At 38.1% G+C, this 57671-nt stretch carries 50 protein-coding genes (2 of these 50 running past the window's edge); 31 read left to right on the plus strand and 19 right to left on the minus strand.

Going from position 1 to position 57671, the window contains the following annotated elements; all coding sequences use genetic code 11:
- The 3 genes in view from CW736_RS05170 to panC are tightly spaced (at most 54 nt apart) and all read right to left on the minus strand, a layout consistent with a single transcriptional unit that may run on beyond the window.
- Positions 1-740: the 5' portion of a YbhN family protein gene (locus tag CW736_RS05170; RefSeq protein WP_101012888.1), read on the minus strand. Its footprint begins 244 nt before the window's first position; the window shows 740 of its 984 coding nt (coding positions 1-740); the start codon lies at positions 738-740; its stop codon lies beyond the left edge, outside the window.
- A gap of 3 nt (positions 741-743) precedes the next feature.
- Positions 744-1094: an aspartate 1-decarboxylase gene (panD, locus tag CW736_RS05175; protein WP_101012889.1), complete on the minus strand. Its 351-nt coding sequence runs from the start codon at positions 1092-1094 to the stop codon at positions 744-746.
- Between the two features lie 54 nt (positions 1095-1148).
- Complete coding sequence (gene panC, locus CW736_RS05180; RefSeq protein ID WP_101012890.1) at positions 1149-2003, minus strand: pantoate--beta-alanine ligase; 855 nt, start codon at positions 2001-2003, stop codon at positions 1149-1151.
- 108 nt (positions 2004-2111) lie between these two features.
- Here panC and CW736_RS05185 point away from each other — a divergent pair, with 108 nt between their 5' ends.
- The 5 genes from CW736_RS05185 to CW736_RS05205 all read left to right on the plus strand — a co-directional run bounded on the left by CW736_RS05185 (position 2112) and on the right by CW736_RS05205 (position 8555).
- Positions 2112-2939 (plus strand): glycogen/starch synthase, encoded by an 828-nt coding sequence (locus CW736_RS05185; RefSeq protein WP_101012891.1) that lies wholly within the window; start codon positions 2112-2114, stop codon positions 2937-2939.
- A 5-nt stretch (positions 2940-2944) separates the two neighbouring features.
- Positions 2945-4552 carry a DUF4270 domain-containing protein gene (locus CW736_RS05190; RefSeq protein WP_101012892.1) on the plus strand — a complete coding sequence of 536 codons (1608 nt, stop codon included), beginning with the start codon at positions 2945-2947 and terminating at the stop codon, positions 4550-4552.
- Between the two features lie 10 nt (positions 4553-4562).
- Complete coding sequence (gene glmS / locus CW736_RS05195) at positions 4563-6410, plus strand: glutamine--fructose-6-phosphate transaminase (isomerizing) (protein ID WP_101012893.1); 1848 nt, start codon at positions 4563-4565, stop codon at positions 6408-6410.
- 285 nt (positions 6411-6695) lie between these two features.
- Complete coding sequence (gene atpD, locus CW736_RS05200; RefSeq protein ID WP_101012894.1) at positions 6696-8207, plus strand: F0F1 ATP synthase subunit beta; 1512 nt, start codon at positions 6696-6698, stop codon at positions 8205-8207.
- A gap of 72 nt (positions 8208-8279) precedes the next feature.
- The gene (locus CW736_RS05205) at positions 8280-8555 is read left to right on the plus strand and encodes a F0F1 ATP synthase subunit epsilon (RefSeq protein WP_101012895.1); all 276 of its coding nucleotides are present in this window, start codon (positions 8280-8282) and stop codon (positions 8553-8555) included.
- Between the two features lie 211 nt (positions 8556-8766).
- Here CW736_RS05205 and CW736_RS05210 read toward each other — a convergent pair whose 3' ends face one another.
- The 3 genes from CW736_RS05210 to CW736_RS05220 all read right to left on the minus strand — a co-directional run bounded on the left by CW736_RS05210 (position 8767) and on the right by CW736_RS05220 (position 10311).
- Positions 8767-9192, minus strand: coding sequence for an ankyrin repeat domain-containing protein (locus CW736_RS05210; RefSeq protein WP_101012896.1), 426 nt, complete (start codon positions 9190-9192; stop codon positions 8767-8769).
- A 366-nt stretch (positions 9193-9558) separates the two neighbouring features.
- Positions 9559-9768: a helix-turn-helix domain-containing protein gene (locus CW736_RS05215; protein WP_101012897.1), complete on the minus strand. Its 210-nt coding sequence runs from the start codon at positions 9766-9768 to the stop codon at positions 9559-9561.
- Positions 9769-9771: 3 nt separating this feature from the next.
- Positions 9772-10311, minus strand: coding sequence for a DUF2975 domain-containing protein (locus CW736_RS05220; protein WP_101012898.1), 540 nt, complete (start codon positions 10309-10311; stop codon positions 9772-9774).
- A 338-nt stretch (positions 10312-10649) separates the two neighbouring features.
- Between CW736_RS05220 and CW736_RS05225 the strand changes: the two genes are divergently transcribed.
- The 7 genes from CW736_RS05225 to CW736_RS05255 all read left to right on the plus strand — a co-directional run bounded on the left by CW736_RS05225 (position 10650) and on the right by CW736_RS05255 (position 17589).
- Positions 10650-11771, plus strand: coding sequence for an aminotransferase class I/II-fold pyridoxal phosphate-dependent enzyme (locus CW736_RS05225; RefSeq protein ID WP_101012899.1), 1122 nt, complete (start codon positions 10650-10652; stop codon positions 11769-11771).
- On the plus strand, positions 11768-12181 hold the full coding sequence (locus CW736_RS05230; protein WP_101012900.1) for a putative signal transducing protein: 414 nt from the start codon (positions 11768-11770) through the stop codon (positions 12179-12181). The genes CW736_RS05225 and CW736_RS05230 overlap by 4 nt, the downstream gene beginning before the upstream one ends.
- Positions 12174-12791 carry a dethiobiotin synthase gene (gene bioD, locus CW736_RS05235; protein ID WP_101012901.1) on the plus strand — a complete coding sequence of 206 codons (618 nt, stop codon included), beginning with the start codon at positions 12174-12176 and terminating at the stop codon, positions 12789-12791. Before CW736_RS05230 ends, bioD begins: the two co-directional genes overlap by 8 nt.
- Positions 12788-14065 (plus strand): adenosylmethionine--8-amino-7-oxononanoate transaminase, encoded by a 1278-nt coding sequence (gene bioA / locus CW736_RS05240; protein WP_101012902.1) that lies wholly within the window; start codon positions 12788-12790, stop codon positions 14063-14065. The genes bioD and bioA overlap by 4 nt, the downstream gene beginning before the upstream one ends.
- Positions 14066-14277: 212 nt before the next feature.
- The gene (locus CW736_RS05245; protein ID WP_101012903.1) at positions 14278-15399 is read left to right on the plus strand and encodes a beta-ketoacyl synthase N-terminal-like domain-containing protein; all 1122 of its coding nucleotides are present in this window, start codon (positions 14278-14280) and stop codon (positions 15397-15399) included.
- Positions 15400-15577: 178 nt separating this feature from the next.
- Entirely contained in the window at positions 15578-16666 is a 1089-nt protein-coding gene (bioB, locus tag CW736_RS05250) for a biotin synthase BioB (RefSeq protein ID WP_101012904.1), read from the plus strand.
- A 50-nt stretch (positions 16667-16716) separates the two neighbouring features.
- Positions 16717-17589 (plus strand): cupin-like domain-containing protein, encoded by an 873-nt coding sequence (locus CW736_RS05255; RefSeq protein ID WP_101012905.1) that lies wholly within the window; start codon positions 16717-16719, stop codon positions 17587-17589.
- Between the two features lie 11 nt (positions 17590-17600).
- Here CW736_RS05255 and CW736_RS05260 read toward each other — a convergent pair whose 3' ends face one another.
- The 3 genes from CW736_RS05260 to CW736_RS05270 form a co-directional block, all read right to left on the minus strand.
- Positions 17601-18077 (minus strand): regulatory protein RecX, encoded by a 477-nt coding sequence (locus tag CW736_RS05260; RefSeq protein WP_101012906.1) that lies wholly within the window; start codon positions 18075-18077, stop codon positions 17601-17603.
- 116 nt (positions 18078-18193) lie between these two features.
- Positions 18194-19168, minus strand: a complete 975-nt coding sequence (gene hemB, locus CW736_RS05265; protein ID WP_101012907.1) for a porphobilinogen synthase — start codon at positions 19166-19168, stop codon at positions 18194-18196.
- An 874-nt stretch (positions 19169-20042) separates the two neighbouring features.
- Positions 20043-20795 carry an SDR family NAD(P)-dependent oxidoreductase gene (locus CW736_RS05270; protein WP_101012908.1) on the minus strand — a complete coding sequence of 251 codons (753 nt, stop codon included), beginning with the start codon at positions 20793-20795 and terminating at the stop codon, positions 20043-20045.
- 346 nt (positions 20796-21141) lie between these two features.
- Between CW736_RS05270 and CW736_RS05275 the strand changes: the two genes are divergently transcribed.
- The 11 genes from CW736_RS05275 to CW736_RS05325 all read left to right on the plus strand — a co-directional run bounded on the left by CW736_RS05275 (position 21142) and on the right by CW736_RS05325 (position 35170).
- Entirely contained in the window at positions 21142-22146 is a 1005-nt protein-coding gene (locus CW736_RS05275) for an AAA family ATPase (protein ID WP_101012909.1), read from the plus strand.
- Positions 22147-22260: 114 nt separating this feature from the next.
- Positions 22261-23124, plus strand: a complete 864-nt coding sequence (locus tag CW736_RS05280) for a DUF58 domain-containing protein (protein ID WP_101012910.1) — start codon at positions 22261-22263, stop codon at positions 23122-23124.
- Positions 23121-24770: a hypothetical protein gene (locus CW736_RS05285; protein ID WP_101012911.1), complete on the plus strand. Its 1650-nt coding sequence runs from the start codon at positions 23121-23123 to the stop codon at positions 24768-24770. The genes CW736_RS05280 and CW736_RS05285 overlap by 4 nt, the downstream gene beginning before the upstream one ends.
- Positions 24767-25780 carry a vWA domain-containing protein gene (locus CW736_RS05290; RefSeq protein WP_101012912.1) on the plus strand — a complete coding sequence of 338 codons (1014 nt, stop codon included), beginning with the start codon at positions 24767-24769 and terminating at the stop codon, positions 25778-25780. The genes CW736_RS05285 and CW736_RS05290 overlap by 4 nt, the downstream gene beginning before the upstream one ends.
- A 98-nt stretch (positions 25781-25878) precedes the next feature.
- Positions 25879-26910 carry a VWA domain-containing protein gene (locus CW736_RS05295; protein WP_101012913.1) on the plus strand — a complete coding sequence of 344 codons (1032 nt, stop codon included), beginning with the start codon at positions 25879-25881 and terminating at the stop codon, positions 26908-26910.
- Entirely contained in the window at positions 26903-27751 is an 849-nt protein-coding gene (locus CW736_RS05300) for a tetratricopeptide repeat protein (RefSeq protein ID WP_101012914.1), read from the plus strand. The genes CW736_RS05295 and CW736_RS05300 overlap by 8 nt, the downstream gene beginning before the upstream one ends.
- The gene (locus CW736_RS05305) at positions 27751-29517 is read left to right on the plus strand and encodes a BatD family protein (protein ID WP_101012915.1); all 1767 of its coding nucleotides are present in this window, start codon (positions 27751-27753) and stop codon (positions 29515-29517) included. Before CW736_RS05300 ends, CW736_RS05305 begins: the two co-directional genes overlap by 1 nt.
- 1 nt (position 29518) lies before the next feature.
- Entirely contained in the window at positions 29519-30277 is a 759-nt protein-coding gene (locus CW736_RS05310) for an SH3 domain-containing protein (RefSeq protein WP_101012916.1), read from the plus strand.
- Positions 30278-30386: 109 nt separating this feature from the next.
- Positions 30387-32234 carry a SulP family inorganic anion transporter gene (locus CW736_RS05315; protein ID WP_101012917.1) on the plus strand — a complete coding sequence of 616 codons (1848 nt, stop codon included), beginning with the start codon at positions 30387-30389 and terminating at the stop codon, positions 32232-32234.
- A gap of 370 nt (positions 32235-32604) precedes the next feature.
- Entirely contained in the window at positions 32605-33600 is a 996-nt protein-coding gene (locus CW736_RS05320; RefSeq protein ID WP_101012918.1) for an NAD(P)H-dependent glycerol-3-phosphate dehydrogenase, read from the plus strand.
- Positions 33601-33616: 16 nt separating this feature from the next.
- Positions 33617-35170, plus strand: a complete 1554-nt coding sequence (locus CW736_RS05325; RefSeq protein ID WP_101012919.1) for an aldehyde dehydrogenase family protein — start codon at positions 33617-33619, stop codon at positions 35168-35170.
- A gap of 324 nt (positions 35171-35494) precedes the next feature.
- On the opposite strand, the gene folK is transcribed toward CW736_RS05325, so the two are convergent.
- Positions 35495-36640 carry a 2-amino-4-hydroxy-6-hydroxymethyldihydropteridine diphosphokinase gene (gene folK / locus CW736_RS05330; protein ID WP_317044421.1) on the minus strand — a complete coding sequence of 382 codons (1146 nt, stop codon included), beginning with the start codon at positions 36638-36640 and terminating at the stop codon, positions 35495-35497.
- Between the two features lie 49 nt (positions 36641-36689).
- Between folK and CW736_RS05335 the strand changes: the two genes are divergently transcribed.
- The gene (locus tag CW736_RS05335) at positions 36690-37388 is read left to right on the plus strand and encodes a queuosine precursor transporter (RefSeq protein ID WP_101012921.1); all 699 of its coding nucleotides are present in this window, start codon (positions 36690-36692) and stop codon (positions 37386-37388) included.
- A gap of 9 nt (positions 37389-37397) precedes the next feature.
- Positions 37398-40091, plus strand: a complete 2694-nt coding sequence (locus tag CW736_RS05340; protein WP_101012922.1) for an AsmA-like C-terminal region-containing protein — start codon at positions 37398-37400, stop codon at positions 40089-40091.
- Between the two features lie 62 nt (positions 40092-40153).
- On the opposite strand, the gene CW736_RS05345 is transcribed toward CW736_RS05340, so the two are convergent.
- The 5 genes from CW736_RS05345 to CW736_RS05365 form a co-directional block, all read right to left on the minus strand.
- Entirely contained in the window at positions 40154-40981 is an 828-nt protein-coding gene (locus CW736_RS05345; RefSeq protein WP_101012923.1) for a TIGR03915 family putative DNA repair protein, read from the minus strand.
- Between the two features lie 128 nt (positions 40982-41109).
- Entirely contained in the window at positions 41110-44193 is a 3084-nt protein-coding gene (locus tag CW736_RS05350) for a DNA polymerase III subunit alpha (RefSeq protein WP_101012924.1), read from the minus strand.
- A 178-nt stretch (positions 44194-44371) separates the two neighbouring features.
- Positions 44372-45589 (minus strand): DNA polymerase IV, encoded by a 1218-nt coding sequence (dinB, locus tag CW736_RS05355; protein ID WP_101015038.1) that lies wholly within the window; start codon positions 45587-45589, stop codon positions 44372-44374.
- Between the two features lie 288 nt (positions 45590-45877).
- Positions 45878-46162 (minus strand): hypothetical protein, encoded by a 285-nt coding sequence (locus CW736_RS05360; RefSeq protein WP_101012925.1) that lies wholly within the window; start codon positions 46160-46162, stop codon positions 45878-45880.
- A gap of 13 nt (positions 46163-46175) precedes the next feature.
- On the minus strand, positions 46176-47003 hold the full coding sequence (locus tag CW736_RS05365; protein WP_101012926.1) for an SOS response-associated peptidase: 828 nt from the start codon (positions 47001-47003) through the stop codon (positions 46176-46178).
- A gap of 131 nt (positions 47004-47134) precedes the next feature.
- Here CW736_RS05365 and CW736_RS05370 point away from each other — a divergent pair, with 131 nt between their 5' ends.
- Positions 47135-47923 (plus strand): helix-turn-helix transcriptional regulator, encoded by a 789-nt coding sequence (locus CW736_RS05370; protein ID WP_101012927.1) that lies wholly within the window; start codon positions 47135-47137, stop codon positions 47921-47923.
- A 380-nt stretch (positions 47924-48303) separates the two neighbouring features.
- Positions 48304-48963 carry a DUF2461 domain-containing protein gene (locus CW736_RS05375; RefSeq protein WP_101012928.1) on the plus strand — a complete coding sequence of 220 codons (660 nt, stop codon included), beginning with the start codon at positions 48304-48306 and terminating at the stop codon, positions 48961-48963.
- 1 nt (position 48964) lies between these two features.
- On the opposite strand, the gene CW736_RS05380 is transcribed toward CW736_RS05375, so the two are convergent.
- Positions 48965-49942, minus strand: coding sequence for a 3-ketoacyl-ACP reductase (locus CW736_RS05380; RefSeq protein ID WP_101012929.1), 978 nt, complete (start codon positions 49940-49942; stop codon positions 48965-48967).
- Positions 49920-51185, minus strand: coding sequence for a 3-deoxy-D-manno-octulosonic acid transferase (locus CW736_RS05385; RefSeq protein WP_101012930.1), 1266 nt, complete (start codon positions 51183-51185; stop codon positions 49920-49922). The genes CW736_RS05380 and CW736_RS05385 overlap by 23 nt, the downstream gene beginning before the upstream one ends.
- A gap of 116 nt (positions 51186-51301) precedes the next feature.
- Between CW736_RS05385 and CW736_RS05390 the strand changes: the two genes are divergently transcribed.
- The 3 genes from CW736_RS05390 (at position 51302) to CW736_RS05400 (ending at position 54789) form a co-directional block, all read left to right on the plus strand.
- Entirely contained in the window at positions 51302-52435 is a 1134-nt protein-coding gene (locus CW736_RS05390; protein ID WP_101012931.1) for a DegT/DnrJ/EryC1/StrS family aminotransferase, read from the plus strand.
- Between the two features lie 295 nt (positions 52436-52730).
- Entirely contained in the window at positions 52731-54011 is a 1281-nt protein-coding gene (locus tag CW736_RS05395) for a metal-dependent hydrolase family protein (RefSeq protein WP_101012932.1), read from the plus strand.
- Positions 54012-54327: 316 nt separating this feature from the next.
- A complete protein-coding gene (locus CW736_RS05400) occupies positions 54328-54789 on the plus strand; it encodes an endonuclease domain-containing protein (protein WP_232735427.1) in 462 nt (153 codons plus the stop codon).
- A gap of 132 nt (positions 54790-54921) precedes the next feature.
- Here CW736_RS05400 and CW736_RS05405 read toward each other — a convergent pair whose 3' ends face one another.
- Complete coding sequence (locus tag CW736_RS05405; protein WP_101012933.1) at positions 54922-56262, minus strand: ABC1 kinase family protein; 1341 nt, start codon at positions 56260-56262, stop codon at positions 54922-54924.
- Between the two features lie 96 nt (positions 56263-56358).
- Positions 56359-57042: a TetR family transcriptional regulator C-terminal domain-containing protein gene (locus CW736_RS05410; protein ID WP_101012934.1), complete on the minus strand. Its 684-nt coding sequence runs from the start codon at positions 57040-57042 to the stop codon at positions 56359-56361.
- Positions 57043-57578: 536 nt separating this feature from the next.
- Between CW736_RS05410 and CW736_RS05415 the strand changes: the two genes are divergently transcribed.
- A protein-coding gene (locus CW736_RS05415; protein ID WP_157810886.1) for a hypothetical protein crosses the window boundary here: on the plus strand, positions 57579-57671 show its 5' portion. It continues 624 nt past the right edge of the window; 93 of the gene's 717 nt are visible here — the first part of the coding sequence; the start codon lies at positions 57579-57581; its stop codon lies off the right edge, out of view.

Genomic DNA, 57671 nt, shown 5'->3' on the forward strand with positions numbered 1-57671 from the left:
GTTTCTATTCCAGGTATAGCAAAAATACTAACGTAAAACATGAGCAAATACATGCCCCAAATAAACAGGGTGTGAAGGAAGTACCACCATTTTTTCTTCATGGTCCAAATGGTCATAAATCCTTCTTTCATGCCTAGGATAAAACTTTTTAGTCTGTTAAAAAGCTGAATACGTCTCGAGATGAAAACAATCAAAATAACTAGTACTAGAAATATACCAGAATAAAGCAGGATTTTTGCGGGTTCCGTTTTCGCGAAAGCGTCATCTATACGAGTCTTAAAGAAGTTAACAATAGCATCTCCTGCAGTAAGAACGGCGACTGCTGTAATGATTAAAAGAACAATAAGGTCTAGCACGCGCTCTGCAATAATGGTTCCTATAGCTTTATCCATAGGCACCTGGTCAGAGCGATTAACAATAGCCGCTCTTGAAATTTCACCACTGCGAGGAATGATCAGGTTCATGGCATAACCAGCTCCTATTGCCATAACATTAGTTATGAATTTAGGGGTTGCGCCTAAAGTTTCAAGCATGTAATTCCATCTCCATGCTCTAGATAAATGACTTAAAAAAGCAAAAAACAGAGAAAGAATGATCCATGCATAGTTTGCATCTAGAAGATAAGAGTAGATTTTATCTCTCTCTAGATCTGTAAACTGGTTGTAGGAATAATAAATAAGGAAAAAGCCCAATAATAAGGGCAGGGCAATTTTTAATATTTTGAAAATGACTTTTTTCACTGCTTAAGAAAGCCTGTTGTCTTCTTCATTAGGAAAGAGAAGCGTAGGCTTGAACTTTTTAGCTTCTTCCATAGTCATTTGAGCGTAACAAATAAGTATGAGTACGTCTCCTTTAGAAACTTTTCTAGCGGCAGCACCATTAAGTGTGATTTCACCACTACCTCTAGGTCCTGGAATAGCATAGGTTTCTAGACGATTACCGTTATTATTATTAACGATTTGCACTTTCTCTCCCTCTACTATGTTTGCACCGTCCATAAGGTCTTCATCAATAGTGATGCTCCCTATGTAATTAAGGTCTGCTCCGGTTACCTTAACTCGGTGGATTTTTGATTTTACAACTGTGATTAACATGCTGCAAAGATACGATTTACTATAATTATTTTAATGCTAAGATTTAAAAGTATGTTAGGAATACAGCGCTGTGTTATCTATAAGCCTAACACCTTCTATGTGCGCCACAATAAAACCTCTGTAATGATGGTTTTTATACTTACGTGTTACTGGTTTTAAGGTCTCCTCACTTGCTATAGTAAAATATTCTAGCTCAAAATCGGGCTCTTTTTCAAAAAGTTGCTCCACTAGTTTTTGAGTATTTTTTATACTGTGCTGTCTGAAATATTTTTTTGCCAGCTGCAAGGAGGCATATATGAGTTGGGCTTTTTCACGAGCTTCGGGAGATAAGCGTTCATTTCTTGAACTCATTGCCAGGCCATGCGGTTCTCTTTCTACAGGGCAGCCTCTTATTTTTATGTTCCACTTTTGTTTTTCAACTAGCTTTTTAACTATTTGTAATTGTTGAAAGTCTTTTTCACCAAAAAAGGCTTGGTCTGGATTAATTACCTTAAAAAGAAATTCAAGAATTGTTCCTACGCCATCAAAGTGTCCTGGACGATTTGCACCTTCCATAACATTTTCTAAACCGTCATAGCGATAGGTCTTTGCGACAGTTTTCTTTCCATAAACATCTTCAACTCCAGGGGCGTAAACGGTGAGGTTATCGGCGTTTATATACTTCTTGATAAGTGCGACGTCGTTATTTACCGTTCGCGGATATTTCTCCAGATCTTTTTTATTATCAAATTGTGTAGGATTAACAAAAATGGATACGACTAGTTGATCACATTGGGAAATAGCTTCCTTCATTAAAGAGATGTGACCATTGTGTAGAGCACCCATAGTAGGCACAAAGCCTATGGTTTCAGAGCTTTTAACCTTTTTTTTAAGATGCTCGACAAGTAATTTATGAGATTTAAAAATCATAACAATCTGAATATGGTAGGTCCTACAAACATAAGGTTTACAAAGCAAAGTGCAAGAAATTGCGTATTTTTGCAACTTGCTTAAAGTTAGGCATCAATAAATCTATCTATGAAGGAAAAAAGAGTTTTATACGTATCATCTGAAGTCATACCTTATTTACCTGAGACCGAGGCATCCTCGATGTCATATTTTGCTCCTAAAATGGTAAATGATCGTGGTGGCCAGATACGTATTTTCATGCCGAGATTTGGAAATATTAATGAGAGAAGACATCAACTACATGAGGTGATACGCCTTAGTGGGATGAACTTAATCATCAATGATTTAGACATGCCGCTTATTATTAAAGTAGCCTCTATTCCTAAAGAGCGTATGCAAGTATATTTCATTGATAATGAAGATTATTTCAAAAGAAAAGCTACGCTAACGGATGAAGACGGAAACCTTTTTCCAGATAATGATGAGCGTGCTATATTTTTTGCAAAGGGAGTCATAGAAACCGTTAAAAAATTAAATTGGGCACCAGATATTATTCATGTTCATGGCTGGTTAGCTAGTTTGCTTCCATTATACCTTAAAAACTACTATGGGAATGATCCATTGTTTGAGGAAAGTAAAATAGTGACCTCTATATATAATCAATCCTTTGAAGGAGCGTTAGATGATGAGATGATTGAGAAACTTCAATATGATGCATTAGATGACGAGGCTTTAGAAGAGTTTCATGAGCCTACCTATATTAATTTAATGAAAAGCGCTGTAAAATACAGTGATGCTATTATTAAAGGTAGTGAAGAATTAGATCCTGAAATTGATGAATATATTGATGCACAAGAAAACAAGCCTACTTTAAAATACTATTCCCCAGAAGAATTTGCTGATGCGTATGAGGAGTTCTACCTTGATCAAGTTTTAAACGAAAAAGAAGAAGCTTAAGAAAAATGAAAAAAATGTTATGTAAGGCTGCGATCGTAATCGTGGCAGTTTTAGGAGTGGTGTCCTGTGAAAATGAATTAACCCCTTTGGGAGCTAATTTTTTAGGAGAGGATCCTGCAAATGTTATTAAAGAGGCTGAGTTTGATGTGAAGACATATAGTGTTCCTGTGAATCCGATTCAAACAGATAATTTCAATTCTTTTCCTTTTGGTGTATATGATGATCCGACGTATGGGAGGTCTACTTACTCTTTAGTTACTCAAATAGACCCTAATTTCACAAGCCCGTCTTTTGGGCAAAACAAGGTGGTAGAAGAGGTTATTTTAGAAGTGCCTTATTTCTCAAGATTAACAGGAGTTAATGGTGAAGACAGTACCTATCGTATTGATTCCCTTTATGGAATGAGCCCTGTTCATCTTCAGATATTCAGGAGCAATTATTTTTTAAATAGTTTTGACCCACAAGATGTGACTCAAAATGCGGTTTATTATTCTAATTTTGAGAGTACTATAGATATGAATCGAGGGGATCTAATCTATGAAAACATTTCATTCTTACCAGACCCTGCTGAGATTGATCTTCTGGGAACTAATGATGAAGGAGATTTAGAGGTAACGGAGAGGTTAACTCCTAGGCTTAGGGTTTCCCTACCTATTGATTATTGGGAAACAGTGATTATTGATCAAGAAGGAAGCGCTAACCTAGCAAGTGTTAGTAATTTTCAAGACTATTTTAGAGGTCTTTATTTTAAGGTGGCAGGAGCAACAAATTCTGGTAATCTAATTCATCTTGATATGAATAATGCTTTAATCGATATTAAAGTGAATTCTGATTTTCCAGATATTAGCGATTTTGATGAGGATGGCGATACTACAGAATTAAATAATATTACTTCAAATTTCCGCTTGAACTTTAATGGTAATAAAATCGTTTTCATAAATAATGACTTTAGTCCTAGTATACTAAGTGATATTGCAGGTTCTAATGATCCTATAAATGGAGCCGAAAATATTTATTTAAAAGGAGGCCCTGGATCAATCGCTGTTATAGAGTTGTTTGGTCAAGCGACAAATAGCGCAAATGGAGAGGCTCAAGTGCTTTCTGATATTATTGCAAATGATTGGTTGATCAATGAAGCCTCTATTGAGTTTTACGTCGACCAATCTAATATAACTGGTGGAGAGAGTGAGCCGGAAAGAATTTTTATATACGATTATGATGAAAATCGCATTCTTGCAGACTTTGCTTTATCTGGGAATGGTACTTCTGGCGGGGTTAATACTAACATCAATCACTTAGGGAGATTGGAAAGGGTCATTACAGATGATCTTAGCTCAGATGGGGTGAAGTATAAGATTGTTCTTACGCAACACGTAAGCAACATCATTCGTGGTAATATAGACAACAACAGATTGGCAATTGTGTCTAGTCAAAATGTTGCTTTGGTGGGAAGTAATAAGGTTTTGAATACCATGAATCCCAATCCAGATTTAACGACTATACCACTTAGTGCTGCTCTTTCTCATGAAGGTACCGTGCTGCACGGTAATCTTTCTACAGATATAGATAAAAGACCTAAGTTGATATTGCGTTATTCTGAAACAACCAATTAAAAAATAATATATGTGCGGAATTGTAGGTTACATAGGGCATCGACAGGCATACCCTATTGTTTTAAATGGTCTTAAAAGACTAGAGTACAGAGGCTATGACAGTGCTGGAATAGCCATATATGATGGTGAAGAGCTTAAGTTCTCTAAAACAAAAGGAAAAGTAGTTGATCTACAAGCTCAACTAGAGGCTGAAATTTCTACAAAAGGAACTATAGCGATAGGTCATACCAGATGGGCGACCCACGGGGTGCCTAATGATGTAAATTCTCATCCTCATTTTTCAAATAGCGGTGATCTAGTGATTATCCATAACGGTATTATAGAAAACTATGAGCCACTAAAGCAAGAGTTAAAAAACAGAGGGTATACCTTTCAATCGGACACAGATACTGAGGTACTTGTGAACCTGATAGAAGATGTCAAAACAAAACAAAACGTCAAGTTAGGTAAAGCAGTACAAATAGCTCTTAATCAAACAATAGGTGCATATGCAATAGCTGTTTTTGATCGTAAAAAACCTAACGAGATCGTCGTTGCCCGGCTCGGGTCTCCTCTCGCTATAGGTGTAGGAGAAAACGAGTATTTCATTGCTAGTGATGCAAGTCCTTTTTTAGAATTCACTAAAAGTGCGATTTATTTGGAAGACGGTGAGATGGCAGTAGTGCGTACTCATAAGGATATAAAGGTCAGAAAAATCAAAGATGATTCCTTGGTGGCTCCTTATGTTCAAGAATTGCAAATGAACCTGGAACAAATAGAAAAAGGGGGTTACGACCACTTTATGTTGAAAGAGATCTATGAGCAGCCGCAAGCAATTAAAGACACTTTTAGAGGTCGCATGTTGGTAGAGAAAGGCTTAATTAGAATGGCTGGTGTCGATGATCATATCGATAAATTTATTAATGCAAAGCGTATATTAATAGTGGCATGCGGTACTTCATGGCATGCAGGCTTGGTAGCTGAATATATTTTTGAAGAACTAGCTCGCGTACCTGTTGAGGTGGAGTATGCCTCAGAGTTTAGATACCGCAATCCTGTAATAGACAAAGATGATGTGTTAATAGCTATCTCGCAGTCTGGAGAAACAGCAGACACCATGGCGGCCATAAAGCTCGCTAAAGAAAAAGGAGCATTCGTTTTTGGAGTTTGTAATGTAGTAGGGAGTTCTATTTCTAGAGAGACTCATGCTGGGGCCTATACCCATGCCGGTCCAGAAATAGGAGTGGCTTCAACAAAAGCATTTACTACTCAAATTACGGTACTTACTTTAATTGCTTTACAGCTTGCAAAGAAAAAAGGGAAGATCTCTACCAGTGAATTCCATACCTATTTGCAGGAATTAGCTTCCATACCAGATAAAGTTGCTGAAGCATTAACTTCTAATGATCATATTGAGAAAATTGCAGAAATTTATAAAGACTCTAAAAACTGCCTTTATTTAGGTCGTGGTTTCAATTTTCCAGTAGCTTTAGAAGGAGCGTTAAAACTTAAAGAAATCAGCTACATTCACGCTGAGGGTTATCCAGCAGCAGAAATGAAGCACGGCCCTATTGCTCTTATTGATGAGCAAATGCCAGTGATCGTCATTGCTACTAAAAAGGGCCACTACGAAAAAGTAGTCAGTAACATCCAAGAGATTAAATCACGTAGTGGTAAGATTATAGGAATTGTTACTAAAGGTGACGTGGATGTGAGAAACCTCGCAGATCATGTGATAGAAGTGCCAGAAACAATTGAGTTTTTGACTCCTTTATTAACTACTATTCCGTTACAATTGCTCTCTTACCATATCGCTGTTAAGCTGAATAAGAATGTGGATCAACCACGTAATTTAGCAAAAAGCGTTACCGTAGAATAAAACAATTAAACTCATATTTTTAAAAAGCTACTTCTTATGGAAGTGGCTTTTATGTTTATGGCTATAGCTGTTTTTGAGATCGCTCAGGGCGAAAGCGATAGCTAACACTATAACAGCAACAATGAAGCGCTGTTCGTTAGAAATAAGCAGGAGATGTCTCCTGCGAGTAATGCAAGAAAAAAATTAAAAAACATCATGTTTTTATATATAGGAAAGCAGTATCTTTGCGCGACGAAAAACAGCCGCTTAAAGCTGTATCTTTTTAAGTTTTAAAACATTATATAAATGTCTCAAATTACAGGTAGCGTTTCACAGATCATCGGTCCGGTGGTAGATGTAACATTTGACAGTGCAGAAGGCGCACTTCCTAAAATTTATGATTCACTAGAAATCACAAAAAAAGATGGTTCTTTACTAGTACTTGAAGTACAATCTCACATCGGTGAGAGCACGGTAAGAACAATCTCAATGGATTCTACAGATGGACTTAGTCGCGGTACAGCGGTTAATGCTACTGGTAATCCTATTAAGATGCCTATAGGTGATGATGTTTATGGTCGTCTATTTAATGTAATCGGTGATGCCATTGACGGTTTAGGAAATCTTCCTAAAACTGGTAAAGATGGACTTTCTATTCACAGAGATGCACCAGCATTTGAAGACCTTTCAACTTCTACTGAAGTACTTTTTACAGGTATAAAAGTAATCGATCTTATTGAGCCTTATGCAAAAGGAGGTAAAATCGGACTTTTCGGTGGTGCAGGAGTTGGTAAAACAGTACTGATCCAAGAATTAATCAATAACATCGCAAAAGGTCACGGTGGACTTTCAGTATTTGCTGGAGTTGGTGAGCGTACACGTGAAGGAAATGACCTTTTACGTGAGATGTTAGAATCTGGAATTATCAAGTATGGTGATGACTTCATGCACTCTATGGAAGAAGGCGGTTGGGATCTTCAGAAGGTGGATAAAGCCGGTATGAGAGAATCAAAAGCAACTTTCGTATTTGGACAAATGAATGAGCCACCAGGAGCACGTGCTCGTGTAGCACTTTCTGGTCTTACGATTGCAGAGTATTTCCGTGATGGAGCTGGAGATGGACAAGGAAAAGATGTTCTTTTCTTCGTTGATAACATCTTCCGTTTTACACAAGCAGGTTCTGAGGTGTCGGCTCTTTTAGGTCGTATGCCATCTGCAGTAGGATATCAGCCTACACTAGCAACAGAAATGGGTGCGATGCAGGAACGAATTACCTCTACTAAAAAAGGATCCATTACATCTGTACAAGCGGTTTACGTGCCTGCAGATGATTTAACCGATCCTGCACCAGCAACAACATTTGCTCACCTTGATGCAACTACAGTGCTTTCACGTAAGATTGCAGAACTTGGGATTTATCCAGCGGTAGACCCACTAGATTCTACATCACGTATTCTTGCTGCAGACATTTTAGGTAACGAGCATTACGATTGTGCAACTAGCGTAAAAGAGTTGTTACAGCGTTATAAAGAATTGCAAGATATTATTGCCATCTTAGGTATGGAAGAATTATCTGAAGAAGATAAAATGGCTGTAAACCGTGCACGTCGTGTACAACGTTTCTTGTCTCAACCATTCCACGTAGCAGAGCAGTTTACTGGTCTTAAAGGGGTGTTAGTTGATATTAAAGATACTATCAAAGGATTTAACATGATTATGGACGGAGAGTTAGATCACCTTCCAGAAAGTGCATTTAACCTTAAAGGTACTATTGAAGAGGCTATCGAGGCAGGAGAAAAAATGCTTGCTGAAGCCTAAATAAGTAAACAGTAGCAGTCTCAGCAACCAGTCTTACTGGGACTGTAAACTGGAACTGAAAACTAAATAAAGATGATTTTAGAAATAGTTACACCAGAGATGACCCTTTTTAAAGGTGAGGTAGAATCAGTTTCTGTACCCGGTATTAACGGTCAGTTTCAGATGCTAGATAATCACGCGCCTGTGGTATCCTTGCTTACTAAGGGAGCTATTAAGATTTTTGGAAGTGTAGCACTTGAAGAATCTGTTGCTGATTTGTTTACAAAAGCAGACGGTACTACTAATTTTGCCATTACTGGCGGAGTTCTAGAAATGAAAGATAACAAAGCCATTGTTTTAGCAGACTAAAGCAAGACTTGTTTTAAAAATATTAGAAAGCCTTTATCATTTTGATAGAGGCTTTTCTTATGATTAGAAGTTATACCATATCAGAGACTTGATCCCTTTAGACCTTGATACTATGCAATAAAAAATCCTTTGAAGCGAGCTCCAAAGGATTGATTTAATTTTTTAAAAACAGTAGGTGTGATGGATAACGACTCTACTGAGTGAGTTGCTATTATTTCAACAACTTAATCGCAGCTTCATTTCCATTGGTCATCGCGAGTTGAAGTGCTGTATTGCCGTCTACTTGAATAGATTTATCAGCTCCAGCATCTAACAGTTGAGCTACTAGATCAGCACGACCCATTTTTGCTGCCCACATTAATGGAGTGTTATCGTTACATGCTTTGTTGACATCTACTTCAGCTTCAGTGATAAGGTATAGAGCAACATCTGAGCTTCCCATTTGAACAGCTAGTTGCAGAAGAGTTGCTTTCCTAGTGCCAGCTTGTAGGCATTCGTTTTTGTTGGTGTCGTTAACTAAAACTTTAAGGTCTGTAGGGCTATCATTTTTTAGAGCAATAGTCATTTCTCTAGTTAAATCTTGAGCGCTTGCGGTTCCTGCTAGGATAAGAGCGAGAATAAAAAGAACTTTTTTCATTATTGTTAGGTTTTAAGAGTTGCTAAGATAACACTATCGTTTCAAACCTTTTAGGAGTTTTATCATAGATTTTAGTTGGGGCCTGCTTTTCTGACGGTTGTACCACATCGTTTAACTGGCATCAAGACCGTTTCCAAAACATTACGCGCTGCGAAGGAATGACATAATTAAAGGAAACATGCCTTGCGGGAACCTGTAAAGAGTCGCCCAATAAAAAAATAGAAGTATAACAAGATGACACAATGCTAACTACACAGGTTAGATACTTATAAAATAATCCAAATCTAGAAAGCACAAAGATAGGAGGTGTTAAAAAGGGATTGAGTCTTGAAGTCTATTGAGGTGATCAGCTATTTTTATAATAATTCACTCCTCTTTTCTGTATTCCAGTATATCTCCAGGCTGGCATTCTAGAGCTTCACAAATTGCTTCTAGTGTAGTGAATCGTACCGCTTTTGCCTTTCCTGTTTTAAGAATAGAAAGATTTGCGGTCGTGATTCCTACAGTGTCTGCCAGTTCATTGCTTTTCATGCCTTTTTGAGCGAGTACCACGTCCAGATTGATGTATATAGGCATGAGTTATATGGTTAAATCGTTTTCATTTTTAAGTTGAATAGATTGGTCGATAATTTTAGAAATTATAATCAAGAAGATCCCAAAAGCGAGAATCACTAAAACAGAATCAAAGGAAACCCCTATTTGTAATGAGGCATCTTTAATCAGGACCTTCTTATTTTTTACAATTACTAATGTTGAGTACTTGTAAACAACAGCTGGAATTTTTGTGAGTAAAGCACCCATAACACAAAATAATCCAGCTTTATAAAAATGATTTTTAATTTCGTTATCAATAAAACGTCTAGGAGTAATGCGATAAGCTACTTTCTTCAAGTGAAATATCATAGCTAGAAAGAGAAAATAACCAATAACAGAAAGACTTAAAACAACATAAAAAGTCCAATGAACATTAAATATAGTCACTCCAAAATTTTCAAAGGAAGTCTGCTCATTATCTGCAAATACAAAAAAGGCAATCGGAGCTAATATCGCTGACATCCAAGTAAAAAAGTAAATCAAAGTCATGATTGCTCTGAGTAAACTAAGCCAACTTATTTTCATAATAATTATCGTTTAACAACAACAAAACTATATTAAAATTATTGAAAAACAATAATAAATTATCGAAAAAGAATAACAAAAAGTATTAATCAATTGATCTTAAGTTGTTTGCGATTTAAAAATATAACTACTTCCGCTTGAGTTCTAGCCGATCCCGTATAAATTTGGGAAATACTTTTAACTTATATAAAAATATTTTGCAGCCAAATTTTACGGGATGACCACATAATCAAGCTATTAGGGTTAAAAGCGAGCAGGAATCAATCAAATAACCGGCAAATTGATAACCGATAACTGACAACCGACTACAACTCACTCCTAAGGCTTATTTTTGCAGCATGCTTCCAGATAAACTACAAGCTCTTTTAGGTATGCGTCACTTCTCAGGAAGTTTGCGCAAACTCACTGTAAATAAAGGTCTTGTAGATTTTGCATCTAACGATTACCTGGGCTTTTCTAAATTGCCACAATCAGAAACTTATTCCTCTAATGGCGCTACGGGTAGCCGGCTTATTTCTGGACACAGTGAGCTACATGATCAGGTAGAAGCACAAATTGCCCAGTTTCACAATACGCCAGCGGCATTGTTGTTTAATTCTGGTTATGACGCAAACATAGGACTCATTCCTGCGTTAACAGACCGTGCCGATTTGATTCTTTTTGACCGGTTGGTTCATGCCAGTATACGCGACGGAATCCAGCTTTCTCAAGCTAAATCCCTAAAATACCGTCATAACGATTTAGATCATCTCGAGATTTTATTGTCTAAATTCAGTGAGGAAGAAGAACGCCAGGTGTATGTCATTACAGAGTCTGTTTTCTCTATGGATGGCGATATGCCGGACCTTGAGAAATTGGTAGCATTAGTAAAGCGATTTGAGAATGCGCACTTGATTTTGGATGAGGCCCATGCCTTGGGAGTTATAGGAAAAAAAGGTGCTGGTCTCGCCCAAGAACTGGATGTAGAAAATGACATTTTTGCTCGAGTGGTCACTTTTGGCAAAGGCTTGGGATGTCATGGCGCCGCTATTTTAGGAAGTGAAGATCTCAAGGAATATTTGATCAATTATGCCCGTAGTTTTATTTATACAACGGCGCTTCCAGAGCATTCGTTGCGATCTATTGCATATGGTTACCGCACTTTGAGTCAGAGTGAAGATGCCGTTTCTCGATTAATCCATAACATTGCACTCTTTAATACATTAGTGGTGCAAAATGGTTTGAGATTACGCTTTCGCGAAAGCGAGACCGCCATCCAAGTATGTATCATTCCAAAAAACGACAAAGTAAAAAAGGCAGCAAGTGTATTAAAAGAAAATGGCTATGATGTACGAGCCATTCTATCTCCTACAGTAAGTCAGGGAGAAGAGCGATTGCGAGTGTGTTTACACAGTTTTAATACAGAAAAAGAAATGGCAGACCTACTGAAACTGCTTGCCAAAACCCTAAAAAACCTATGAGTAAATTTAGAACCGTGGCGGTATTTGCCTATCCTGCAGAAGCCCTAGCAGTAAAAGGACGATTAGAAAGTGAGGAGGTAGAAGTTTTTTTAAAAGACGAATTTACGGTGGCTGCAGATCCATTGATCTCTAATGCGATAGGTGGTGTGAAAATGCAAGTACACAAAGAAGATTATATAAAAGCGATGGGAATCATTGAACAGTCTAATCCAGATATGTTGAAACATCGAGTAGAATACATAAAATGCCCTAGTTGCAAGAAAGTGGATGCCAGGGATAGGCGAGTTATAGAAACGGCGCGCTCGTTATCTGAAAAAATGACAGCTATAGGCTTAAGTATTTTTCCATTCACAAATTCATTTAATTACGAGTGTAAAAACTGTCAAACTAAATTTGATGTAGATGAGTAATATTTTTATTACAGGAATAGGAACCGATGTAGGTAAAACGGTTGTTGCAGCAATTGTAACACAAGCACTACAAGCTGATTACTGGAAACCCATACAGAGTGGTCTGGAAGAAACAGATAAAGCTACTATTGCCAGTCTTATCAACAATTCTAAAACACGCATTCATCCAGAAGCCTACCGACTTCATACCCCTATGAGTCCTCATAAGTCGGCTGAAATTGATGGAATTACCATAGACCTCGCTAAAATTATACGTCCTAAAACAGAAAACACCTTAGTTATAGAAGGTGCTGGAGGTTTGCTGGTTCCTATTAATGATCAAGAAACTATTGTCGATTTAATCAGCCCAGAGGATCAAGTGATTTTAGTGAGTTCGGGCTATTTAGGAAGCATCAATCATACTTTGTTGAGTGCAATGCTTTTAAAAGCTAAAGGTTTGAACTGTGTAGGTATTATTTACAACCACGTTGATCTTGATGGCACCATTGAAGTGATTGAAAAAATGACAGGATTAAAAACCTTGGGTCACATTTCTAGAGAACAAGAAATAAGTGCGGCTGTTGTTTCTAAATATGCCTCAAAATTTGAAAAAGTTCTAAAAGCATTATGAAAAAGGAAGAGATTCTAGAAAACGATGCAAGCTTTATATGGCACCCGCTTACGCAACATAAAACAGCGACAGCACCTCTTGCTATCTCTCATGCAAAGGGAAATTACTTGTACGATTTTGAGGGGAAGAAGTATTTTGATGGAATATCGAGTTGGTACACCTGTAGTTATGGGCATGCCAATCCCGCACTGACCAATGCGATCAAACATCAAGTCGATCAGTTGCACCATATTGTCTTTGCTGGAATGACGCATGAGCCAGTGGCCACTTTGGGAAAGAAACTCATAGCTATCCTGCCTGACAATCAGCAGAAGCTGTTTTTTTCTGAGAATGGGTCTACCAGTGTAGAGATAGGTTTAAAAATGGCGTTTCAATACCATTTTAATAAAGGGGAGAAACGGAATACAGTGGTAGCATTAGAAAATGGGTTCCATGGAGATACCTTTGGAGCTATGAGTGCCAGCGGATTGTCAGTTTATAACGGTCCCTTTGAAGAATTTTTTATAGACGTGGTGCGTATTCCAGCGCCTACAAAAGAGAATTTAGATCAGGTGTTACAACTCGTTGATACCATCCTAGAACAGCAACAAATTTCTAGCTTTATCTATGAACCATTAGTTCAAGGAGCAGCAGCGATGCAGCTCCATGATAATGAGGCCTTGTGCCAAGTGATTAACAAATTCCAGCAACACGGGGTGATTGCGATTGCTGATGAGGTGATGACTGGTTTTGGTAAAACAGGGACATACTTTGCCAGCGATCAAATAGGTGCAAAGCCAGATGTGATGTGTCTTTCTAAGGCGCTCACCGGTGGAATTATGCCTATGGCAATTACTTCTTGCACTTCAAATATTTACGAGGCTTTTTACGATGATGAGCTAGCCAAAGGTCTTTTTCATGGACATACTTATTCTGGAAACCCATTAGGATGTGCTGTTGCCAGTGCGGCAATAGATTTGTTGACTTCTAAGGAGATTCAGGAAAATATCAAACGAATAACAACCTCCAATCTAGCTTTTAAAACAAAAATCGAATCCCATACAGCTGTTGCGGCAGTGCGCACAAAAGGAGTCATTCTTGCATTGGATCTTGCAATTGAAATGGAGCGCTATGGAAACAAACGCAACGAGATGTTTCAATGGTTTTGGCAACGTGGTTTGTTTTTACGACCTCTAGGTAAAACAGTTTATATCGTCCCGCCTTTTACCAGTTCGGAACAAGAAATGAATTTTGTTTATGAGTTGTTAGAAGAATTTTTAGCTCAGGTGGTCTAGACTTCTTCAAGGGTCATGAGCGGAGTTTTTCTTTATACGGGCAACTAAACTTTGATGATCACGTACAAAACAATCAGAAAAAAGAGAAGATTTTAAAGTGTCTTAAAGATTTACGATGCGTTGTTTTTACACTGCAACGCATAGGATTCTTTTTCTACAATTCATTCTAAGTCTAACTTCTTTTGACGATTTTTGCAAGAGTTACAAAGCCAGTGAAAAACCCTATTTACATCAACGATGCAGCGATGATTGCTGCGGTAGATTCATTTACGAGTCAAGAGTCAGCTCATTTTTTTGAGAAAAAAAATAAAGCTTGGATCAGTCCTATTTCAAAAGTAAAGGAAGACCAATTGCAAGCCTTTTTAAGAGATCATGAGGTTTATAAATCTTTGGATCGCAGTGTGCAACTGGCACTTTTTGCAGCAAGATCCTTAAAGAATATCCCAGTGCAGACGGCCGTAAACATTGGCTCTAGTCGTGGTGCTACTGGATTGTGGGAGGAGTATCATTCTCGCTTTCGCGAAAGCGGAACAGTTCCAACAGCAACTTCTCCACTAACTACTTTGGGGAATATCTCTAGTTGGGTGGCTCAAGATTTGAGATTGAAAGGAACAGCTTTTTCTCATAGCATTACTTGTGCAACGGCATCGCATGCCATTCTCAATGCTATCGCTTGGTTAGAAAGTGGTATGGCAATGAGTTTTATCGCTGGAGGAAGTGAGGCACCACTAACTGATTTTACCATAGCCCAAATGCAAGCTTTGCGCATTTATTCAAGAGATTCTTCTCCGTATCCATGTAAGTCATTGGATTTAGATAAATCCCAAAACTCGATGATTTTAGGAGAGGGAGCAGCCTGTTTTTTACTTTCTAAAGAAGACAAAAATAGTCTTGCCAAAATCACTGGATACGGCAGTGCTATCGAAAAATTAAACAGTGCCACATCTCTTACGCAAAGTGGACTGTGCCTACAAGAATCGATGACACAGGCGATACAGCATATAGACATGGAAACGGTAGATGCGATTATAACACACGCGCCTGGAACTATTAAAGGTGATAAAGCAGAGTTTACAGCTATAAAAGCAGTTTTTGGAGAACGTTACCCTTATTTGTGTAATAACAAATGGCAATTAGGTCACGCTCTTGGGGCCAGTGGTGCTCTTAATCTAAGAATGGCAATCGAAATGCTACAATCAGAAATGATATTTAAAATTCCTTACTTAGAAGAATCCTTGGCAAATCCTCGGGGAGATCTAAGAACGCCTAAGCGTATTCTAATTAATGCAACTGGATTTGGAGGTAATGCGGTGAGTTTGTTGATAGAGCGTTAGTTCATAAAAAACTCAAGACTCAGGAGTTTTAAGTAATCAAAATATTTATTCTTTCATCTAGCAGTGCAATGACTTGGAGCCTCTTTCTAAATGGGTATCTAAAATTTCTTTATCATTAATTCCTTGTAGGTAATACTTCAAGAATCCTTATTTTTACCTATTCAATTAGAATACGATTATGAGAAACAACTGGACTAAAGAAGAAGTATTAGAGATTTATAACAGACCGATTATGAATTTGTTATACGATGCGGCAACGATTCATAGAGAATTTCACAACCCAAATCAAGTGCAAGTTTCCACACTTCTTTCCATTAAGACTGGCGGTTGTCCAGAAGATTGCGGGTATTGTCCGCAAGCTGCTCGTTACCATACCGACGTAAAAGGAAACGATTTGATGTCGGTGCAACAAGTTAAAGCACAAGCCTTAAGAGCAAAATCTAGTGGTAGTTCTCGTGTTTGTATGGGAGCAGCTTGGAGAAATGTAAAAGACGGACCAGAATTTGACCAAGTTTTAGAAATGGTTCGTACCATTAATAAATTAGACATGGAAGTGTGTTGTACTTTAGGTATGGTCACAGAAAACCAAGCACACCGACTTGCCGAGGCTGGATTATATGCTTACAACCATAACTTAGACAGTTCTGAAGAATACTATAAAGAAGTTATTTCTACCCGTGGTTATCAAGATCGTTTAGATACGATTGGTAATGTACGTAAGACCAATGTTACTGTTTGTAGTGGTGGAATTATAGGAATGGGAGAAAACATAGAAGATCGCGCAGGAATGTTAGTAGCTTTATCTAGTTTAAGTCCGCAGCCAGAAAGCACTCCAATTAACGCACTAGTTGCAGTAGAAGGAACGCCACTGGAAGAGCAACAGCCAGTTTCTATGTGGGAAATGATACGTATGGTAGCTACTACTCGTATTGTTATGCCGCAAACTCAGGTGAGGTTGAGTGCTGGTCGTAAAGACATGAGTCGAGAAGGACAAGCGATGTGTTTCTTTGCTGGAGCCAACTCTATTTTTGCGGGTGATAAATTGCTGACGACTCCTAATCCAGATGTAAATGAAGACATGAAAATGTTTGAATTGTTAGGATTAGAACCTATGAAGCCATTTGTAAAAAAGGCGCAGCCAGAAACAATTGACGCTCAATATTCTGTATATAAAGATCAAGGAGAGAAACCTCGATGGACGCGTCCAGATCATAAAATTGAACGTAACCTGCAAGCCAAACAAGCAGGTAAAACTATTAAAGCATAGTTAGAGGAGTTGCATTAGTTTGCTTAACAGCTTAAGTTAGCTAGTTGTTTATGGCACTTAACCTTCAACAAATACCACGCGTATCCACTATAGGTAAAGATGATTTTGTCAAAAATCATCTCCAGCCACAACGTCCTGTTGTCATTGAAAAACTAACAGAAGACTGGCCTGCTTTTCAAAAGTGGCATCTAGCATACATTAAACAAGTCGCTGGAGATAAAACAGTGCCGTTGTATGATGACCGTCCAGTAAAGCACGATGAAGGCTTTAATGAAGCACATGCCGAAATGAAGATGTCTGAATACGTAGATTTACTAGAAGAAAAGCCTACTAACTTTAGAATATTTCTTTACAATATATTAAAAGAAGTTCCATCCCTTCAAGCCGATTATAAGTTCCCGAAGTTAGGATTGCAATTGATCAAAGGCTTGCCTATGATGTTTTTTGGTGGAACCGATTCTAAGGTGTTTATGCATTTTGATATAGACTATACTAACATCCTACATTTTCAATTTCACGGCAAAAAGAGATGTATTATTTTCCCGCCAGATCAGTCACCTTATTTGTATCGTGTTCCATATTCTTTAATTGCTAGAGAAGATATTGATTTCACTGACCCTGATTTTGAAAAATGGCCTGCTTTACAAAAAGCCCAAGGCTATGTTTGCGAGCTCGATCATGGGGAAATGTTGTACATGCCAGAAGGATACTGGCACTATATGCATTACCTCACACCAGGTTTTTCTATAAGCTTGAGGTCGTATCCTCGAAAGATTAAAAACTTGGGAAAGGCGCTATACAATCTATTATTTATGCGTCATTATGATAATTTTATGCGCAAACGTAAAGGGCAGGAATGGATCGACTATAAAAACGATCAGGCGATGGTACGGACACACAAGTATCTAAATAAGGATAGGTGATCCTGTTTAAATTAATTAGGTATGAGCTCTACTGTTTTGGCATAAACCAGATGGCTTTCCCAACCTCTATAGAGAAGGTAATCGGCTAGTTTTTTACGCTTCTTGTACTTATCGGTTTCTGTTGTGAGTTGTTGTAACCGCTTTCGCGAAAGCGTCTCAAAAGCAATTTCATAATCATCATTAGAAATCTCTTTAAGACCTAATTTTATGCTACGCTCGTTCAATCCTTTCATTTTAAGTTCGCGTACGATACGAACTCTGCCCCATTTTTTAATACGAAATTTTCCTCGAGCAAAAGACTCGGCATAGCGCGTCTCATTCAAGAATTTATGATGAATCAAATGTGGGATGATTTCATCTATGGCGAGCTGAATCATCCCCATACTTTTCAATTTATCTTCCACGTCTTTATGACAGCGCTCTTGATAAGCGCAGTACCTCTCTATGGAACGAGTAGCTTCTTCTACGGTGTAGGAGTCTTTGGGCATGAGTTATTTATTCCATTTTAAAGAAGGGTTGAGCGCTTCATATTCGGCCGTGAAAGCTGGTCTGAAACTAAGTCGTTCTGGTTCTTTGCTGTTGGGGAGGTGTTTCATGACTGAAATTAGGAAATCAACTTTACTATATCCTTAGCAAAATAACTAGCAATCAAGTCGGCACCAGCTCTTTTTATGGCAGTTACTTGTTCCATCATTACGTCATCGTGATTGAGCCAGCCTCTTTCGGCCGCTGCTTTAAGCATGGCATACTCGCCGCTTACTTGATATACACTTACAGGAACATCTACTTCGTTTTTAATATCTCTAACGATGTCCAAGTAGCACAATCCTGGTTTTACCATGACTATATCAGCTCCTTCATCGATATCCATTAAGGTTTCTTTTATGGCTTCACTGCGATTTGCAGGGTCCATTTGATAGCTTTTTTTATCTCCAAAACCTGGCGCACTATCCAGTGCATCTCTAAAAGGTCCATAAAAAGCACTCGCATATTTTGCCGAGTAGCTCATGATTCCTGTATCGGTAAACCCTTCTTCTTCTAGCGCTTCTCTGATATATAGAATACGTCCATCCATCATATCGCTAGGAGCCACCATATCAGCCCCAGCTTGTGCGTGTGAAATACTCATCTGTGCAAGCACTTCACAAGTCGCATCGTTTATAATCTTATGATTTTCTACAATACCATCGTGACCGTAACTGGAATAAGGATCCAGAGCCACATCAGTCATTACGTACATTTCTGGAGCAACTTCTTTAACGGTTTTGATGGCACGTTGCATAAGGCCTTCTTTATTTAAAGCTTCTGTTCCTTTGTTATCTTTTAATTCGTCAGGTACTTTGACAAAAAGCAACACACTTTTCAGGCCCATACTCCAAAGTAATTGCACTTCTTTTTTTAAAAGATCCAGGCTGTAACGGTAATAATCTGGCATGGAAGCGATTTCTTCTTTGATGCCTTTTCCTTCTACAATAAATAATGGGACAATAAAATCACTTGGTGAGATTAAGGTTTGTTGTACCAGAGATCTTACCGAGGCACTGGTTCTTAATCTTCTATTTCTTCTTAGTGGATACATATTATAAATCTAGTTTATTGATGAGGTTGCGGTAATCCATCTTATTAATTAGGAATCTTCAAAGTTACTTTCTTTGCGGTATTTAAAATCACGATAGCAGGAGTTTCTGTATTACTGTCTTTATGAAACTGGAATTGGTTTTGTATATAGTCATTGATTAGTAATGCTTCATTAAAAGTGATGGTTCTTCTTTAAGTTTCTGTTCCCCAACCGTAAAACCCTTTTGGTTGCTCGTTACGCTCGTCTCCAATACCGATATTCATCGGCACAAGCTCTGTTTTCCCTTTGAAAAAGGGAAATGTTTTTACTTGTTTTTTTAGATCTAGTGAGGTATCAATTGCCGCAGGCTTGTTTTTAAATTCAAGTTCAAGTTCATTTTTAAATCCAGTTTCTTAAGAAACGGCACCCTTTAGGGCTGGGGAAAAGGTTTCACAGCTAGTTTGTATTTTTCTTTCTCAATCGCATAGCCCTTTTGGTTGCTCGTTACGCTCGTCTCCAATACCGATATTCATCGGCACAAGCTCTGTTTTCCCTTTGAAAAAGGGAAATGCTTTTACTTGTTTTTTTAGATCTAGTGAGGTATCAATTGCCGCAGGCTTGTTTTTAAATTCAAGTTCAAGTTCATTTTCAAATCCAGGTTTTTAAGAAACGGCACCCTTCAGGGCTGGGGAAAAGGTTTCACAGCTAGTTTGTATTTTTCTCTCTCAATCGCATAGCCCTTTTGGTTGCTCGCTACGCTCGCTCGTCGCCAATCTGTTATCTACTTCGGCAAGCTCAGCATTAAACAGATGAAAAAGGGAAATGCTTTTTTTAGTTCTTTTTCCAAAGGATAGAATTAATTCTACCCTTTGGGAAAAGCGATCTCAGGAATAAATTATTCCTTTTTCAAAATCGTACTGCTTGCTTGTGCGGTGCACATTACTGTAAGATCGGCAATATTTACGTGTGCCGGTCTGGTCAGTGCAAATAGAATGACATCAGCCACATCCTGTGGTTGTAGGGGCATGTAGCCTTGATATACTTTATCTGCTCTTTCTGTATCTCCTTTAAATCGCACCTCGCTAAAGTTAGTTTGTACGAGCCCTGGATTTACAGCACCCACTCTAATATTGTAGGGATTTAAATCCAGTCGCATTCCAGTAGTAATGGCGTCGACAGCATGTTTAGAACCGCAATATACATTTCCATTAGGATAGACTTCTTTTCCTGCCGTAGAGCCTATGTTGATGATGTGACCGCTTTTACGCTCGCGCATTTGTGGCATTACAGCATGACTTACATAAAGCAAGCCTTTGACATTAATATCCATCATCGCGTCCCAATCTTCTAAACTACCTTTGTCGATAGGGTCTAGTCCATGAGCGTTTCCTGCATTATTAATCAAGATATCGATTTTATTGAAGGGTGATTTGGTAAGGCTATGTATTTGTTTTTCTACTGTTTTTTGATCGCGCACATCAAAGCAAAGCGTTTCCACAGGAACCTGTTGAGAAAGCTCTTGTTTTAATTCGGCTAATTTTTCTTGGTTACGTCCACAAAGCACTAATGCAAAATCATTTTTGGCAAGTATTTGTGCTGTAGCGAGTCCTATTCCGCTTGTTGCTCCGGTAATCAGTGCTGTTTTCATATCTGATGTTTCTAACAAAAATAGGGAAAAGCTACTGGCGATTTGTTGGATTTATGTTATGGTTTTTATTTTCTAAGAAAAGGAAAGTTGATGCAAAATCAGCATGCATCAGAAAGCAAAGGTGTTAACAATCGATAACATAAAAACATACTTCTGTGAAGTATATCCAACAGTCCTACGTTAAATTTGGTAGTTAAAGAAGCGAGGCTAATTTTAACGTCTTTTAAACAGTTCTATCTTTGATGATTGGGCATTTTTGTAATTCTCTGACATCGCTAGTTACTAATGAAAATGGAGGATTAAAGTTTTGACGAGTTTACTAAATATGATTTAAGAAAATATACTTATGGATCAACAAAATACGCAGGTAGATATTGCGAGTATCAATGAAAAAGTGGCACAGGAAAGCCAGTTTGTGGAGTTACTCGTCAATGAAATGAATAAGGTAATTGTAGGTCAACAATACATGATAGAACGCTTGCTTATAGGTCTTTTGGGTCGTGGGCATATTCTATTAGAAGGAGTTCCTGGACTTGCAAAAACACTCGCTATTACAACGCTTTCTAAAGCAGTAAGCGGTTCTTTTTCAAGAATCCAATTTACACCAGACCTTCTTCCAGCAGATGTGGTAGGTACATTGATTTACAACATGAAAGATGGCGAATTCAACATCAAGAAAGGACCCATATTTGCCAACTTTGTCCTTGCAGATGAGATCAACCGTGCACCAGCTAAAGTACAGAGTGCGCTTTTAGAGGCTATGCAGGAAAAGCAGGTAACCATAGGGGATACCACATTTATATTAGAGAAACCATTTTTAGTAATGGCGACTCAAAACCCAGTAGATCAAGAAGGAACTTACCCATTGCCAGAAGCACAAATGGACCGTTTTATGTTAAAAACGGTCATCGATTACCCTTCGATTGCTGATGAGCAGTTTATCATGCGAGCAAATCTTAAGAAAGATTTCCCTGAGCCTAATGCAGTGGTGTCCGTAGAACAAATTTTACGTGCTCAAGATGCGGTAGAAATTGTTTACATGGATGAAAAGATCGAGAAGTACATTCTAGACATTGTCTTTGCGACTCGTTACCCAGAGAAATACAACTTAGCTGAGTTGAAGCCCTTGATATCCTTTGGGGCATCTCCACGTGGATCGATCAATCTTGCCAAAGCTGCAAAATGTTATGCTTTTATAAAACGACGTGGTTATGTTGTTCCTGAAGATGTACGAGCTGTAGTACTTGATGTATTGCGTCATAGAATAGGAATTACTTATGAAGCAGAAGCAGAAAACTACACGACGGAAGACATCGTAAACAAGATCGTAAATACTATTGAGGTACCATAATCGGGTTTACCGTATCCAGTTGCAGTATGCAGATTTTGTCTGGTACTACTTGACTAATATTTTAAGTCAAAAACTGAATATTGAACACTGAGATTGTTAACCGTAATTTGAATAATGAACACACAAGAACTCCTTAAAAAAGTACGTAAGATCGAGATCAAAACTCGTCGCTTGAGCGATGCTGTTTTTGGTGGCGAGTACCACAGTGCTTTTAAAGGGCGCGGGATGACTTTTAGCGAGGTGCGACAGTACCAGTTTGGAGATGATGTGCGTAACATCGACTGGAATGTAACTGCTAGATACAGTGAACCCTATATTAAAGTTTTTGAAGAGGAACGAGAGTTGACCTTAATGCTGGTAGCAGACATTAGCGGTTCGACATTTTTTGGAACTCAAGAGCAAATTAAAAAAGAAATTATAACAGAGTTGTGCGCCACACTAGCTTTTAGTGCCATGCAAAACAATGATAAAGTAGGATTACTGCTATTTTCAGACCGGGTAGAATTGTACATTCCGCCTAAGAAAGGAAAATTTCATATTCTTAGAATTATCAGAGAACTACTAGAATTCAAACCTCAAGGGGCCGGTACCGATGTGGCTGGAGCATTGAAGTTTCTAGCGGGTGTCCTTAAGAAAAAAGCCATCGTATTTGTGATGTCAGATTTCATGAGTGCCGACTATAAAAAAACGCTTCAAATTGCAGGTCGCAAGCACGATGTCACCGGAATTAGAGTTTATGACCAGCGGGAGGCAGAAATGCCTAAAATGGGACTCGTGCAATTCAAAGATCAAGAAACAGGAGCCTCACAATTGATCAACACCAGCTCTAAATCGGCACGCATTACATATGCTGCTTATCACAAAGAATGTGCTGCTTATTTTAAAGATGCTTTCACAAGATCTGATGCAGGCGCAATACATTTAGAAACACAAGAGAATTATACCAAGAAACTATTAGGATACTTTAAAGCACGATGATCAAAAAATTAGTGTACATATCGTTTTTATTATGCATCGCCATAACTACTGCCCAAGATCAGACAAAGACGGAGGTAACTACAAAGGTAGATCGTGACTTGATTAAAATAGGTGAAGAAGTAAAACTAGGAATCAGCGTAGAAGCTGATTTAGGTGATTTGATCATTTTTCCTGAGCAACAAACTATGGGTGCTATGGAAGTGTTGCAGAGTTATCCGGTAGATAGTTTGAGAATTGCCGATAAAATCAGGTTGTTCAAGCAATATGGTATTACGCAATTTGACTCGGGGGATTACTGGGTCCCGCGATTGCAGATATTGAAAAACAACCGGAGTATACAATCAGACTCTGTATTGATAAGTGTGCGAGAAGTGGTTGTTGACACTACTAAACAAGGCATGTTTCCTATCAAGGATTCGGTAGATATAGCCGACAGATCTACTCTTTCCTACAGCTGGATGTGGTGGTTATTGCTGTTAATTCCCGTGGTGATTGTAGTTGTTTTGCTTTCGCGAAAGCGGGAACAAAAAACCTATGAAGAAACCTTACAGCCTTATGAATGGACCAAATACCGTTTAAAATTACTGGACGATAGTGGCCGTCTCGAAAATCGGGAATGGAAGGAATATTATACAGAGCTTACGTACATTATTAGAAGGTATATCGACTCTAAAGTCTACGGTCATTCCCTAGAAAGTACCACTGGACAGTTGATTAAGGAGCTCAAGATTGCCATGTCTGAAAAAGGTATGCACATTACTGATAAAACACAATCCAGGCTAGAAGAAATCCTTCAAAAGGCCGATTTGGTAAAATTTGCTACTGCTGGTGGAGATGCCATAAGTGCTAAGGAAGACCGACAGCGTACCATGGAAATCATCAACAATATCCATCAAGTATTGCCGCCACCTACTGAAGAAGAACTCATGCAGGATGCGAGTTACAGACGTAAGCAAGAAATTAAAAAACGCACTCGCCACATCTCCATCGGTATCGCAGCTGGGCTTGTTGCTTTGGGAATAGCGGCTGGAATCTGGGGGTATATATCAGGATTTGATAATGTAACAGACAAGGTTTTTGGGAATTCTCAAAGAGCACTTACTGAGCAGATCTGGTTGACCAGTGAATACGGCATGCCACCCGTGCAGTTGAATTCGCCAGATATTTTAGTACGTCAGGACAGTACAAATTTAGGAGAAGTATTTAAACAGTTTGCTTCTTCAATTGACGAATTTGCATCTGGGGACATTGCCGACGACTTTTATATAGGTGTTATTACGTTTACTATGGGGTCAGCTGATGGTGATGCAGAAATTGAACTTGATCCAAAGGTGGTAAGAGATAATATGACCATAATTTTAGATAAAATGGGAGCAACCGATATCTTGATGTTGGAAGATGAGGTAGAAATAGATGGAGTTAAAGGCGTGTCTTTAGAAGGCACTTATCAGCTCGGTAATGATGATTATGAGTACGATATTCTTATGATGTCTAATCGGGTAGGGATAGATCAAATCATCATCACCAATAAGAAAGATAATGAAGAAGACGCTGATCGCAAATTTGGAAGAATTTTGAGAGAACGAGTGAGAAGCTCTATCGTATTTCCATCTTTTGATGATGGTAAAAAGAAGAAAGAAGAATGATGGACTGGTTTACAAATATCAAGTTTGCCTCACCAGAAATGTTTTGGTTGCTGCTGGCTTTGCCTGTGGTGATCGCTTTTTACATTTGGACTTTTAATAGACAGAATGCGCAAATACAAGTTTCTTCAATTAAAGGTTTTCAAAATAAAGGATCTCTATTAGGAAAATTGAGGCCCTTACTTTTTGTGTTGAGATTGCTAGCTTTGACCTTAATTATCATTGCTCTTGCAAGACCTCAAACAACTGATGTTACTACAAAGACTCAAACAACAAACGGTATAGATATCGTTCTTGCCGTGGATGTAAGTGCGAGCATGCTGGCTAGAGACTTTGAACCCGATAGGCTAGAAGCTACTAAAGAAGTTGCTGCAAATTTCATTAATGGAAGACCTAACGACCGTATAGGCGTTGTGGTGTATGCTGGAGAAAGCTACACAAAAACACCTATCACCACAGATGAAAGCATTTCTCTAAAAGCAATAAAAGACATCAAATTTGACGGTGTTCTAGAAAATGGAACGGCAATAGGAATGGGACTTGCTACCTCAGTAAATAGACTGAAAGAAAGTGAAGCGCTGAGTAAAGTGATTATTTTAATGACTGATGGAGTGAACAACAGCGGTTTTCTCGACCCTAAAATAGCCAGTGAATTAGCGGTAGAGTTTGGCATTAAAGTGTACACCATTGGAATAGGTACTAACGGCAACGCATTGTCTCCTTATGCTCAATTACCTGATGGAAGATTCCAGTTTAGAATGTCTCCCGTAGAAATTGATGAAGAGCTCATGAAACAAATCGCTGCTGATACCGGTGGTAAATATTTTAGAGCAGACAATAATAAAAAGCTTAAAGAAATTTATGCGGAGATTGACAAACTAGAAAAAACAGAGATCGAGCAATTTGAGTTCTATAACATAGAAGAAAAATACAGGGATATTGTCTTACTGGCTTTACTATTTATAGGTGTAGAAATGTTATTGCGATATACCATTTTTAAAACCGCGGCCTGACGAATTTAAAAGCTCCTTCAGCTGATTTGTGCTGAGTTGGTAGGGGAAGCAGTTGGGAAAGGAAGCATTAACTAATCAAAGAAAACGAACAGTAGAAAGTGTATATACTAGAAGAAAAAATATATTTCTGGATTTTGTGTCTTATCCCAGTCTTGATCGTTCTATTTATTGGACTTTCTTACTGGAGGTATCGCGCACAAAAAAAGTATGCTACTAAGCAAATGCTGGATCATTTGATTCCAGACCGCTCTTGGTTCAAGCCTATCTTAAAATTGGTAACCGTTTGTGTGGGAATTGCATTTTTAGTTTTGGCGCTGGTGAACCTTAAAGCAGGCGAAAAAACAGAAACTGTAAATCGAGAAGGTGTCGATATTGTCTTTGCAGTAGATGTTTCAAAATCTATGCTGGCCGAAGATATCGCTCCTAACCGATTGGAAAAATCCCAACGTTTAGTGACAGAGATCATCAACAACTTAGCAAGTGATCGCATAGGACTAATTGCTTATGCTGGAAGCGCCGTGCCACAATTACCGATCACCACAGATTACGGAAGTGCAAAAATGTTCTTGCAATCCTTGAATACCGAATTGATTTCCAGTCAAGGAACCGCTATTAACGAGGCGATACAGTTGGCAGAAAGTTATTATAGTGACGAGACAGAAGCTGCAAAAATTTTAGTCATCATCAGCGATGGAGAAGACCATGAAGGAGAGAGCGTTGCCGTTGCTGAAGCTGCTGCTGAGAAGGGAATACGCATCTTTACTATAGGAGTAGGAACTGAAAAAGGAACTACCATTCCCATTAAAAGAAATGGAATAGTTAGAGAGTTTAAAAAAGATAGAGACGGGAAAACCGTTATCACTAAGCTCAAGGCCGAAACATTAAAGGAAATTTCTGAGGCTGGAAATGGGGCCTATATAGATGGTACGGTTACTGCAACAGTAATAGAAGAATTGAAGAATGAGCTTGCCGGAATAGATAAGGTGGCCTTTGAATCACAGCAATATGCCGACTTTGAATCTCAATTTCAGTGGTTTTTGGGTTTTGGATTGTTCTTTTTATTTTTAGACATCCTTTACCTTGAGAAAAAAACCAATTGGCTTAAAAAATTAAACTTGTTCAATGAATAAGAAGAAGATGAAAAATATAATAGGCATTTTATGGATTTTGGGTAGTTACGCTTTCGCGAAAGCGCAACAAACACCAGCAACAAATCCAGTATATGAAAACTCGATAGCAAAGGCTCAAGAATATGCAAGTGAAGGAAACTTTAACCTGGCCGAAGCAGCTTATAAAAAAGCAAAAGCAGTAAATCCGCAGAGTACGGATGCAGCTTATAATTTAGGAAATTTGTACTACGACAATACTAAGAAGTACAACGCCTCTAGCAGTTATATTGCGGCTGCTGATGCCGCTACAACTAAAGAAGAAAAACACAGGATTTTTCACAATCAAGGAAATTTGTTGCTGGAAAACAAAGAATATAAAAAGGCAGTAGAGGCATATAAAAATGCGCTGAGAAATGATCCAACAGACGAAGAAACCCGATACAATCTAGCGATTGCTAAAAAAGAAGAAGAAAAGCAAGGCGGCGGCGGTGGCGGTGGCGATGACGAAAAAGACAAGAAAGACGATAGCCAGAGCAAAGATCAGGATAATAAAGAAGGGGACAAAGACGAGAAGTCTGACGGTAAAAACGACGGTAAAGAAAACGAGAAAGAAGGCGACAAGAAAAAAGGGGACGGAGAAGGCGATAAAGATCAAGATGGAAAGCCTAAGGATGGAAAGGATGGCGACGGGGAACCTAAAAAACAAGACCAAAAAGCGCCTCAACGTATGGAAGGTAAAATGACACCGCAACAAATAAGTCAGATACTAGATGCAATGAGTAATGAGGAACAAAAAATTAGAGATAAAGTAAACGCAAAGAAAGCTCAAGGTCCAGCAAAAAAATCTGAAAAAGATTGGTAATGAAGAATTTGATTTATGTAGTAATTTTTCTAGTAAGCAGTTTAAGTCTGGCACAAGTAGACTTTACGGCTGAGGCCAGTCGCGATAAAATTGCGATAAATGAACGTTTGCGTATTGAATTTAAAATGAACGTGGATGGGGATAATTTTACGCCTCCTAATTTTATCGGATTCCAAGTAGTTGCGGGGCCTAGTCAGTCAGTTTCACAAAGCTGGATCAATGGAGTAAGTAGCATGTCTAAGTCTTATACCTATGTGTTGAAGCCTAATAAGACAGGAAAGCTCACCGTACAGCAAGCGGTCATGACTTTTGATGGAAATGAATATAAAACCATCCCACAAGTGATCAATGTCACTGGTGCGGTAGAAACACCCAAGGGTCCAGATGACCAGTCCATTAGCGCCGATGACAGCGTCTATTTAGTCGCTGAAGTTTCTAATTCCAACCCTTATTTGAACGAAGCCATACGAGTAGTTTATAAAATTTATGTTTCTAATCAGACAGGGATTACCGGTTGGAATGAATTAGACAGTCCCAAATACAGAGACTTCTGGTCACAAAATATTGATAATCGCAATAGACAAGTTCAAAATGGCACCTATTTAGGACAGCCATATCGTTATTTGGTATTAAGAGAAGCCGTATTGTACCCACAGAAAACGGGAATACTAGAAATTGAGCCGCTTACTTTAGATGTTCAAGTTCAAGTGCCTACTAACAGAAGAGACTTTTTCGGAAGACCTTATACCACAACGGTCAGTAAAACGGTCAGTGCGGGTAAACGTGAGATTACTGTTAAGAATTTACCCGCCCTAGGTAGACCAGCAAGTTTTACTGGAGCAGTGGGTGATTTTGACTTCAAAGTAGAAACAGATCGCGCGCAGCTTGATGCTGGGGAAAGTTTAACGGCCAGTATTAGTGTTTCTGGTTCTGGTAATTTAAAGCTGATGGCACTTCCCAAGTTAAAAGCTCCACAAAGTCTTGAAGTATATGATCCAGAACGCAAGAACAATGTGACCACTAACATTTACGGGATGCGTGGCAGTATTGCTGACAGTTATACAGTAGTACCTCAATACGGTGGTAAGTATGTGATTCCACCAGTGGAATTCTCTTATTTTGACCCTACAAAAGAGCAATATTTTATTAAGAATAGCGCTGAGATGTTGTTGATGGTAGATGGAGATGCGCCTACTACGGCAGGAGCAAATCCCGTTGCTTCTACTGCAGATGAAACGAGAAATGTCATAGAGAACAACGCTCAGTTTGCCTTTATTAAAACAGAAACCCAATTAGAAAATCAAACCAAGACCTATTTTTTTAATACGCTAACGTATTGGTCGGTGTTGGGAGGAATATTCTTGATTTTACCACTAGTTCTATTATTCAGAGGACAACAAGAAAAACGTCATTCAGACGTAGTAGGCAATAGAATCAGAACAGCTAATAAATTGAGTAAAAAGTACCTGAGTACTGCTAAGAAGAATTTAGGGAACCACGAGTTGTTTTACATTTCTTTGGAAAAATCTTTGCATAATTACCTCAAATCAAAACTGCGTATGCAAACTGCAGAAATGTCTAAAGATAAAGTAACGGCCTTACTTGCAGAGCGAGGAGCGATGGAAGGTGCTAGAAAGGAATTTATAGAATTGCTAGCAAGCTGCGAGTTTGCGAGGTTTACACCATCTTCTGAAGCCAGTATGAAAGAAGATTATGAAAAAGCGGGTCGCGTTTTAAACGACATTGATAAACAGATAAAAAAGTAAGATGAAGAAGGCGTTGCACATAGTATGTTTGCTTTTTGTATTTATAGCTAATGCTCAAGATTCTTTTGAGTTGGCCGCTTTCGCGAAAGCAAACCAAGCATATACAGCCGAAAATTATGACTTGGCTATTGCCGGTTATGAGCAAATTTTAAAAACAGGTCAACATAGTGCTGAGGTATATTTCAATCTAGGGAATGCGTATTATAAAATTAATGCGGTGGGTCCAGCTATTTATAACTATGAAAAATCACTACAACTCGATTCAGAAAATGTAGATGTCATCAACAACCTCAAATTTGCAAGTCAGATGAAAATTGATGCTATAGAGGCTACAAATACGCAAAGTTTAGAGTCTGACCTGTCTAGTTTTGTCACCGCTCTAACTGTTGATGAATGGGCTTACTTTAGTATAGTGATTCTTTTGTTTACGATTTTAGTGGCTATACTTTATTTCTATGCGCAAACCGCAGGTAAAAAACGGCTGTTTTTTATATTGACTTTTTTGGGGATTCTATTTTCAGCAATTTCTATCGCAGCTGCATTTTATGTAAAGGACAGTTTAAAGGACCAGCAATACGCGATCGTTTATACAGCAGAGTTTACTACAAGAGAGGAGCCTAAAGAAAATTCGGCACCTAGTTTCACCCTACACGAAGGCACAAAAGTAGAAGTGCTAGAGGAATTTAATGAATGGTCGCTGGTGCTGCTTTCAAATGGAAGTAAAGCATGGATGCCGCTTGATAAGATCAAAAAGTTATAACTTTTTCACCTCTTCGACCTATAACTCTAGGAACCTTATTACTTTTAATTTTCAAATCTTAAGAAGACTTACGTACTCGTTTTTTTAAAAGATACCTAAATAGCAATCTATGTTCAAGCATTTAAAGGGAGATTTATTAGGAGGTTTAACCGCTGGAGTTGTAGCCTTGCCTTTAGCGCTAGCTTTTGGAGTGCAATCTGGTATGGGCGCCATCGCTGGATTATATGGAGCCATTTTTATAGGTTTTTTCGCATCGCTTTTTGGCGGAACCAATACACAAATATCAGGTCCTACTGCACCTATGACTGCTGTAAGTATGGTGGTGATCGCAGGAATCGTTCAGGTATACGAGGGTGATTTATCAAACGCACTACCAGCCATTCTTGCTGTATTCATTATGGCTGGAATCATGCAAGTTTCTTTAGGAATCCTTAAACTAGGGAGGTACATCAAATACATTCCTTATCCAGTAGTATCTGGATTTATGACAGGAATAGGAGTCATTATTTTAATCACACAATTGCTTCCTGCCATTGGGTACTACCCAGCAGAAGACCAGCAGTTTGTTGAAAAATTTAGACCGGCTGCAGAAGAAGTTATCCTTAAAGAGATTCTTAAAAATGACATTGACGATAACATTTTAGTCTTAAAAAACTACGAAGCAACTATTGAAAAGGCAAAAGAAATAACCCCAGATCAAATTCTTACGGCTTCCAAAATATTAGCCAAAAAGGACAGTAGCGGGGTCATAGGAGCTTTAAAAACACTACCCACTGGAATTCAAAAAATTAATTGGCTCGAATTAGGACTCACCTTGATTACCATTTTTATTATTTTTGGATTCAAACGTATTACGACTGCTATTCCTTCTACATTAGTGGCATTGCTAAGTGTTTCTCTTGCTGTCTTTTTTATGGATATGGAGGTGCGAAAGATAGGAGAAATCCCTACTGATTTACCTATTCCTAATTTTGAAATCATTACTGGATTTAATTTTACTGCTATTGTGCCCTATGTCTTTACGGCATTGACCTTAGCCTTTTTGGGTGCTATTGATTCTTTGCTAACCAGTGTTGTGGCTGATAATATGACTAAAACTAGACACAATCCAAATAAAGAACTCATAGGTCAGGGAGTTGGAAATAGTATTGCGGCAATCTTCGGAGGTATTCCAGGCGCCGGGGCCACCATACGGACAGTAGTAAATATCAATTCTGGCGGAAAAACTAAACTTTCAGGTATGATCGCGGCAGTAATGCTGTTAATTATAGTCGTTGCTTTAGGAGGGTTTGCTGAGAATATACCTAGTGCAGTTCTTGCTGGAATATTAATTACTGTAGGTATAGGTGTGATGGATTATAAAGGTCTCAAAGTACTAGGTTCCATCCCTAAAAGTGACGTAGTAATCATGTTAGTGGTCTTGCTGCTTACCGTTTTTTGGGATTTGGTTTACGCTGTAGGGATAGGCTTAGTCATAGCCAGTTTGATCTTTATGAAAAAGATGGGGGATTCTAATAACGCAAAATCAGGCATCAAAAGACTATCTGATGCCAAGCATATGGACCATGCAGACTATTCTCGTATTCCAGCTAAATTGAGGGAAGAAATATTCATTAAAGAATTGAGAGGCCCTATTTTCTTTGGCTACACCAGTGATTTTCAATCCATGTCTCGTGATATTCCCCCGTACGCCACCCATGCTATTATTCGCATGAAAAAGGTGCCGTTTATTGATCAGTCCGGGTTATTTGCTTTTGAAGATGTGCTACAGAATTTGGTGCAAAAGGGAATTCAACCCCTGTTGATTGAGGTCCAAGAGCAGCCCTTGTATCGATTAGAAACTATTGATATCATTCCAGACCTGGTAGGAAAAGAGCATGTTTTTGAAAGTTACGATGCTTGTCTTCAATGGATAGTTGCAAATGTGGAAGATACGGTGCCAGCCTTGGAGAATTAAGGTTTTGTAAATTTCGCTTTCGCGAAAGCGAATCCATTATCCAGCAGTCTATCATATGGAAAGTGAAGAAGTACACTGCAAGTTATTCATTTTCAACGCCTAAAAAAATGAAGATTTTTTTAAATTCGTTATTCACGCACAGTATCCATGCAGTATTGATAATTTTAATACCTTAAAATAATGGTATCTTTGAATTCTAAACAAGGATGCGATTTTCATGTTAAATTTCGTATTCGTAATGGAGATGATTTTTTGTTTAAAGGAGACAGAAAATCCAATCATAATGTAGTTTAGGGTATAATTTTATATGGAAATATAGGCGGAAAAGGAAAGAATTTAATGCAAAAATTTAATATCAAAATTGTTTAAAATGGATCAGACCAAAAAAGTTGCTGTAATTGGCGGTGGTAGTTGGGCGACGGCCATAGTAAAAATGCTTTGCGAAAACCTCGATACCGTTTACTGGTATATGCGCAGCGATTATGCTATTGAATACATCAAACGCAACGATCACAATCCTAGTTATTTGAGCTCTGTAGAGTTCAGTCCAGAGCAATTACATCTTTCTAGCGATATTAATGAAATAGTAAGCCTAGCAGATCTTTGTATATTTGCAGTACCTAGTGCTTTCTTATCTAAAGAATTGGAAAACCTTAGCGTTTCTTTAAAGGATAAAATCATATTCAGCGCGATAAAAGGTATCGTACCAGAAACGGGGCTTATAGTAGGAGAGCATTTCCATGAGCATTACAATATTGAATTTGAAAACATAGGTGTTCTTACAGGTCCTTGTCACGCAGAAGAGGTGGCTTTGGAACGACTTTCTTATCTAACTATCGCTTGTGCAGATGAAGGAAAAGCAAAGTTTCTTGCAGAGCGTTTAGAAAGCGATTACATCAATTGTAAAATCAGTGATGATATTATAGGTACAGAGTATGCAGCAATGCTTAAAAACATCTATGCCATTGCTGCTGGAATAGCACATGGTTTAGGCTATGGAGATAATTTCCAGAGTGTATTGATGAGTAATGCCATACGTGAAATGAAGCGTTTTATCAAGAAAGTGCACAAGATGAAACGCAATATAAATGACAGCGCTTATTTGGGTGACTTGCTGGTAACTGGATATTCTGGATTTTCGCGCAATCGATTGTTCGGTAATATGATGGGAAAAGGATATACCGTAAGAAGTGCACAAATGGAAATGAATATGGTGGCCGAAGGTTATTACGCTACCAAAAGTGCTTTTAAAATCAATGAAGAAAAAGGAGCTAAAACTCCTATTCTAGATGCTGTTTACAGCATTTTATACGATAATAAAAACCCTAAAAAGGTATTTAAAAAGCTAGCTGATAAGCTGGATTAAAAATTAAAACAATACAATGTCAACACTTGCAAAAGATTTTGGGATGGATGTTGCTCTAGAGCAATTGGGTCTCAAAGAAACAAATCACGGAACATCAACTGGTAATCATCACTTCGGTAATGGAGCTACCATAACTTCTTCTTCTCCGGTAGATGGAGCAGTTATAGGTAAGCTAACCACTACAAGCCAAGAAGATTATGAAAAAGTAGTTACTAGCGCACAAGCTGCTTTTAAAGACTGGAAAATGAAGCCAGCACCTTTACGCGGTGAAATCGTACGCCAGTTTGCTGATGAATTGCGACGTTTGAAAGAACCACTAGGTAAACTGGTTTCTTATGAAATGGGTAAATCCTATCAAGAAGGTCTAGGAGAGGTACAGGAAATGATCGATATCTGTGATTTTGCAGTAGGTCTTTCTCGTCAGTTGCACGGTTTAACCATGCATTCAGAACGCCCTGGACACAGAATGTACGAGCAATATCATCCATTAGGAATAGTAGGAATCATTAGTGCTTTTAACTTTCCAGTAGCTGTTTGGGCATGGAATACAGCTCTTGCATGGATTTGTGGCGATGTGTGTATCTGGAAGCCAAGTGAAAAAACACCTCTTTGTGGTGTGGCTTGTCAGAATATCATTGCAACCGTTCTTAAAAAAAATAACCTGCCAGAAGGAATTTCTTGTTTAGTAAACGGAGATCACAAAGTAGGGGAAATGATGTCTACAGATAAACGTGTGCCACTTCTAAGCGCAACTGGTTCTATTCGTATGGGAAGAATTGTTGCCAGTAAAGTAGCAGAACGTCTTGGAAAATCATTATTAGAATTAGGTGGTAATAACGCCATTATAGTGACTCCAGATGCCGATATAAAAATGACGGTAATAGGTGCTGTTTTTGGAGCAGTAGGAACTGCTGGACAGCGTTGTACTTCTACACGTCGTCTTATTGTTCATGAATCTATGTACGATAAGGTAAAAGAAGCAGTTGTTGCTGCTTATGGCCAGTTGAAAATAGGTAACCCATTAGATGAGAACAACCACGTAGGTCCAGTAATCGATACCGATGCTGTTGCTAACTACAACCATGCCTTAGAGCAAGTTGTAAAAGAAGGTGGTAAAGTGCTCGTAGAAGGTGGTGTACTTACTGGTGCTGGTTATGAAAGCGGTTGTTATGTAAGACCTGCGATTGCAGAAGCTACTAACGATATGAAAATCGTACAACACGAGACTTTTGCTCCGGTATTGTATTTATTAAAATACTCTGGAACTGTAGAAGATGCTTTGGAACAACAAAACGGTGTAGCACAAGGTTTATCTAGTGCGATCATGACCAATAACCTAAGAGAAGCAGAACATTTCTTATCTCAAAGAGGATCTGATTGTGGTATTGCAAACGTCAACATAGGAACTAGTGGTGCTGAGATAGGTGGTGCCTTTGGTGGTGAAAAAGATACTGGTGGTGGACGTGAGTCTGGATCTGATGCTTGGAAAGTTTATATGCGAAGACAGACCAACACGATCAATTATACTACAGAATTACCTCTTGCACAAGGAATCAAATTTGATTTGTAAGAAGTACTTATTTTATAGAATATTCAAAAACCGCCTTATTTCTAAGGCGGTTTTTTTGTGCTTTTATTTCAGCTTTTCAGAATCGACAGACCAACTATTTATGTTGGCATCGTCTGAATCCTATCGGGATGTATTTTATGTAAAATAGAATCTGAAACAAAATAAAGCTACACTTCGACAAGCTCATTGTGACTTTTATTTCACCCTTTTAGATGCTACATGCAAACATTCTTCTAACTACCGCGGGAATTTCATCAAGAAAATGTTGTTGAAAGCCAGAAATACGTTCATAGGTGCCGACTTAAGTCCGCACCTATGAATATTTTAATCCTCTAGGATCTTCTCCAAAACCTTCAAATAATCCTCCTGATTATTTACAAAATCAAGATCCGTTACATCGATCACTTTTACTTTGAGTTCTTGTTGCGATCTTATAAAACCAGCATAGCCTTGTTGTATTTGTGAGAGGTAACTGGCTTCTATATTTTTTTCATAATCCCGACCTCGTTTCTTGATGTTTTCTAGCAATCGGTCTTCGGTCTGGTAGAGGTAGACATATAAATCTGGCTTGACCAGTTCTTTATACATCATATTAAAAAGGCGCTTGTAGAGCGAGTACTCTTCTTTTTCTAGCGTTATTTTACTAAATATCAATGATTTGATTACGTAATAATCAGCAATGGTGAATTCTTTAAAGAGATCTTGCTGTGCGACATCATCGCTTAGTTGCTGGTAGCGATCGGCAAGAAAAGACATTTCTAGTGGGAAGGAATAGCGTTCTTTATCTTCATAAAAAAGAGGCAAAAAAGGATTGTCTGCAAAACGTTCCAGCACTTGCTTGGCATTAAAATCTTCTGATAATTTTTGCGTGAGACTGGTTTTACCACTTCCTATATTTCCCTCCACAGCTATAAAGTTGAGGTCTTGTATAGGATACCGCTTTCGCGAAAGCGGAATTTCAAAATCCACCATCTTCTCTAAGGGTTCCAGACTACTGGAAAGTTCCACCATGTTTTTGCTTAGAACAGGATGGATGATTTTATAAGCAATATCTACTAGGGGTTGCATGACAAAATTGCGCTCGTGCATTCTAGGGTGAGGAACTTGTAAACGGTCTGTGGATATGATTTCATCATCAAATAATACAATGTCCAAGTCAATCACTCGATCTTCATAAGTATCGCCCGTGCGAGGTACGCGTCCCATTTCACGTTCGATATGCTGTAAAATAGTTAACGTTTCTTGGGCATTTTTAAGACTGTGTACAAGAATACAGGTGTTTAAAAAATCACCACCAGTAAATCCAGCAGCAGGTACTTCATAAACGCCAGCTGTTTTAATCAACAGACCTAGACGTTGCTCGATCTGTCGAGAGGCGTCTAGTAAATGCTGTTTTCTATCGCCTTGATTGCTTCCTAAGGCAATGAATATCTTATGATTATGATGAGAAGAGATGCTATTAATTTTTATAGCAAATTAAGGAATAATGATCAACTCTTGAACTACTTTTGTTATAATTATGAAGACACTAACTGGTAAAAAACTACGTCTTGCGCATCGCATTTATCTGGTGCTCGCAGCAATTTTTATTTGCTCTCTAGTGGTATCTAATTTGATCTTTCAGAAGTTTTTTTATTGGAACCCGTTCGGTTGGTTCAATTTTGAAATTTCGGTAGGCTTATTGCCATATCCTGTTACCTTTCTAGTTACCGATTTAGTGAGTGAGATTTATGGACGTCGCAAGGCAAATGACCTGGTCCTTGCTGGAATATTTGCATCGGTCTTCAGTCTTGGAATTATAGCTGTGGCAGACGTAGCTCCAGCGATTGACGCAAGCCCTATACAAGATGCTGTTTTTAATAAAGTTTTTGGCGCGACAACTATTGCAGTGATGGCGAGTATGGCCGCTTATTTGTTTGCTCAATTTATAGACATACAGATTTATCATTTTTGGAAAAGGGTTACAGGAGGCAAAATGCTATGGTTGCGCAATAATTTTAGCACTGTATTTTCACAGTTTGTTGACACTATGAGCGTCTTATTATTGTTATGTTATTATGAAGTGTTATCCTGGGAACAATTTTGGCCCTTATTATTGGCAGGATTTCTCTTTAAGATGCTAGTTGCATTTCTTGATACGCCTTTATTATATGGAGGGGTTTTTATTTTTAGACGACTGTTCGGGTTAAAAATGGGAGAAGAAATAAAAATTGATTAAAAAAACAACATGAAGAAAATATTTAAAATATTAGGAATTACGTTGCTCGCTGTAATCATTGTCATTGTAGCTGCTCCTTTTTTCTTCAAAGACCAAATCGCTCAAATTATTAAGGACAAGCTTAATGCTGCTATGGAGGCACAAATTGATTTTGCTGAGGTAGACTTGAGTCTCTTTAGATCATTTCCAGACGCACAACTCCACATAGAAGGTTTTTCTATTATCAATAAAGCACCTTTTGCGGGTGACACTTTGTTCTACGGTAAAGAAGTGAAACTGGACCTGCCTATAGGTGATTTGTTGAACGATGCCAGTGAGCCTATTCATATCAATGAGTTGATGGTTAATCAAGCGGTAGCCAGGTTTACGGTTGATGAAAACGGTAACTCCAGTTGGGATATTTCTAAGGAGCCCGCTTCCGCGAAAGCAAATGACCCACAAGACACAGAACAAGATACAGGCTTCTCTTTTGACTTAAAACATTATGAGATAACAGATTCGGAACTTACTTACGAAGATAGGTCTACCCAAAATAAGCTTGTGCTTTCTAAATTGAATCACTCTGGAAACGGAAATTTTTCATTAGGCAAGAGCACGCTAGCTACTAATACAGAGGCATTAGTTTTTTACGGGTTGGATGGTATGGAATACTTATCTGGCCAGCAAGTAAAACTGGATGCTGCTATTCTTATGGATCTAGATAATCAGAAATATACCTTTCAAGAAAACAAAGGTTTTGTCAATGATCTGGAATTAAAGATGAATGGTTTTGTGCAGTTAGAGGAATTGTATACGATGGTAGATTTACGTTTTGATACCCCATCATCAGATTTTAAAAACTTCTTTGCAGTTATTCCAGAAACCTATTGTAAAAACTTAGACGGTATCACAACTACTGGAGATTTTACTGTAAACGGAATAATTAAAGGTGAAGTGGACGAAACGCGCATTCCTAAAATGGATATCAAGATCAGTTCAAAAAACGCTTCTTTCAAATATCCAGACTTACCTAAAACAGTTACGAACATCGATATAGATGCACAACTTAAAAACGATACAGGAAATGTAGAGGACACTTATTTCAATGTTGCACAAACCTCTTTTAATATTGGGAGTGATAGAATAAGCGGTAATGCAATGATCAAAAACCTGACAACTAATATGGACATTGATCTAAATGCAAAGGGAAACCTAGATTTTCAAAATCTAGCTCAAGCATTTCCTTTGCCAGAAGACATGAATCTTGACGGGAAGTTGGCACTCGATATGGCAGCTAAGTTTGATATGGAAAGTATCGAGAAAGAACAGTATGAACGTATCAATACGAGAGGGTCTGCCAGTCTTACCAACTTCAGATACGAAGGTGATGCACTTATAAAACCTTTAGTAATCAACAAGGCTAGTATTGATATGACTACTTCTAGAATACTGCTAAAAGACTTTGAAGCTCAAACAGGCAATACCGACTTAGATGCAAAGGGGACCATCAATAATTTGATAGGATTTTTACTTCAAGACCAAGATTTAAAAGGAACTTTTACTTTAAAGTCTAACACACTAGACGCTGCAGATTTTATGACTGCTGTAGAGGTTGCTCCTGCCAAAAAAGCAAACCAAACAACTCAAACGTCTACATCTGCAACAACTGAAGATGCGATTAAGATCCCAGCTTTTCTGGATGCCAACTTAGATTTCCAAGCAAATCGAGTGTTGTATGATGGTCTTGAACTTAAAAATGTAAGTGGTGTAGCTTTGATTAGAGATGAAACCTTAACCTTAAACAATACGACGACTGATATTTTTGACGGTAACATAGCTGTGAACGGTTCGGTTTCCACTAAGGGAACTACTCCAGTTTTTAACATGGCGCTGGACATGAAGAACCTAGATATCGCAAAGTCTTTTGAAGGTTTTGATATGTTTAGATCTTTTGTTCCTATTATCAGTGTGTTACAAGGTAGGATCAATACAGATATAGCTCTTACTGGATCGTTAGACAAGCAGCTTTCTCCTATTTTAAGTACACTAGCGGGAGATGCTATTGCACAGTTGCTGACTAAAGAGGTCAATGCTGCTAACAATCCGTTATTAGGGAAATTAGATCAAAAATTGAGTTTTATAGATCTTAATAAATTTGATATTTCGGACATTACAACCAAGCTTAATTTTAAAAATGGAGCGGTGCAAGTAGCACCATTTGACTTTAATATCAAAGGCATTAAAGCCACAGCTAGTGGTAAGCACAGTCTTACTAATGAGATGGATTATACTTTGTCATTAAATGTACCTGCAAAATACTTTGGTAAAGAAGGAGCTAGCTTGCTTTCTAAATTAGAAGAAAAGGAAGTAGAAAGTATTTCAGTTCCTGTGCCGGTTAAGTTCTCAGGATCATTTTTGAGTCCTAAAATCGATTTGAATCTTGATCTTGCCGTAAAAAACCTAACCAATCAAATTATAGAGATCCAAAAAGCCAAGCTTAAGGATAAAGGCAAAGAAGCAGTAGGTGGCGCCATAGGTGATCTTATAAATGGAAAGAACCCTTTAAATGGCATCAAGGATGTGATAGGCGGTAATGGAAAGCCTAAGGATTCTACGTCTGTAATTAAACCTATAGACCCAATTAAGGAAGCAGCGGGTAATGCAATTAAAGACTTGTTCGGGCGTAAAAAAAAGAAAGTGGTAGATACTACCAAAACAAAATAGATTTTTAGAAAATGAAATGTAGAGCTCCTCAATTATATTTTTGAGGAGCTTTTTATTGTTCCTTATATGTTTTCGTTTAAATATTTCCAGCACCTTTCGGGAACATACTGCAAGTGTAGTTTTAGATTTTTTCTAGACTTGATATGGGTGCTATTAAAATATTGATTCCAGAGATCTTTGTAGTTGATCTCCTTAGAGTTGATACGAAGCGCAGTTGAACTGCGAAAGCTGCTTGATGAGTCTACATCACTGTTGTTTTCTGAGGCTCTAGTAGGTAAAATGGCACCTTGACTACGGGCTTTTTTAAAATCAATTTGTACTTCTTGAACCGTTTCTAGGTCATAGCTTATTCCAAAATTGCGTTTTAAGTCATAAATAACCCATTTCTGGTTGTGGTAATGGTCTTTAAAGTGACTGGCTATAAGGGGTAGTACGTTAAAGTCAGGTTCTATATTAGCATAATAGGTTTCTTCATCGATTAAATGAAAACGCACCAAGGCTTCTATGCGTTGTTTCTCGTGATTTACCATTTTTGCCGCTTGAGTAATCTTTAAAACTGTAGCGTTAGCAGAGTCACTGCCTGGTGCTTTTTGAGCAGTAAAAGTCATTTTTAAATACTCATAAATCGTGTTTTCGATCCCGATGATTTCACTTAAGAAAGCACAGTATACCTGATGAGAATCTTGGTGCTCGCATAAAGAGTTAAAACGGTTCCATACACGTTGCGCTTTATCAGGATCTGTAATGACCAGTTCGGTACCTTCAAAAAGGTGGTTTTGCTCACGAGAATCTAAAGCGATGATGGGCAGTTTAATCTTGCGGTCGTAAATAGTGAAAATAGCCGTCATCAAACCGTTTAAACTACCGTCATATAAAAGTGTAGTGGTCATGAGAAAAGATTTAATAGGGGACTAGAATTCTTATGATGCTTGCTGCTAGGATTGATCATGATCAGGTATCTCTTTTGTTTTGTCATGCGGTCTAAGGAAGGCAACGGTTACTACTATGTTGTTTCTATTCATATCTCGATGGGTTTATCTGGTAGTTCCTGACGTCGGTACCCATGGCTATTTCCCATTCTGCGATCTTTTAGGTTGGATTGTTTATCCAGTCGCTGCATGGTCTGCGGATTCTCTTCTGCATACCTTGGATCTTGAATATAATCTGCTTTTTGCATGTTGTGTACCTCGATGGAATAGAAGTCAAATTCTTCTACAACCTTGCCGTATATTTTATAGATACCACTTCCTCTAAAGCTAATTTTTGCCGCTACTGGAGGAAACATCACCGTATCAAAAAAATGACCCGTACAATCTAAAAAAGTACCAAATTGCATGCGTTTTCCTTTTGCCGTATGTGTGGTCTTGATATTTACTACGTAGCCATAAATCAAAATCATTTTCTTGTTATGTGCTTTCATGTCTTCACGACTGTTGTTGTTTTTAGGCAGCTCTACTAATAGGTCAAAATGCGAACACAATGGAAAGCCTAAAAGTTCTATTTGTTCATAAGCCAATTCCTGATTTGTAGTATGAAGTTGAGGGATTTTGGCTTCTCTATATTCTGGGACGAATAGTTTGTTTTGGATATATTTTTGGGGTGATTTGTCAAGCTTATAATGTGCTTGCCACAACAATTCATAACGATCCATTGCTGTAAACCTAAAAGCATTGATGCGTATTAAAATAGAAAGCTGATCGATACTGATAAGGACACGATTTATAAAGTCATCTAGAGAGGTAAAGCTTCCATTCAAATGACGCGCTTCTATGATGCGTACCATGGTTTTTCTTTCCAGTTCCTTGAGGTAACTGTAGCCTAGATAGATACTTTTTCCTTTAATAATGTTAGCAATATTGCTGTGATTAACACAAGGTGATTCTATGACAGCACCACACATTTTTGCTTCGTGAACGTAGAGTTCAGGTTGGTAAAAGCCACCGCCATTATTAAGTGTTGCAGTCATGTATTCTAAGGGGAAATACCGTTTTAAGTAAAGAGTTTGATAACTTTCTACAGCGTAAGATGCGGAGTGCCCTTTCGCGAAAGCGTAACCAGCAAAACTCTTAATTTGATTCCATATTTCTCTAGTTTGCTCTGGATCATGTCCTAAATCGATACAGTTCTGAAAGTATTTTTGTTCTACTTTTTGAAACTCCTCACGAGATCGGTATTTACCGCTCATTCCACGACGCAGTACATCTGCTTCGCCAAGGTCCAGTTTTGCATAGTAATGTGCTACCTTGATCACGTCTTCTTGATAGACCATGATCCCATAAGTTTCGGGCATAATGCCTTGCATGATGGGGTGTGCATCCTTGCGTTTTTCTGGATGTCGAGTGCGTAAAATAAACTCGCGCATCATCCCGCTCTGTGCAACTCCAGGACGTATGACAGAGCTGGCAGCAACCAGTCCTATATAATTATTAGTAGCAAGTTTGCTGAGCAACATTCTCATAGCTGGAGACTCTATATAAAAGCAACCTATGCATTTTGCCTGTGAGATCATGTTGTTGATTTCAGGGTCTTTCATAAATTTCTTTACATCAGTATGCAGGTTTGCTATAGGAGCTTCTGGTTGGTTGTATTTGATAATCTCAATCGTGTCGCGTATTTTTCCTAAACCACGTTGTGCAAGAATGTCAAATTTATGAATCCCAGCATCTTCGGCAATATGCATGTCAAACTGTACGGTACGGTATCCTTTTGGGGGCAAACTCGTGGCGCTGTAATAATGAATAGGTTTTTCAGTAATAAGAATTCCGCCGGCGTGAATGCTGGTATAGTTGGGCATGCCTTTTATCAAATGGCTGTATTTCAATACCAATTGGTGCATTTGATCCAGCTGCTCGAGTTGAAAATTACCTGTGGCGAGTAGGTCAATATCTGCTTTTGGAAGACCAAAAACTTTTCCTAATTCCCTGATAACTGCACGGTACTGAAAGGTGTTGTAAGTGGCAAGCAAGGCGACATGGTCAAATTCTGCAAAAATAAACCGAGTAATGTCTTCCCGGTCGTCCCATGAGAAATCAATATCAAAATCTGGCGGACTCGTCCTGTAATCGTTGATAAAACGTTCAAAATAAAGATCGAGTTCTATGGGGTCTACCTCGGTGATCTGTAACAAATAGGCAAGAATACTGTTAGCTCCACTACCGCGACCTATGTAAAAGTAGCGTTTGCTACGTGCGTATTCACAAATGCGCCAATTGATCAAAAAATAGGCGACAAAACCTTTCTTTTTTACAACGCCTATTTCTTTTTCTATACGCTCAAAGACGTCTGTTTTATCTTCTTTATCTCCGTATCTATTTGCCACACCAGCATAAGCAAGTGTTCTTAGTTTTTGATAATCTGCTTCCTTACTCTCTGAATAGAGGTGTTGATTTGCGTTAAGTTGAGCGTTCTCAAAGTCAAAATATATCCCGCAATCTGCTAATAGGCGTTTGGTATTTTCAATGATAAAAGGATATTCTATAAAGACTTCTTCTATTTCAGGAACAGGAATCATCTGATCTTCAAAATGACCTTGCTGGGATTCTGGCAACTGACTCAAAAGAATATTTAAATCTACACACCGTAGTAGCCGGTGGGCGTTAAAATCTTTTCTACTTCTAAACGTCACCGTTTGCATCACCACTAATTTGTCCTTCATTTTTACATATGCGGTAAAAGGAAGTTTGCGTAGTGCGGCAATAGAGATTCCTATGAATTCGCTTTCGCGAAAGCGAGTTTTCTCCAAGGTTACTACCTTTTTAAATGGATAGATGACAAAAGCATTCTCAAAGGCTGGGGCCTGATCTGGAAAAGGAATTTTGTTTTCTAGATGAAAGGATAAGTATTCATTGAGTTCCTGAAATCCATGGTTGTTCTTAGCAATACCTACATACAATTGTTGGTGCTGGTTTCTAAAATCGATCCCTATTACTGCATGAAGATTGCTTTGAGTACAAAGCCTTATAAAATTTAGGCATGCACTGGTGTTATTGATGTCAGTTAGAACAATGGTCTTCACTCCATTTTCAAGCGCAAGTTTTATCAGCTCTTCTTCATTAAAAGTGCCGTAACGCAAGGAGTAATAGGTGTGATTGTTTAGGTACAAATTGACTTTTTAAGGTTGTTTTATTTAAAGCGGTTTTCTAGAGCTTCGGACTTCAATAGGTTATTTATAGCCAGCATGGAGCTTCTTGAAAGGTGTAATTAATTTGTTGGCAGGTCTGTTTTATAATTCATTGGGATTTATTTCAATGCATGCCTATATTTTTCAATTTTCCCTAATCTTATTGTTTGCGATGAGCGAGCACGACAGGAGGTAATCCATTAAAAGGGTTGAGTATTCGGCCTATGGTTTTTGCTTCCATTCCAGCAGCTCTCATTACGGTCCTATCCCCATACTTCTCTCTTATTTTATCTAGTGCGTTATACAGGTTAAGTGCAGTTTCATTATCATCAAACAGGTTGATCTGGTAATGACCATTTACAATATGTGAAAATCGGATCCCTATAAGTCGGATCAATAACCTGCGGTTGTATAGCTTTTCAAAAATCTCTAGTATGCGGGGTATCAAAATATGATCTGCGCTGCAATAAGGGATTCGCATCTGCTTGGTGTAAGTGTTGAAGTCAGAGTATTTTATCTTCACGTTAATGCAACCGGTGAGTTTATCGCCGCGTCTTAGTTGAAAAGCGAGGTTTTCAGTCATGGCGATAAGAATGGAATTCAGTTTTTTCACATCGATGGTATCTCGGTCAAAAGTGCGCTCGGTACTGATAGATTTACGCTCATTAAAAGCAATCACTGGTCGGTTATCTATTCCTTGAGCACGGCGCCAGATCATACTGCCGTTTTTACCCAGTACGTTGATGAGCATTTCTTCAGGCATTTCTTGAATGGTATGAATGCGTTTAACGCCTAAATGTCTCAGCGTTTGATAGGTTTTATCTCCTACTTGCGGAATTTTTTTTACAGACAGTGGGGCCATAAAGTCTTTTTCTTCCCCATAATTGATCATCAATTGGTTGTTAGGTTTTGCTTCTCCAGTGGCGATTTTGGAAACAACTTTATTCATAGAAAGGCCAAAGGAAATAGGCAGTCCTGTTTCTTTGATTACTTTCTTGCGCAATTCTGTTGCCAGCTTATAACAGCCATAAAATCGATCCATTCCAGAGAGATCTGCATAGAACTCATCAATACTTGATTTTTCAAAAAGAGGGGTTTCTTGTTTGACGATTTCAGTGACTTCATCAGAGTGTTTAGAATACGTCCCTGCATTACCTCTTATAACAACTGCTTCTGGGCAAAGCTGCCTTGCCAATTTCATAGACATGCCGCTGTGTACACCATAGCCTCTTGTCTCATAACTACATGCAGCAACGACGCCACGATCGCTAGTTCCACCTACGAGTAGAGGTCTGTTTTCAAGACGTGAATCCATCTTTCTCTCTACAGAAACGTAGAAAGTGTCTAGATCTAAATGCATGATGTGTTTATCGCTCATAGTTATCATACCTGCGCAGGCAGGAATCTGTTTGATCTGTTATTCCGCTGTAGAGCGGAATCGGTTTGTTATATCTCGATTCTATTTAATTTCTCGATTAACTATAATTTGTGGCTAAAACCTATGGTGTTGCCCACTAAGTGTTTTTTTAATGTTCAGCTGTCTTGAAGAGGAACCTTCACAGGTTGAACCATCACTTCGCTTAAAATAATCGGTTAAAAAACCTCACAGAAATAGTTCTGTGAGGTTGGTGAAATAACGAGTTAGTTATTTTATGTTTTGTAGCTACTAATCGATCATGTTTTTAATGACTAGATCATTTACTGTAGGTTCCATAAAGCTTACAAAACCTTCCTTTTCAATTTCATTCTTAAAATGAATACCCTTTTGCTGTAGTACCTCATGAAGTGTGTGGTATACTTTATGGATTAGGTCTTCTGTCTCGGCTACTTTATCAGACCAAGTTTTTACTTGGCACACTACCTTCATAGTAGCTTGCCTACTAGTTTTTCTAGTGATAAGGAGCTGTTCTACTCGTTGCGCTAGTTCTGTTTTTATGAGTTCTATATTCATGTCAGTATTTATTTTAAAATAAAACAAATTGGTCTCCTTCTACAAGACGCTCTTCTCTGATGGCGTATTCATCTTCTTCAGCAAACTTGAGTCTTTCATATAGACAGCGGTCGTAATCTTTGAAAAGTTTATCTCCTATAGGCTTCAAAAGTTCTAAGCCGTTTGCTTCTGGATTTTTTATTTTTTGTGAAATAGGATAAGCATTGAATCCTTTAGAGTCAAAAGGTTGCATCATGTTAGAAAGCTCTGCGGTAGAGATGTCTGGATTGAGCCACTTCTCTTCATCTTCTTTACTCAGTACTACCGGAGCTCTATGGTGCTCTATTCTTTGGGTAAGTCTATTTGCTGCAGTGGTAATAATGGCGACGGTACGATGTAATTCTCCAGTTAACGGATGTTCCCAAGTGTCATAAATTCCAGCTAGTGCAAAGGGGCCACGATCACGATTAGGATATACGATAAAGGGTTTATTAAGCTTTTCTTGCTTCGGACCTTCTATAAAGGCATCTACAAGAACTAAACAACGTTGAGATTTAATGGCATGACGGAACATAGGTTTATTAAAAATACCCATAGCTCCTTTATAATTAGGATTGTTTTCTATGTTTAAACTTCCCTCACTGCGCGCATTGATCATGTACGTCTGTTTGTGAGCCCAGTGAGGTGTATAGCCTAAAGTAAATAGCTGTATATGGTTAGGTTGCTCGCTTGTAATTACAGGTATCTCATTACCTGCGCTTATGTTCACGTTTTCTTTGAGTTCAGCACTTTTTATAAAGGCGGCATTGAACCGCTTTTCTAAATCTACTGCTGGTGTAATTATCGTTGCTCTTCCACACATAATTATAGTTTTATGGAAATATTCCAAGAATTATCTCCGTTGACGATTCAAATATATGGAATAATTCCAACATTATGGAAATATTCCAGTGTTAAAATTGGAAATATTCCTAAATGACCTATATTTGTCTTATGGCACAAGAGATTCCAACAGAAGCAAAAAGATTCAAACAGGTACGAGAGGACTTGGGGAAAACGCAAAGTGAGTTTGCAGACTTGCTCGATGCAGGTAGCACAACTGCCGATATAGAGCGCGGTAAAAAGAAAATTACTGGTAAGATTGTCACAGAATTATTACGACAGTTTAATGTGAACCCATTGTGGTTGTATGGGAATAGTTATAATAAATACTTAGAGACGAGTACAAGTACAGCGCCTAAGATCATAACCATGGATACTAATGATCGTGAAAATATGATCATGGTTCCTATTAAAGCAAGTGCTGGTTACGCAAGTAATGTACAAGATACAGACTGGTATAACGAGTTGCCTGCATTTAATATACCCCTGCCTCAATATAGAGAAGGAAGCTATCGCGCTTTTCAGGTACAAGGGGATAGTATGTTGCCTGTATTGCAGCCGCAAGAATGGGTGATGGGAAAAGCAGTAGAAAGTGTGCGTACAGCAAATGACAATCGCATTCATGTGGTCGTAACTGCAGATAGTGTTTTAGTAAAGAAACTACGCAAGTCAGAATCTCCAGAGGCGGTAAATTTGATTTCCCTTAATCGAGAATACCCAGTGATTGAGCAAGCAGTGGTGGAGATTAAAGAGCTTTGGGAAGTGAATTCAAAATTGAGTTTTGACCTAGACGTGCATGAAGGAGAAGAAGCGATGATTTCTTTAAAACAAGGACTCGATAGTTTGCGGGAAGAAATACAGAGTATTAAAAAAGGGAATACATTTAAAAAGCTACTCTAAAGCAAGTATTCTAGTATAGAATTGAGGTGCTAACTATCACCTCCTATCTTTTCAAATGTTTAGCTGTTCTTTCAAGAATGCCTTCTATTTCTTTAGCAGTTCCAGCAGTAGTTTTATTGTTTGGGTTTCCCTTTCTATATCGGAAGTTACTGCTGTTATAACTACCGTAGCAATACGGAATAGGATCATTTTTATAAAAATACTATTTTATAGTAATAAGTAAATAGGTGTAGGTTAGGGGCTTAAATCATATATGTTTTTACAATGTTTAAGAAAATATAGCAAAGTATATTCATATTTGAGCTCTTTTCAAAGGGAGCATAAACTTCTTATATTTAGCTTTCGCGAAAGCGAAACAAAACAAATACAACTTCTATTTAATGAGCTTTTATAAATTATATGATTTCCTACGGGACTTACAAAAGAACAATTCCAAAGACTGGATGGACGAGAACCGAAAACGCTACCATGAAGTACGTGACTGGTACATTTCATGGCTCAACGAACTCGATATAGAGTTGGGAAAAGTAGATCCTAATTATGTTTCTATAGACGGTCGTAAAGCTATTAATCGCATCAATAATAATTTGATGTTTCATCCTAATAAACCTGTCTATAAAGATCATTTTGGTGCAGGTATGGACCTTAATGAAAACGGGAAACAAGGCGATTTTTATATTCATTTAGGAACAGAAGAATCCTTTATCGCTGGCGGATTTTACAAGCCTAAAAAGGAATTGCTCGACTCTATAAGAGATGCCATAGATTATAATGGACAGGAGTATAAAGAGATCCTTAACAAGAAATCTTTTAAAGAAACTTTTGACGTGATTGATGATGGTGATTCTCTGAAAACTTCCCCTAAAGGTTATTCTCAAGACCATGAGCATATAGAGTTGCTGCGATTAAAAACATTTGCCATACAACATGACCTCTCTCAAAAACAAGTGATGCAAGAAGATTTTATGCAGTATTGTGTTGCAGTATATAAAGAAATGATTCCTTTTAGAGCTTATTTGAATAAAGCGGTAACGGTTTGATTTATTGATCCCTATAAAAGACTTTAAACTCGGCACCCATACCATAATCGTCGTTACCAGATCGTACTAATTTGCTATTAGGATTATAAGTCAGGTCAAATAGTTGCCAGGTTTTATTATTAAAAAAGATGCGTCTTACCCAAGTGTTTTTACCCTCTATTTCTTTGGTAAAAGGGAGAAGCGGTCGGAAAGTAGTGGAGACCTTTACGGTGCCAGTTCTGGTTTTGATTTCCCTGTATTTTTTAGCTTTGATGAGTTTCCCATCTGGTTTTGTATATCCCAATACTTGGATAGAAGCAAAGATTCCATTTTGTGGAATATTGATCTTCATTTCTTCTATATCTAATTCAAATGTTTCTTCAGTGGTTTGATCAATAATAAAAGTTTTTGAGGGATATAAAGATCTATCAGATGGATTTCCACCTTCTTGAACATCATAAAAAGAAACTCTAAACATGGTAGAAAACTGGCGCAACTTCCCTTTGTTACTGGATTGACTCTCTTCTAAAACTACGGGTAATTTAAGTTGTGTGATTTGGGTGGGTTCGCCATCGTAACGATCAAACTTCACTGCAATTTCACTTTCTACTGTAGGCAACCAGCAGTCAAAGTAATTATCGTGACCTAATTCTTTCTTTTTACGGTCTTTGTGTTTTCCTGTAAGAGCGGCACTTATGATGACGGTTTCCAGTTCATCTGCTTGCTGATAAAGAAACACTTCTGATTGCAGGTTTTCTACAGCGACACCTAAATCAGCATAACCTATACTGGAAAAGAATAAAGAGTCTACGTCATTATAGAGTTTTTTGGAGAACCTGAAACTTCCTTCATCGTCTGCAAAAGTTCCTTTACCGTTTCCAAAACTGATGGTAGCAAAAGCAATAGCTTCTTTAGTAGCCGCATCTTTTATGATAATGTCTTGACTTAAGCCTAAGTTGAAACTTGCTAGTACAAGACTAATCCAGAATAAGTTTTTCATCTATAGTTTTTAAATAGTTGACAATTTCTCGCGTTGCGCCCGTATTGCTGTTGATCCAGTGACCACAAATCATTCCAGTTTTATCTCTTAAATAATCGTCTTCTAGAAGTTGGTTGGTCATGCTTTCAAATTCAAGAGCATCTTTTACAGAAAACAAACCTCCTAAATCTTCTAGTTTGCCAGCTTCAGGGAATTTTTCATAGTTCTTACCTATGATCACCGGAACGCCATAAGTTGCTGCTTCTAGAATATTGTGTAAGCCTTTTGTTCCCATAGCTCCACCTACGTAGGCAAGATCTGCATAGCTATAGACTTTCGTTAGCAAGCCTATGCTGTCTATAATCAGTGTCGATGCAGACTCGAGATCATGGATCACACAGCCTTGAAGGCTGCTCCACTTTATAGGATGGTAATTCAGACTATCGCACAACTGATTAATAGAACTAGGCGCTACTTCATGTGGAGCAATAATGATTTTGTAGTTCTTGTTTTGGTCATTGTTGTTCAACCAGTTTTTCATGATCGCTATATCTTCTGGCCAGGAACTTCCTATAACAAGACACTTTTTATTTCCTATAAAGCTTTTTAGCTCGGTAATGGAACTATCTCTTTCTATCAATTGGCTAGCGCGATCAAACCTGGTATCGCCACTAACGCTAGCATTAGTAAAGCCTAGTTTTTTTAGATTTTGAAGTGAAGATTCATTTTGTAAAAAGAAATGATCAAAACTTTCTAAGGAATGGATCATCCATTTTCCATACCAACTATTAAAAGACATCTTATCTCTAAAAACGCCACTTACAAGAATGGTTTTACAATTGGTTTCTTGGAGTGCATTTAAATAATTAGGCCAAAATTCATACTTCACCATAATGGCCAGCGATGGTTCTACGGTGGCGATAAATTTATTTACGTTACTCACGGCGTCTAGGGGTAAATAGCAAACCACATCAGCTAGGGGGGTGTTTTTTTTGTTCTCGTAGCCACTAGGAGAGAAAAAAGTGAGGATGACTTGATAATTCTCCCGGTTGATGCGTTCTAGTACGGGAACAACTTGTTCAAACTCGCCTAAACTTGCTGCGTGTACCCATATTTTGGGTAGCGACGACTTTACTTTTTTATCTAAAATGTCCCAAGTGCGTTCGCGACCTTGCGCACCGAGCTTTAGTTTTTTATTAAAAGCTCCAGCTAGTGGTAGGCACGCTTTCGCGAAAGCGGAAAAAATATCATACAAGGTCTTCAAAAATCAGTCTTTTTTCAAATGTAATATAAAAAATAAGGTTTGGGCATTCCTATCATTATTGCTTATTTTTACATGGATATGCATCATCAAATGCCTATTAATAATACAATTTACAAATGCGTAAAATACAGATGGTTGACCTCCAGGGTCAGTACGAGGGAATAAAGGATAGAATAAATACTGGGCTACAAGAGGTTATAGAGTCAGCGGCTTTTATCAATGGTCCAGAGGTTCATGCTTTTCAAAAAGAACTGGAAGAATATTTAGGAGTGAAACACGTGATTCCGTGTGCAAATGGTACCGATGCATTACAAATCGCAATGATGGGACTAGGTTTACAGCCTGGTGATGAAGTCATCACAGCCGATTTTACTTTTGCAGCGACGGTTGAGGTTATAGCGCTTTTGAATTTGACGCCAGTCTTAGTGGATGTAAATCCGTATAATTTTAATATCGATATAGAGGCTGTCAGAAAGGCAATAACGCCTCAAACAAAAGCTATTGTTCCTGTTCATTTATTTGGACAAACGGCCAATATGGATGAGATCATGGCGATTGCAAAAGAGCACGATCTTTATGTCATTGAAGATAACGCGCAAGGAATAGGTTCTAATTATATGCACAGTAATGGATCTAAATCTAAAACAGGAACTATAGGACATGTAGGGACTACCTCATTTTTCCCTTCAAAAAATTTAGGTGCTTACGGAGACGGCGGGGCTATTTTTACTAATGATGACGAACTGGCTCATATCATAAGAGGAGTTGTAAATCACGGTATGTACGAGCGTTACCATCATGATGTAGTAGGAGTGAATTCTCGATTAGATGCGATGCAAGCCGTAGTTTTAAGAGCAAAACTACCTTTCTTAACCGATTATAACAATGCCCGTAGAGACGCTGCTAGAAAGTATACAGCAGCTTTTGCTGGTGAAGAAAAAATCATCACGCCTATAGTTTGCGATAGTTGCGACTGTCACGTGTTTCATCAATACACCTTAGTTATTAAAAATGCAGACCGAGACGGACTGGTAAAACATTTACAGGCAAATAACATTCCTTGCGGGGTGTATTACCCGATACCACTACACAAACAAAAGGCTTATGTAGACGATCGTTACAAAGAAGAAAACTTCACGGTGACCAATCAACTAGTGAAGGAATGTATTTCTTTGCCTATGCATACCGAGCTGGATGATGAGCAGATCAAGTTTATTACCGATCATATTAAGGAGTTTATAAACAGATAATTTTAGAACGATAATTCTAAAAAAAACCCGCTAGGAAAGTAAATTTTAAACTTTTTTAGCGGGTTTTCTGCTTTCTTGCATGCTGATAGGGCTGGTTTCAAAAGCAGCATTATAAATAGCGACCGACTATTTTATGACTGCCTGAGCGACTAAACTCCTGAAATGCTTTCTTGTTTATCTGTAAAGTAGCTATTCATAAAATTTGTCATTCATTTCCAAACACAGCAAAAAAGGAGATTTTAAAATAAGCCATATGTGACAAATCTGTCTTAACTTGTGGTTTCAATTTATTCCTATGAAACTGCGACTTACTTTATTGATGCTCTTAGTGATCACCATCACCATAGCTCAAAACACAACAACTATTATTCACGCTGGACACCTTTTAGATACGGAGAAAGGAACCTGGCTCACAGAGATGACAGTGACCATAGCTGATGGAGAAATACAATCTTTGGATAAAGGCTATTCAAGCGTTCCAACAACTGCCGATTATTATGATTTGAAAGATAAGTGGGTGATGCCAGGTCTTACAGATATGCATGTCCACATGGAAACAGAGTATAATCCTCATGCGTACATTTCAAAATTTGTGGATGATCCTGCAGACGTTGCTTATAATTCTGTAAAATATGCAGAGATTACTTTAATGTCTGGTTTTACAACGGTAAGAGACCTAGGTGGTAGTGGTATTAATATTTCGCTACGGGACGCTGTAAATAAGGGTAAAGTGCCAGGTCCAAGAATCTTTACGGCAGGAAAATCCATCGCCACAACTGGTGGTCATGCCGATCCTACTAACGGAGGTAACCAAGCCTTTATGGGTGATCCAGGTCCTAGAGAAGGCGTTGCTAATGGTCCAGATGAAGCAAGAGCAGCAGTAAGACACCGTTATAAAAATGGTGCCGATTGTATTAAAATAACTGCTACAGGGGGTGTTTTAAGTGTGGCAAAAAATGGTAGCAATCCGCAATTTACATTGGAGGAGATCAAAGCCATCACAGAAACTGCAGCAGATTATGGCTATCATGTGGCTGCGCATGCTCATGGTGATGAAGGTATGTATCGCGCGGTAGAAGGTGGCGTGAAAACTATAGAACATGGAACTTATATGAGTGAAAGAACTATGGAGCTTATGATCAAAAAGGATTGTTACTTAGTCCCTACGATTACCGCAGGAAAAGAAGTAGCCGAAAAAGCTGAAGTAGAAGGTTTCTACCCAGCGATAGTAGTTCCTAAAGCGAGAACTGTTGGCCCACAAATTCAAGGGACTTTTGCTAGAGCTTATAAAAAAGGAGTGCCTATTGTTTTTGGAACAGACGCAGGTGTTTTTGCACATGGTCAGAATGCCAAAGAATTTGGCTATATGAATGAGGCAGGAATGCCAGTTATGGAAACCATACAAAGCGCAACTATAACACCTGCAAAAATCTTAAAGTTAGAAGATAAAATAGGTCAAGTCAAAAAAGGCTTTTATGCAGACATTATAGCCGTTTCTCAAAACCCAGAAAAGAATGTTGCGATTTTAGAAGAGATGAGTTTTGTGATGAAGGATGGTGTGGTTTATAAGAGATAGGAAATATCTTCAGAAACAAAAACTTCCACCCTTTAGGGCTGGGGGAAGAAGTTTTGGAATCTCATCAACGCAACCTTTTCCCCAGCCCTAAAGGGTGAGGGTTCTCAAAAGCTTCTAAATAGGTAAACTCCTTCCCTTGAGGGAAGTCGGGATGGGTGTTGGCCATGTGGGATGTATTTACAAAGTAAAGTTCAATGGCAAAACTGTGTGTTGAGAATAGGTGTAATAATACTCAGTTTATAGAATAATTAAAATGAAACCTTTTCCCCAGCCCTAAAGGGTGAGGTTTCTACCTTTTCAAGACTAAAAAGTACAAGTGCAAGAATTAGACTATCTAAAAATTGAAGGAATGTTTGCAGGAGCCACTGCTGAGGTTAAAAAATTTGCAATGCAACTACGAGCAAACACTACCGATTCTGAAGATAAGTTATGGGGCTATCTAAAGACAAATCCGCTAGATTTAAAGTTCAGGAGGCAACACCCCTTTAATCTTTACGTACTAGACTTTTACTGTCATAAATTGAGGCTGGTTATTGAGGTTGATGGCGGTTACCATTTTACTAGATTACAACAAGAAAAAGATAGAAATCGAACTTTAGAAATCTCAAAATATAAAGTTGATGTGATCCGATTCACAGATATGGAGGTAATCGACGATTATGAAAGCACCATTGAAAAAATAGATGCTATAATAAAAGAAAAACAAAAACTTCCACCCTTTAGGGCTGGGGGAAGAAGTTTTGGAATCTCATCAACGCAACCTTTTCCCCGGCCCTAAAGGGTGAGGATTCTGCAAAGTATTTAAATAAGCACTTTCCCTAGAGGGAAGTCGGGATGGGTGTTGGTCTTGTGGGAGGTAACAAAGACTAAAAACTTCCACCATTTAGGGCTGGGGGAAGAAGTTTTGGAGTTACAATGCACTGTGATTCTTAAAGCCTTTTTCTTCAAGGTACTTTACATATTCATACGTATTCACTTTAGCTTTAAGATCATGTAAAAGATTGTAAAGACCAAAAAACGTGCGGTTGATGTACAAGAAATGCTTGCTGCCTCGATTGCCATTCATTTTACGCAACTCTTTATCGTTGCTGTATTTCTCACTTAGAGAGGAGATTTCATCCCAGAAAAAGGGGTCTGCAAAGTCAAATGTCTTTTCTTTGAAAGGCCTTGTAAAAAGACTGAGCATCTCATGAAATAAGGTGCTGAAATACGCGACTTCTCTGTCACTATCATCTTTGCGCAAAATCTCCAATTGAAAGAGCTTTTCTTTAAAGATCTCAGGATTATTAATATTTTCAGGGACCGCTAGTTCAAAATACGGTTGGTAAAATTCATCTACTATATCCTTTATACAACCGAAATCGATAGCAATCAATTCACACTCTTTGGAGATCAAGAAATTCCCTGGGTGTGGATCAGCATGAACAGCTTTTATACCGTGCATTTGAAACATATAGAAATCCCAAAGTGTTTGTCCCAGTTTATTGCCAGTCTCTGGCGTAAAATCTGTTTTTGCAAACTCGCTTAAATGCTTTCCAGTCATCCAGTCCATCGTGATGATGCGTTTGTTAGAAAGCGCTGGATAATATTTTGGAAATTTTAAATTAGGGATATGTGCGCAAGCCTCTGTAATTGCGATACTCTGCTTTACTTCAAGCTCGTAATCGGTCTCTTCTGTTAATTTATCTTCTACTTCAGAAAAATATCTTTTAGAATCTTCTCCTTTGAGGTTGAACATTTTTATAGCAATAGGTTTTACCATCGCAAGATCACTTCCTATAGATTCTGCTACGCCAGGATATTGAATTTTTATCGCTAATTCTTTGCCGTCTTTAGTAGCTCTGTGAACTTGACCTATACTCGCCGCATTGACAGAATCTTTAGAGAAGGTATCGTAAATTTCTTCTGGATAAGCACCTTGGTATTTTTTAAAGGTTTTTCTAACTAAAGGAGCAGACAGCGGTGGCACACTAAATTGCGCTAGACTAAACTTCTCTACATAGGCACCAGGTAATAAACTCTTGTCCATAGACAGCATTTGCGCTACTTTAAGCGCGCTACCTTTCAAGTTTTTTAATCCATCATAAATATCGGTAGCATTGTCCTCATCTAGCGAGGAGCGATCCATTTCTCTGTTTACCGCTTTTTTAGAATAATATTTGATATAATTTGCACCTATTTTAGCTCCAGTCTTTACTAGCTCTGTTGTGCGCCCTATTTTACTGGTAGGTATTTTGTCTAATGTTTTCATAGCTTGATGATAATTCCGCTTTCGCGAAAGCGGAAATAAAAAAACTTATTACTTCAGCCTATTTCAGTTTAAATTTAAACTTAGATTTAAGTTTAATTACGCCATGCGTTCTTTCCAGAGAAATTTCCCAAAATCTAAAACGGCATCTAGAGGTGTGTTATCAAAAACATCAAAAATGGTGTTTACAGATTTCTCGATAGCCATGTCTGTTTTTTCGAAACCAGCACTGTCGTCGTCCATCCAAAACTTTATAAGGAATAACATTTGTATCCAAGCTCCTTCACTATAAATGGTTTCAGAACGCTCTAATAAAATATTAGATTTATCCTCATTGCGTTGCATGATCAAGTCTTTAGAAAAATTCTTTACCTGCTTGCGCAAACCTTTTAACTGCTCCATTTTGCTCATCATGTGCTGATTCTCCTTTAAGGTATAGAGCACATAACTTCTGTTAAGCGTGAGAAGTTCAAAGAATGTGTAGAAAAACGTGAGCATTTTTTCACGATTGGAAAAGTGATCATACTCTTCATTTTTGTGGGCCACATCCATGGTCATGGTAAAGAATGTGTTCCAAATGTCCTTGCGCAAACTGTCAAAACTACCAAAAAACTGATAAAAATCTTGCTCAGACATATTGTTGTCCTTAGCAAACTTATAAACAGACTTAGGAGTTTTTTCATGCAGTAAAACATAATCCATATAGGCAGTGATGATATCATGCTTAGTGATTTCTGTCTTTTTAATTGCCTTTTTTGCAGGTGTTTTTTTAGTAGTTGCCATAACCTTAGTATTTGAGGTAAAGATAGTATCTGTTTAACTTATTATACAATAAGTTTAAACAAAAGTATGTTAAGGTTTAGTCGTTATTTCTTTGCAAAACTTAATTGAAATACGGGGAATTTATTGAGATTCTTTGCTAATGATTTGATTGTTTCATTACTCAAGTAAATGAAATTAATGCTAGCGATAAAATTAAGGAAAGGTTATATTTGTATGCACCTGATAATTATAAGCTACTGATGTTCTTCACATCTATATTGAACAAAGCAAACTTTACTGACCAACTGAATATTTTTTTGGTAATAGTATCTGCCTTACTGGCATATATTTTTCCCCTGGAGCTTTTTATCTTAACCTATACTTTGCTAGGTCCATTACATTATGTAACGGAAATTAATTGGCTCCATGATAAGAGTTATTTTTTTACAAATAATAAGGTCATCTGGTTAACTATAGGGATTACAGCGTCTCTTATATTATTTGTTCCTAAATTGTTTCTCTATTATGAAAATAGCGACACTGCTCTTACCGCAACAATGATTTTCATTAATGCATGGTCCAATAGCGTCATTTTTATAACTCTCATGCTTGCTATAGCTTATCAATTTGTTTCTTCTAAAGTGGCATGG

It is taken from the genome of Nonlabens sp. MB-3u-79, assembly GCF_002831625.1.
GTDB lineage: Bacteria > Bacteroidota > Bacteroidia > Flavobacteriales > Flavobacteriaceae > Nonlabens.

Excerpts from the sequence above, each read along its gene's own strand:
- panD (WP_101012889.1), bottom strand. The coding sequence starts at position 1,094 with ATGTTAATCACAGTTGTAAAATCAAAAATCCACCGAGTTAAGGTAACC.
- panC (WP_101012890.1), bottom strand. The coding sequence starts at position 2,003 with ATGATTTTTAAATCTCATAAATTACTTGTCGAGCATCTTAAAAAAAAG.
- CW736_RS05185 (WP_101012891.1), top strand. The coding sequence starts at position 2,112 with ATGAAGGAAAAAAGAGTTTTATACGTATCATCTGAAGTCATACCTTAT.
- CW736_RS05190 (WP_101012892.1), top strand. The coding sequence starts at position 2,945 with ATGAAAAAAATGTTATGTAAGGCTGCGATCGTAATCGTGGCAGTTTTA.
- glmS (WP_101012893.1), top strand. The coding sequence starts at position 4,563 with ATGTGCGGAATTGTAGGTTACATAGGGCATCGACAGGCATACCCTATT.
- atpD (WP_101012894.1), top strand. The coding sequence starts at position 6,696 with ATGTCTCAAATTACAGGTAGCGTTTCACAGATCATCGGTCCGGTGGTA.
- CW736_RS05205 (WP_101012895.1), top strand. The coding sequence starts at position 8,280 with ATGATTTTAGAAATAGTTACACCAGAGATGACCCTTTTTAAAGGTGAG.
- CW736_RS05210 (WP_101012896.1), bottom strand. The coding sequence starts at position 9,192 with ATGAAAAAAGTTCTTTTTATTCTCGCTCTTATCCTAGCAGGAACCGCA.
- CW736_RS05215 (WP_101012897.1), bottom strand. The coding sequence starts at position 9,768 with ATGCCTATATACATCAATCTGGACGTGGTACTCGCTCAAAAAGGCATG.
- CW736_RS05220 (WP_101012898.1), bottom strand. The coding sequence starts at position 10,311 with ATGAAAATAAGTTGGCTTAGTTTACTCAGAGCAATCATGACTTTGATT.
- CW736_RS05225 (WP_101012899.1), top strand. The coding sequence starts at position 10,650 with ATGCTTCCAGATAAACTACAAGCTCTTTTAGGTATGCGTCACTTCTCA.
- CW736_RS05230 (WP_101012900.1), top strand. The coding sequence starts at position 11,768 with ATGAGTAAATTTAGAACCGTGGCGGTATTTGCCTATCCTGCAGAAGCC.
- bioD (WP_101012901.1), top strand. The coding sequence starts at position 12,174 with ATGAGTAATATTTTTATTACAGGAATAGGAACCGATGTAGGTAAAACG.
- bioA (WP_101012902.1), top strand. The coding sequence starts at position 12,788 with ATGAAAAAGGAAGAGATTCTAGAAAACGATGCAAGCTTTATATGGCAC.
- bioB (WP_101012904.1), top strand. The coding sequence starts at position 15,578 with ATGAGAAACAACTGGACTAAAGAAGAAGTATTAGAGATTTATAACAGA.
- CW736_RS05255 (WP_101012905.1), top strand. The coding sequence starts at position 16,717 with ATGGCACTTAACCTTCAACAAATACCACGCGTATCCACTATAGGTAAA.
- CW736_RS05260 (WP_101012906.1), bottom strand. The coding sequence starts at position 18,077 with ATGCCCAAAGACTCCTACACCGTAGAAGAAGCTACTCGTTCCATAGAG.
- hemB (WP_101012907.1), bottom strand. The coding sequence starts at position 19,168 with ATGTATCCACTAAGAAGAAATAGAAGATTAAGAACCAGTGCCTCGGTA.
- CW736_RS05270 (WP_101012908.1), bottom strand. The coding sequence starts at position 20,795 with ATGAAAACAGCACTGATTACCGGAGCAACAAGCGGAATAGGACTCGCT.
- CW736_RS05275 (WP_101012909.1), top strand. The coding sequence starts at position 21,142 with ATGGATCAACAAAATACGCAGGTAGATATTGCGAGTATCAATGAAAAA.
- CW736_RS05280 (WP_101012910.1), top strand. The coding sequence starts at position 22,261 with ATGAACACACAAGAACTCCTTAAAAAAGTACGTAAGATCGAGATCAAA.
- CW736_RS05285 (WP_101012911.1), top strand. The coding sequence starts at position 23,121 with ATGATCAAAAAATTAGTGTACATATCGTTTTTATTATGCATCGCCATA.
- CW736_RS05290 (WP_101012912.1), top strand. The coding sequence starts at position 24,767 with ATGATGGACTGGTTTACAAATATCAAGTTTGCCTCACCAGAAATGTTT.
- CW736_RS05300 (WP_101012914.1), top strand. The coding sequence starts at position 26,903 with ATGAATAAGAAGAAGATGAAAAATATAATAGGCATTTTATGGATTTTG.
- CW736_RS05305 (WP_101012915.1), top strand. The coding sequence starts at position 27,751 with ATGAAGAATTTGATTTATGTAGTAATTTTTCTAGTAAGCAGTTTAAGT.
- CW736_RS05310 (WP_101012916.1), top strand. The coding sequence starts at position 29,519 with ATGAAGAAGGCGTTGCACATAGTATGTTTGCTTTTTGTATTTATAGCT.
- CW736_RS05315 (WP_101012917.1), top strand. The coding sequence starts at position 30,387 with ATGTTCAAGCATTTAAAGGGAGATTTATTAGGAGGTTTAACCGCTGGA.
- CW736_RS05320 (WP_101012918.1), top strand. The coding sequence starts at position 32,605 with ATGGATCAGACCAAAAAAGTTGCTGTAATTGGCGGTGGTAGTTGGGCG.
- CW736_RS05325 (WP_101012919.1), top strand. The coding sequence starts at position 33,617 with ATGTCAACACTTGCAAAAGATTTTGGGATGGATGTTGCTCTAGAGCAA.
- CW736_RS05335 (WP_101012921.1), top strand. The coding sequence starts at position 36,690 with ATGAAGACACTAACTGGTAAAAAACTACGTCTTGCGCATCGCATTTAT.
- CW736_RS05340 (WP_101012922.1), top strand. The coding sequence starts at position 37,398 with ATGAAGAAAATATTTAAAATATTAGGAATTACGTTGCTCGCTGTAATC.
- CW736_RS05345 (WP_101012923.1), bottom strand. The coding sequence starts at position 40,981 with ATGACCACTACACTTTTATATGACGGTAGTTTAAACGGTTTGATGACG.
- dinB (WP_101015038.1), bottom strand. The coding sequence starts at position 45,589 with ATGAGCGATAAACACATCATGCATTTAGATCTAGACACTTTCTACGTT.
- CW736_RS05360 (WP_101012925.1), bottom strand. The coding sequence starts at position 46,162 with ATGAATATAGAACTCATAAAAACAGAACTAGCGCAACGAGTAGAACAG.
- CW736_RS05365 (WP_101012926.1), bottom strand. The coding sequence starts at position 47,003 with ATGTGTGGAAGAGCAACGATAATTACACCAGCAGTAGATTTAGAAAAG.
- CW736_RS05370 (WP_101012927.1), top strand. The coding sequence starts at position 47,135 with ATGGCACAAGAGATTCCAACAGAAGCAAAAAGATTCAAACAGGTACGA.
- CW736_RS05375 (WP_101012928.1), top strand. The coding sequence starts at position 48,304 with ATGAGCTTTTATAAATTATATGATTTCCTACGGGACTTACAAAAGAAC.
- CW736_RS05380 (WP_101012929.1), bottom strand. The coding sequence starts at position 49,942 with ATGAAAAACTTATTCTGGATTAGTCTTGTACTAGCAAGTTTCAACTTA.
- CW736_RS05390 (WP_101012931.1), top strand. The coding sequence starts at position 51,302 with ATGCGTAAAATACAGATGGTTGACCTCCAGGGTCAGTACGAGGGAATA.
- CW736_RS05395 (WP_101012932.1), top strand. The coding sequence starts at position 52,731 with ATGAAACTGCGACTTACTTTATTGATGCTCTTAGTGATCACCATCACC.
- CW736_RS05405 (WP_101012933.1), bottom strand. The coding sequence starts at position 56,262 with ATGAAAACATTAGACAAAATACCTACCAGTAAAATAGGGCGCACAACA.
- CW736_RS05410 (WP_101012934.1), bottom strand. The coding sequence starts at position 57,042 with ATGGCAACTACTAAAAAAACACCTGCAAAAAAGGCAATTAAAAAGACA.